Origin of the sequence: Mycolicibacterium sp. ND9-15 (assembly GCF_035918395.1) — a bacterium.
In the GTDB taxonomy this organism is placed as follows: domain Bacteria; phylum Actinomycetota; class Actinomycetes; order Mycobacteriales; family Mycobacteriaceae; genus Mycobacterium.
In genome coordinates this window covers 4,999,248-5,056,918 of the sequence record NZ_CP142362.1, presented here as the reverse complement: position 1 = coordinate 5,056,918, position 57,671 = coordinate 4,999,248, and the positions used below count along the sequence as shown (strand labels likewise).

The 57,671-nt window shown below is 67.5% G+C and carries 50 protein-coding genes, 1 pseudogene and 1 riboswitch (1 of these 52 only partly in view); of the genes and pseudogenes, 23 read left to right on the top strand and 28 right to left on the bottom strand.

Translation table 11 applies throughout. From position 1 onward, the window contains the following. On the top strand, positions 1 to 262 hold the end of the coding sequence (locus tag QGN32_RS23995; protein ID WP_326546636.1) for an FAD-binding protein. The gene continues 1,241 nt to the left of window position 1, outside the view; 262 of the gene's 1,503 nt are visible here — the last part of the coding sequence; its start codon lies off the left edge, out of view; it ends in the stop codon at positions 260 to 262. Here the strand turns inward: QGN32_RS23995 and QGN32_RS23990 are convergent. After that, complete coding sequence (locus QGN32_RS23990) at positions 259 to 2,175, bottom strand: ABC transporter ATP-binding protein/permease (protein WP_326549235.1); 1,917 nt, start codon at positions 2,173 to 2,175, stop codon at positions 259 to 261. The two genes, QGN32_RS23995 and QGN32_RS23990, sit on opposite strands and share 4 nt — an antisense overlap. A 309-nt stretch (positions 2,176 to 2,484) precedes the next feature. Here QGN32_RS23990 and QGN32_RS23985 point away from each other — a divergent pair, with 309 nt between their 5' ends. The 13 genes from QGN32_RS23985 (at position 2,485) to QGN32_RS23925 (ending at position 16,922) form a co-directional block, all read left to right on the top strand. Beyond that, positions 2,485 to 4,137: an acetolactate synthase gene (locus tag QGN32_RS23985; protein WP_326546635.1), complete on the top strand. Its 1,653-nt coding sequence runs from the start codon at positions 2,485 to 2,487 to the stop codon at positions 4,135 to 4,137. A gap of 619 nt (positions 4,138 to 4,756) precedes the next feature. After that, a complete protein-coding gene (gene secA2, locus QGN32_RS23980) occupies positions 4,757 to 7,081 on the top strand; it encodes an accessory Sec system translocase SecA2 (RefSeq protein ID WP_326546634.1) in 2,325 nt (774 codons plus the stop codon). 9 nt (positions 7,082 to 7,090) lie between these two features. Continuing rightward, on the top strand, positions 7,091 to 7,717 hold the full coding sequence (locus QGN32_RS23975) for a CDP-alcohol phosphatidyltransferase family protein (RefSeq protein ID WP_326546633.1): 627 nt from the start codon (positions 7,091 to 7,093) through the stop codon (positions 7,715 to 7,717). Beyond that, positions 7,714 to 8,628, top strand: coding sequence for a DUF881 domain-containing protein (locus QGN32_RS23970; protein ID WP_326546632.1), 915 nt, complete (start codon positions 7,714 to 7,716; stop codon positions 8,626 to 8,628). Before QGN32_RS23975 ends, QGN32_RS23970 begins: the two co-directional genes overlap by 4 nt. A 20-nt stretch (positions 8,629 to 8,648) precedes the next feature. Next, positions 8,649 to 8,981, top strand: a complete 333-nt coding sequence (locus tag QGN32_RS23965; RefSeq protein ID WP_068147896.1) for a small basic family protein — start codon at positions 8,649 to 8,651, stop codon at positions 8,979 to 8,981. Positions 8,982 to 9,005: 24 nt separating this feature from the next. Then, complete coding sequence (locus QGN32_RS23960; RefSeq protein WP_326546631.1) at positions 9,006 to 9,860, top strand: DUF881 domain-containing protein; 855 nt, start codon at positions 9,006 to 9,008, stop codon at positions 9,858 to 9,860. A 44-nt stretch (positions 9,861 to 9,904) separates the two neighbouring features. Continuing rightward, a complete protein-coding gene (gene gcvH / locus QGN32_RS23955) occupies positions 9,905 to 10,300 on the top strand; it encodes a glycine cleavage system protein GcvH (protein WP_326546630.1) in 396 nt (131 codons plus the stop codon). 132 nt (positions 10,301 to 10,432) lie between these two features. Next, positions 10,433 to 10,912, top strand: a complete 480-nt coding sequence (garA, locus tag QGN32_RS23950; RefSeq protein WP_326546629.1) for a glycogen accumulation regulator GarA — start codon at positions 10,433 to 10,435, stop codon at positions 10,910 to 10,912. Positions 10,913 to 10,943: 31 nt separating this feature from the next. Beyond that, the gene (gene ftsR / locus QGN32_RS23945) at positions 10,944 to 11,684 is read left to right on the top strand and encodes a transcriptional regulator FtsR (RefSeq protein ID WP_326546628.1); all 741 of its coding nucleotides are present in this window, start codon (positions 10,944 to 10,946) and stop codon (positions 11,682 to 11,684) included. Positions 11,685 to 11,744: 60 nt separating this feature from the next. Continuing rightward, complete coding sequence (locus QGN32_RS23940) at positions 11,745 to 12,239, top strand: bifunctional nuclease family protein (protein WP_059098552.1); 495 nt, start codon at positions 11,745 to 11,747, stop codon at positions 12,237 to 12,239. A gap of 238 nt (positions 12,240 to 12,477) precedes the next feature. After that, positions 12,478 to 13,113: a MerR family transcriptional regulator gene (locus QGN32_RS23935; RefSeq protein ID WP_326546627.1), complete on the top strand. Its 636-nt coding sequence runs from the start codon at positions 12,478 to 12,480 to the stop codon at positions 13,111 to 13,113. Between the two features lie 67 nt (positions 13,114 to 13,180). Further along, positions 13,181 to 13,278, top strand: a riboswitch (glycine riboswitch). A gap of 182 nt (positions 13,279 to 13,460) precedes the next feature. Beyond that, complete coding sequence (gene gcvP / locus QGN32_RS23930; RefSeq protein ID WP_326546626.1) at positions 13,461 to 16,307, top strand: aminomethyl-transferring glycine dehydrogenase; 2,847 nt, start codon at positions 13,461 to 13,463, stop codon at positions 16,305 to 16,307. A 114-nt stretch (positions 16,308 to 16,421) separates the two neighbouring features. After that, positions 16,422 to 16,922, top strand: coding sequence for a nitroreductase family deazaflavin-dependent oxidoreductase (locus tag QGN32_RS23925; protein ID WP_326546625.1), 501 nt, complete (start codon positions 16,422 to 16,424; stop codon positions 16,920 to 16,922). 7 nt (positions 16,923 to 16,929) lie between these two features. Here the strand turns inward: QGN32_RS23925 and QGN32_RS23920 are convergent, their stop codons facing one another. From QGN32_RS23920 to QGN32_RS23880, 9 genes are all read right to left on the bottom strand, one after another. Continuing rightward, positions 16,930 to 18,930 carry a substrate-binding domain-containing protein gene (locus QGN32_RS23920; protein ID WP_326546624.1) on the bottom strand — a complete coding sequence of 667 codons (2,001 nt, stop codon included), beginning with the start codon at positions 18,928 to 18,930 and terminating at the stop codon, positions 16,930 to 16,932. Positions 18,931 to 18,966: 36 nt separating this feature from the next. Continuing rightward, positions 18,967 to 21,204 carry a malate synthase G gene (locus tag QGN32_RS23915; protein WP_326546623.1) on the bottom strand — a complete coding sequence of 746 codons (2,238 nt, stop codon included), beginning with the start codon at positions 21,202 to 21,204 and terminating at the stop codon, positions 18,967 to 18,969. A gap of 27 nt (positions 21,205 to 21,231) precedes the next feature. Further along, positions 21,232 to 22,149 (bottom strand): 3-methyladenine DNA glycosylase, encoded by a 918-nt coding sequence (locus QGN32_RS23910; protein ID WP_326546622.1) that lies wholly within the window; start codon positions 22,147 to 22,149, stop codon positions 21,232 to 21,234. A 19-nt stretch (positions 22,150 to 22,168) separates the two neighbouring features. Then, positions 22,169 to 23,221 (bottom strand): hemolysin family protein, encoded by a 1,053-nt coding sequence (locus QGN32_RS23905; protein WP_326546621.1) that lies wholly within the window; start codon positions 23,219 to 23,221, stop codon positions 22,169 to 22,171. Continuing rightward, complete coding sequence (locus QGN32_RS23900) at positions 23,214 to 24,593, bottom strand: hemolysin family protein (RefSeq protein WP_326546620.1); 1,380 nt, start codon at positions 24,591 to 24,593, stop codon at positions 23,214 to 23,216. The genes QGN32_RS23905 and QGN32_RS23900 overlap by 8 nt, the downstream gene beginning before the upstream one ends. Positions 24,594 to 24,795: 202 nt before the next feature. Continuing rightward, positions 24,796 to 26,232: a GuaB1 family IMP dehydrogenase-related protein gene (locus QGN32_RS23895; protein WP_326546619.1), complete on the bottom strand. Its 1,437-nt coding sequence runs from the start codon at positions 26,230 to 26,232 to the stop codon at positions 24,796 to 24,798. Between the two features lie 89 nt (positions 26,233 to 26,321). After that, positions 26,322 to 27,785, bottom strand: coding sequence for an NADP-dependent phosphogluconate dehydrogenase (gene gnd / locus QGN32_RS23890; RefSeq protein ID WP_326546618.1), 1,464 nt, complete (start codon positions 27,783 to 27,785; stop codon positions 26,322 to 26,324). A gap of 57 nt (positions 27,786 to 27,842) precedes the next feature. Beyond that, entirely contained in the window at positions 27,843 to 28,826 is a 984-nt protein-coding gene (locus QGN32_RS23885) for a M56 family metallopeptidase (RefSeq protein WP_326546617.1), read from the bottom strand. Between the two features lie 14 nt (positions 28,827 to 28,840). Continuing rightward, a complete protein-coding gene (locus QGN32_RS23880) occupies positions 28,841 to 29,257 on the bottom strand; it encodes a BlaI/MecI/CopY family transcriptional regulator (protein WP_326546616.1) in 417 nt (138 codons plus the stop codon). Positions 29,258 to 29,475: 218 nt separating this feature from the next. Between QGN32_RS23880 and QGN32_RS23875 the strand changes: the two genes are divergently transcribed. From QGN32_RS23875 to ureC, 3 genes and pseudogenes are all read left to right on the top strand, one after another. Next, entirely contained in the window at positions 29,476 to 30,252 is a 777-nt protein-coding gene (locus QGN32_RS23875) for an iron reductase (RefSeq protein ID WP_326546615.1), read from the top strand. Between the two features lie 207 nt (positions 30,253 to 30,459). After that, positions 30,460 to 30,876, top strand: a complete 417-nt coding sequence (locus QGN32_RS23870; protein WP_326546614.1) for a PaaI family thioesterase — start codon at positions 30,460 to 30,462, stop codon at positions 30,874 to 30,876. A 59-nt stretch (positions 30,877 to 30,935) separates the two neighbouring features. Next, positions 30,936 to 31,137, top strand: a pseudogene (ureC, locus tag QGN32_RS23865) (urease subunit alpha); the annotation flags it as partial. Positions 31,138 to 31,269: 132 nt separating this feature from the next. Here ureC and QGN32_RS23860 read toward each other — a convergent pair. The 3 genes from QGN32_RS23860 to QGN32_RS23850 all read right to left on the bottom strand — a co-directional run bounded on the left by QGN32_RS23860 (position 31,270) and on the right by QGN32_RS23850 (position 34,426). After that, positions 31,270 to 32,643 (bottom strand): NAD(P)/FAD-dependent oxidoreductase, encoded by a 1,374-nt coding sequence (locus tag QGN32_RS23860; protein WP_326546613.1) that lies wholly within the window; start codon positions 32,641 to 32,643, stop codon positions 31,270 to 31,272. Positions 32,644 to 32,757: 114 nt separating this feature from the next. Then, positions 32,758 to 33,687, bottom strand: coding sequence for an LLM class F420-dependent oxidoreductase (locus tag QGN32_RS23855; protein ID WP_326546612.1), 930 nt, complete (start codon positions 33,685 to 33,687; stop codon positions 32,758 to 32,760). Between the two features lie 67 nt (positions 33,688 to 33,754). Continuing rightward, on the bottom strand, positions 33,755 to 34,426 hold the full coding sequence (locus QGN32_RS23850; RefSeq protein WP_326546611.1) for an SDR family oxidoreductase: 672 nt from the start codon (positions 34,424 to 34,426) through the stop codon (positions 33,755 to 33,757). A 374-nt stretch (positions 34,427 to 34,800) separates the two neighbouring features. Here QGN32_RS23850 and QGN32_RS23845 point away from each other — a divergent pair, with 374 nt between their 5' ends. Both QGN32_RS23845 and QGN32_RS23840 read left to right on the top strand, forming a co-directional pair. Continuing rightward, complete coding sequence (locus QGN32_RS23845) at positions 34,801 to 35,826, top strand: APA family fibronectin-binding glycoprotein (protein ID WP_326546610.1); 1,026 nt, start codon at positions 34,801 to 34,803, stop codon at positions 35,824 to 35,826. Positions 35,827 to 35,904: 78 nt separating this feature from the next. Next, positions 35,905 to 36,921: a zinc-binding alcohol dehydrogenase family protein gene (locus QGN32_RS23840; RefSeq protein ID WP_326546609.1), complete on the top strand. Its 1,017-nt coding sequence runs from the start codon at positions 35,905 to 35,907 to the stop codon at positions 36,919 to 36,921. Between the two features lie 466 nt (positions 36,922 to 37,387). On the opposite strand, the gene QGN32_RS23835 is transcribed toward QGN32_RS23840, so the two are convergent. Both QGN32_RS23835 and QGN32_RS23830 read right to left on the bottom strand, forming a co-directional pair. After that, positions 37,388 to 38,149 carry a CPBP family intramembrane glutamic endopeptidase gene (locus QGN32_RS23835; protein ID WP_326546608.1) on the bottom strand — a complete coding sequence of 254 codons (762 nt, stop codon included), beginning with the start codon at positions 38,147 to 38,149 and terminating at the stop codon, positions 37,388 to 37,390. An 11-nt stretch (positions 38,150 to 38,160) separates the two neighbouring features. Then, entirely contained in the window at positions 38,161 to 40,578 is a 2,418-nt protein-coding gene (locus QGN32_RS23830) for a phosphoketolase family protein (protein ID WP_326546607.1), read from the bottom strand. Positions 40,579 to 40,663: 85 nt separating this feature from the next. Between QGN32_RS23830 and QGN32_RS23825 the strand changes: the two genes are divergently transcribed. From QGN32_RS23825 to QGN32_RS23815, 3 genes are read left to right on the top strand one after another with little or no spacing between them, the layout of a single operon-like run. Beyond that, complete coding sequence (locus tag QGN32_RS23825; protein ID WP_326546606.1) at positions 40,664 to 41,539, top strand: TIGR03619 family F420-dependent LLM class oxidoreductase; 876 nt, start codon at positions 40,664 to 40,666, stop codon at positions 41,537 to 41,539. Beyond that, a complete protein-coding gene (locus tag QGN32_RS23820) occupies positions 41,536 to 43,839 on the top strand; it encodes a CoA transferase (protein WP_326546605.1) in 2,304 nt (767 codons plus the stop codon). The genes QGN32_RS23825 and QGN32_RS23820 overlap by 4 nt, the downstream gene beginning before the upstream one ends. Beyond that, positions 43,839 to 45,308 carry an acetyl-CoA acetyltransferase gene (locus QGN32_RS23815; protein WP_326546604.1) on the top strand — a complete coding sequence of 490 codons (1,470 nt, stop codon included), beginning with the start codon at positions 43,839 to 43,841 and terminating at the stop codon, positions 45,306 to 45,308. The genes QGN32_RS23820 and QGN32_RS23815 overlap by 1 nt, the downstream gene beginning before the upstream one ends. Positions 45,309 to 45,314: 6 nt before the next feature. Here the strand turns inward: QGN32_RS23815 and QGN32_RS23810 are convergent, their stop codons facing one another. The 7 genes from QGN32_RS23810 to QGN32_RS23780 form a co-directional block, all read right to left on the bottom strand. Beyond that, complete coding sequence (locus QGN32_RS23810) at positions 45,315 to 45,902, bottom strand: hypothetical protein (RefSeq protein ID WP_326546603.1); 588 nt, start codon at positions 45,900 to 45,902, stop codon at positions 45,315 to 45,317. A 59-nt stretch (positions 45,903 to 45,961) separates the two neighbouring features. After that, complete coding sequence (locus tag QGN32_RS23805) at positions 45,962 to 46,690, bottom strand: DUF72 domain-containing protein (protein ID WP_326546602.1); 729 nt, start codon at positions 46,688 to 46,690, stop codon at positions 45,962 to 45,964. Between the two features lie 4 nt (positions 46,691 to 46,694). Continuing rightward, positions 46,695 to 46,949, bottom strand: a complete 255-nt coding sequence (locus QGN32_RS23800; RefSeq protein WP_326546601.1) for a hypothetical protein — start codon at positions 46,947 to 46,949, stop codon at positions 46,695 to 46,697. Further along, positions 46,930 to 47,301 carry a TfoX/Sxy family protein gene (locus tag QGN32_RS23795; protein ID WP_326546600.1) on the bottom strand — a complete coding sequence of 124 codons (372 nt, stop codon included), beginning with the start codon at positions 47,299 to 47,301 and terminating at the stop codon, positions 46,930 to 46,932. Before QGN32_RS23795 ends, QGN32_RS23800 begins: the two co-directional genes overlap by 20 nt. Positions 47,302 to 47,401: 100 nt before the next feature. Further along, the gene (gene lon / locus QGN32_RS23790; RefSeq protein WP_326546599.1) at positions 47,402 to 49,732 is read right to left on the bottom strand and encodes an endopeptidase La; all 2,331 of its coding nucleotides are present in this window, start codon (positions 49,730 to 49,732) and stop codon (positions 47,402 to 47,404) included. 207 nt (positions 49,733 to 49,939) lie between these two features. Then, positions 49,940 to 50,944 carry an esterase family protein gene (locus QGN32_RS23785; protein WP_326546598.1) on the bottom strand — a complete coding sequence of 335 codons (1,005 nt, stop codon included), beginning with the start codon at positions 50,942 to 50,944 and terminating at the stop codon, positions 49,940 to 49,942. A 188-nt stretch (positions 50,945 to 51,132) separates the two neighbouring features. Then, positions 51,133 to 52,389: an alpha-hydroxy acid oxidase gene (locus QGN32_RS23780; protein ID WP_326549234.1), complete on the bottom strand. Its 1,257-nt coding sequence runs from the start codon at positions 52,387 to 52,389 to the stop codon at positions 51,133 to 51,135. Between the two features lie 61 nt (positions 52,390 to 52,450). On the opposite strand from QGN32_RS23780, the gene QGN32_RS23775 reads away from it, so the two are divergent. Beyond that, on the top strand, positions 52,451 to 52,915 hold the full coding sequence (locus tag QGN32_RS23775) for a DUF1810 domain-containing protein (protein WP_326546597.1): 465 nt from the start codon (positions 52,451 to 52,453) through the stop codon (positions 52,913 to 52,915). On the opposite strand, the gene QGN32_RS23770 is transcribed toward QGN32_RS23775, so the two are convergent. From QGN32_RS23770 to QGN32_RS23745, 6 genes are all read right to left on the bottom strand, one after another. Continuing rightward, complete coding sequence (locus tag QGN32_RS23770; protein ID WP_326546596.1) at positions 52,899 to 54,176, bottom strand: alpha-amylase family glycosyl hydrolase; 1,278 nt, start codon at positions 54,174 to 54,176, stop codon at positions 52,899 to 52,901. The two genes, QGN32_RS23775 and QGN32_RS23770, sit on opposite strands and share 17 nt — an antisense overlap. Then, positions 54,173 to 54,649 (bottom strand): nucleoside deaminase, encoded by a 477-nt coding sequence (locus tag QGN32_RS23765; RefSeq protein ID WP_326546595.1) that lies wholly within the window; start codon positions 54,647 to 54,649, stop codon positions 54,173 to 54,175. The genes QGN32_RS23770 and QGN32_RS23765 overlap by 4 nt, the downstream gene beginning before the upstream one ends. Positions 54,650 to 54,658: 9 nt before the next feature. Continuing rightward, on the bottom strand, positions 54,659 to 54,895 hold the full coding sequence (locus QGN32_RS23760; RefSeq protein WP_326546594.1) for a hypothetical protein: 237 nt from the start codon (positions 54,893 to 54,895) through the stop codon (positions 54,659 to 54,661). After that, complete coding sequence (locus QGN32_RS23755) at positions 54,834 to 55,892, bottom strand: hypothetical protein (protein WP_326546593.1); 1,059 nt, start codon at positions 55,890 to 55,892, stop codon at positions 54,834 to 54,836. The genes QGN32_RS23760 and QGN32_RS23755 overlap by 62 nt, the downstream gene beginning before the upstream one ends. After that, positions 55,885 to 56,475, bottom strand: coding sequence for a TetR/AcrR family transcriptional regulator (locus QGN32_RS23750; protein WP_326546592.1), 591 nt, complete (start codon positions 56,473 to 56,475; stop codon positions 55,885 to 55,887). Before QGN32_RS23750 ends, QGN32_RS23755 begins: the two co-directional genes overlap by 8 nt. A 192-nt stretch (positions 56,476 to 56,667) precedes the next feature. Beyond that, on the bottom strand, positions 56,668 to 57,657 hold the full coding sequence (locus QGN32_RS23745; protein WP_326549233.1) for a tellurite resistance/C4-dicarboxylate transporter family protein: 990 nt from the start codon (positions 57,655 to 57,657) through the stop codon (positions 56,668 to 56,670). Positions 57,658 to 57,671 lie beyond the last annotated feature (14 nt).

The window sequence follows — 57,671 nt, the reverse complement described above, 5'->3', positions numbered from 1 at the left end:
GGCGTTTGATTTGTCTCTGGGCCGGGCGATGTACTCCGGTTTCACCATGGGCGGGCTGGCGGTGTCGATCGACGGCGAGGTGTTGCGGGAGGACGGTTCCGTCGTCCCCGGCCTGTACGCGGCCGGCGCGTGCGCGTCGAACATCGCTCAGGACGGCAAGGGCTACGCCAGCGGAACCCAACTCGGCGAAGGGTCGTTCTTCGGGCGGCGGGCGGGGAGACACGCAGCCAGGCGCCCAGGCGCACACGCCGCAGCGCGTTAGACGCGTGCCGGCTCGTCGCCCTCGACACGGCCCAACCGCCACTCGCCGTCGCCGAGCAACTCGAGCTCACGGGTGTGGTGCTGCTCGACGGTGCTGCGGTGGCTCACGCTGACCAGGATGGTGTCCGGCAACTCGGTGCGCACCAACTGGTAGAGCATGAACTCCAGACCCTCGTCGAGCGCGGACGTCGACTCGTCGAGGAACACCGCCTTGGGTTTGGTCAGCAGGATCCGCGCGAACGCGACGCGTTGCTGTTCGCCGGGGGAGAGCACCTTGGCCCAGTCGTCGACCTCGTCGAGGCGGTCGACGAGATGCGGCAGCGCCACTCTGCGCAGCATGTCATTGAGCTTCTCGTCGTCGATGGACCCGAGCTCGTTGGGGTAGGAGACGACCGCGCGCAGGTCGCCGAGCGGGACATAGGGCAGCTGGGACAGGAACATCGTTGCGTTATCCCCGTCGGGGCAAGACAGCGATCCCGTCGCGTAGGGCCACAGCTGGGCCAGGCTGCGCAGCAGCGTGGTCTTGCCGCTCCCGGACGACCCGGTGACGATCAGCGTGTCGCCGGACTCCAGGCGCAGGTCCAGGGAGTTCAGCAGCCGCTTGCCGTCGGGCGTGCGCACCTCCACGTCGTCGACCGTGACGGTGCCATCGGTATTGCCCATCCGTTGGAGTTCCGGCAATGCCCGGCCCTCCTCGTTTGCGACGACAAGCCCGTGGAGACGGATGATCGCGGCGCGGTAGCCGGCGAAGTTGTCGTAAGCATTGCGGAAGAACGACAGCCCGGTGAGAATCTCGCGGAACGCGCTCGCCGTCTGCGACAGCTGGCCGAGCGTGATCTCACCGTTGGAGAACCGCGAGAACTGCACGATGTACGGGATGAGCTCCTGAGCTTGCGAGATCGAGAGGTTCCAGCCGAGGAAGCCGGCCATCCGGTTCACGTACTTCTTGTAGTTCTCGACGATCGGCCTGAATCTCGTTCGCAAACCCGTCCTTTCGGCGAGCTCACCGCGGTAGAAGGCCACCGCCTCGGCGGCGTCGCGCAGTCGCACCAGCGCATACCGGAAGACGGCGTTGAACTTCTCGTTGTCAAACGCCAACGTGATGATGGGCCTGCCGATCCAGAACGCGACCACGGTGGCGAACAGGATGTAGACGATGCCGATCCAGAACATCGCCTTGGGCAGCTCGTAGCCGATGAAGGGCAGCGTCACCGGTCCCGACAGAGTCCACAGGATCGCGGTGAACGAGATCATCGAGGCGATCGCGTTGACGGCACCGAAGAGAAGTGTGGCAGTCGAGGTGTTGTTCGGCGTGTTCGGCAGCGGGCCGACGCCGGCGGTGAAGATGTCGACGTCCTGCTGGATCCGCTGGTCTGGGTTGTCGATCGTGTCGTCGATGAACCGACTGCGGTAGTACGCCTTGCCGTTGAGCCAGTCACCGGTGAGCCGGTCGGTGAGCCAGACCCGCCAGGCCAGCATGAACCTCTGCGTCATGAACAGGTCGAGCATGATCCGCGCCACGTACAGGGTGGCCAGCAACGTGAAGACCCTCATCGACAGCCAGAACCCGTCCTGGCCGGACTCCCTGATGGCATCGTCACCGGTCCCCAGGCCGGACGCGATGACCTGGAAGCTGGTCATCATGTCGCTGCCCTGATAGGTGAAGAGCACGGTCAGGCGAACTCCCACGACCACCGACAGCAGCAGCGCCCCCAGCCACACCCAGACCTTGAGGCTTTCCGCGCCCTTGAAATAGTCGCTGGTGATCCGCCAGAACTGGCGTCCCCAGGTCGTGAACCTGGCGATGAGCACCAAGATGACCAGCGTGCACACCGCCGCGATCGCCCAGCCTCTGGCAATCCAGATCAGCGACGTCCACAGTTCGTTGCCCCAGTCCAGCGTCGGGGCGAACATTCCCTCATCCACTCCGGCAAGGTACCGCGACAACCTTTTCGCGGCCCTTCAAAGGGCTCAGCTCGCGAATCAGCGCACGCGCCCCCGCATCGCTCGCCGATTTCTGCGTAAGGGCTGTGGCCGTCGCCGGATCGCGCCCCTGGTGTAGATGTCGACGCAACGCAGGGGGCGTCGGTGTCGACCCTTCGAAGATGCGTCGCAGCACAAGCTCCTCGGCGGGCTTGAGCGTCAGAGCCTTTCGCGTATTGCGGCGGCTCCACCGGCGGTGACCAGCCCGAGCGTTCCGGCACGTCTGATTAAGCTGCCACCATGAGCACCGACGCCCCGGTCCCAGCCGCGGTGAATGCGGGACACCTCATCGCCCGGCGGCTACGAGCCAGCGGGATCGACACGATCTTCACACTGTCCGGTGGCCACCTGTTCTCCATCTACGACGGCTGCCGGGCGGAGGACATCCGGTTGATCGACACCCGCCACGAGCAGACCGCCGCATTCGCGGCCGAGGGTTGGTCGAAGGTGACTCGGATCCCGGGTGTGGCGGCGTTGACGGCCGGGCCGGGCGTGACCAACGGCATGAGCGCCATGGCCGCCGCGCAGCAGAACCAGTCGCCGCTGGTGATCCTGGGCGGCCGGGCGCCGGCGTTGCGGTGGGGGCAGGGCAGCCTGCAGGAAATAGACCACATTCCGTTCGTCGCGCCGCTGACCCGGTTCGCCGCCACAGCCGAGACACCGGACGCCGTCGGGAAGGTGATCGACGACGCGCTGCTGGCCGCGGTCGGGGCGGCCGGAACGTCGTCGGGGGTCTCCTTCGTGGACTTCCCGATGGACCACGTGTTCGGTGAGGCCATCGACACCGCTGCGCCGGGAGCGCTGAGCCAGCCTGCCACCGTTGTGCCCGCCGAGGGCGAAGCGGTGGACGCCGCGATGCGAGTGCTGACAAGGGCGCGGCGGCCGGTCATCATGGCGGGAACCAACGTCTGGTGGGGTCACGCCGAGACCGCGCTGCTGAGCCTGGCGGAGTCGCTGCGCATCCCGGTTCTGATGAACGGGATGGCCCGCGGCGCCGTGCCCGCCGATCATCAGCTCGCGTTCTCGCGTGCCCGGTCGAAGGCGTTGAAGCAGGCAGACGTTGCGCTGGTGATCGGTGTGCCGATGGACTTCCGGCTCGGATTCGGAGCGGTGTTCGGAGCCGAGACCGCGCTGATCGCCGTCGATCGCGTGGCACCCGAGCGACCGCATCCGCGACCGGTCGCGGCCGGTTTGTACGGCGATATCACCGCCACCTTGTCCGCCCTGGCGACGGCCGGCGCACCCGACCATGAAGCCTGGATCGCCGAGTTGCGGGCCGTGGAGACCGCGGCGCGCACCGCGGAGGCCGATGAACTGCGCGACGACCGTACGCCGCTGCACCCGATGCGGGTGTACGCCGAGCTCAGCACGCTGCTCGACCGCGATGCGATCGTGGTGATCGACGCCGGCGACTTCGGCTCCTACGCCGGCCGCGTCATCGACAGCTACGTGCCGGGCGCCTGGCTCGACAGCGGCCCGTTCGGCTGCCTGGGTTCAGGTCCCGGTTACGCCCTGGCGGCCAAGCTGGCCCGGCCGGACCGGCAGGTCGTGCTGCTGCAGGGCGACGGCGCATTCGGGTTCTCCGGTATGGAGTGGGATACCTTGGTGCGACACGGGATTCAGGTGGTGTCGGTGATCGGCAACAACGGCATCTGGGCGCTGGAGAAACATCCGATGGAGGCGATCTACGGCTATTCCGTGGTGGCCGAACTGCGGCCGGGCACCCGCTACGACAAGGTGGTGACGGCTCTGGGCGGGCACGGCGAGTTGGTGTCGACGCCCGCCGAGTTGCGGCCCGCGCTGGAGCGCGCCTTCTCGGCGGGGCTGCCCGCGGTGGTCAACGTGCTGACCGATCCGACGGTGGCCTATCCGCGCCGCAGCAACCTTGCGTAAGACCTCTTGCGCGAGCCCTCTTGCGCGAGCCCTCTTGCGCGAGCCCTCTTGCGCGAGCCCTCTTGCGCGAGCCCTCTTGCGCGAGCGTGCGTGCTTGCGCACGACACCCCGCGCAAATTCACCATATTGCGCACCTTCGCCGTCGGGCGACCGCGACGAAACCTGTCGGCGCGTTCGACATCGACACGAGCCTGGAGGGTCTGCCGAGGAGCTCGAGGCGTCGCCGGACCGGTCTAGAACGCCGAAGACCGAGTTCCCGGGCGACGCGTTGCTGCTGTCGCTTGGGCAGGACTCGGGCATCGTCGGGGTAGCGCCGCAGACCCCGCCGTACCCGTTGGCGTGCAACGGCATCCCCGGGTGTCGTGCATCGGGCCGGTCTTCGCACCCGCGGGACCACCGCGTGAACGGTAACGGCCCGCCGCTGCTGTGCGAGCCGCGCTGGACCGGGGCGACGTCATGCTGTTCACGAACCTGGCCGATCCGACGCCCTGCACGTCGACTTACGCACACTCACCCGAGCGCGAACGTGCGCGGACTGCTGCCGAATAGCGGCGTGTCGCGGAGCCGACACGCACGCTCGCGGAAAAAGGGGACCAGAGGGGACGCGTACCGTAGCGGTGTGGCGAAGACGAAGACCCGCACTTCAGGTCGTGTCAGCAGTAAGTTCTGGCGGTTGCTCGGTGCCAGCACCGACCGGGACCAGGCGCAGTCGATGGCGCAGGTGCGCGCCTCGGCGGAGTTCGACGAGAAAGCCGCGGGCCTCGACGACGAACAACTGCTCAAGGCCGCCCAACTGCTGAACCTCGACGACCTCTCCGAGTCCCCCGACATCCCGCAGTTCCTGGCCATCGCCAAAGAGGCCGCCGAGCGCACAACCACGTTGCGCCCCTTTGAGGTCCAGCTTCTCGGCGCATTGCGGATGCTCGCCGGCGACGTCGTCGAGATGGCCACCGGTGAAGGCAAGACGCTGTCCGGTGCGATTGCTGCGGCCGGGTACGCGCTGGGCGGGCGGCGCGTTCACGTCATCACGATCAACGACTACCTGGCGCGCCGCGACGCCGAGTGGATGGGCCCGCTGCTGGAGGCGCTCGGCCTGACCGTCGGCTGGATCACCGAGAGTTCGACGGCCGAGGAGCGCCGCGCCGCCTACAAATGCAACGTCACCTACGCCTCGGTGAACGAGGTGGGGTTCGACGTGCTGCGGGACCAGTTGGTCACCGACGTCGCCGACCTCGTGTCGCCGAACCCGGACGTGGCGCTGATCGACGAGGCCGACTCGGTGCTCGTCGACGAAGCGCTGGTGCCGCTGGTGCTGGCGGGCACCACGCACCGCGAGACCCCGAAGGTCGAGATCATCCGGCTGGTCGGCGAGCTGACCCCCGGCGTCGACTACGACACCGACACCGACAGCCGCAACGTGCACCTAACCGAAGTCGGTGCACAGAAGATGGAGGCCAAGCTCGGCGGCATCGACCTGTACTCCGAGGAGCACGTCGCGAGCACGCTGACCGAGATCAACGTGGCGCTGCACGCACACGTGCTGCTGCAGCGCGACGTGCACTACATCGTCCGCGACGACGCCGTACACCTGATCAACGCCTCCCGCGGCCGCATCGCCCAACTGCAGCGCTGGCCCGACGGGCTGCAGGCCGCCGTCGAGGCCAAGGAGGGCATCGAGACCACCGAAACCGGCGAGGTGCTCGACACCATCACGGTGCAGGCGCTGATCAATCGCTATCAGACGGTGTGCGGCATGACCGGCACCGCGCTGGCGGCCGGCGAGCAGCTGCGTCAGTTCTACAAGCTGGGCGTATCGCCGATCGAACCCAACAAGCCGAACATCCGCCAGGACGAGACCGACCGCGTGTATGCCACCGCGGCGGCCAAGAACGACGCGATCGTCGAACACGTCAAGGAGATTCACCAGACGCGGCAGCCGGTGCTGGTCGGCACGCGCGACGTGGCCGAATCCGAAGAGCTACACGAAAAACTCGTCAAGGCGGGTGTCCCGGCGGTGGTGCTCAACGCCAAGAACGACGCCGAAGAGGCCGCGGTGATCGCCGAGGCCGGCAAGCTGGGCAGCGTCACGGTATCCACCCAGATGGCCGGCCGGGGTACCGATATCCGCCTCGGCGGCTCTGACGAGGCCGATCATGATCAGGTCGCCGAACTCGGCGGCCTGCACGTCATCGGCACCGGCCGCCACCACACCGAGCGCCTGGACAACCAACTGCGCGGTCGCGCGGGGCGCCAGGGCGACCCCGGCTCGTCGGTGTTCTTCTCGAGCTGGGAAGACGACGTGGTCGTCGCGCATCTCGACGCCGGCAAGCTGCCGATGGAGACCGACGAGGACGGACGCGTCGTCGGCCACAAGGCGGCCAGCCTGCTCGATCACGCGCAGCGCATCGCCGAAGGCCGGATGCTCGACATTCACGCCAACAACTGGCGCTACAACCAGCTGATCGCCCAGCAGCGCGCGATCATCGTCGAACGCCGAAACACCTTGTTACGCACGCCGACCGCGCGCGAGGAGCTCGCCGAGCTGTCTCCGAAACGCTACGAAGAGGTCGTCGAGCAGCTCGGCGAGGAGAAACTGGAGCGGATCTGTCGGCTGATCATGCTCTACCACCTCGATCGCGGCTGGGCCGACCATCTGGCGTATCTGGCCGATATCCGCGAGAGCATCCACCTGCGGGCGCTGGGCAACCAGACGCCGATCGACGAGTTCCACCGGATGGCCGTCGACGCGTTCGCCTCGCTGGCCGCCGATGCGATCGAGGCCGCGCAGCAGACGTTCGAGACCGCGCCGTCGATCGAGGACGAGCCCGGGGTCGACCTCTCCAAGCTCGCCCGTCCGACGTCGACGTGGACGTACATGGTGCACGACAACCCGCTGGCCGACGACTCGCTGTCGGCGCTGAGCCTGCCGGGTGTGTTCCGCTAGGTTTAGCCCATGACCGAGGCGCATGGCCGGGTGCCTTCGCCGCCGGAGCAGGCGGGCCAGGCCCGCGACCGGGTGCTCACGGTGCCCAACATGCTCAGCGTGTTACGCCTGGTGCTGGTGCCGGTCTTCCTCTGGCTGCTGCTCGTGGCGCACGCCAACGGGTGGGCGGTGGCCGTGCTGATGTTCAGCGGGTTCTCCGACTGGGCCGACGGCAAGATCGCGCGGCTGGTCGACAACCAGTCGTCTCGGCTGGGGGAGTTGCTCGACCCCGCCGTCGACCGCATCTACATGGTCACCATTCCGATCGCACTGGCGCTGCAGGGCTCGCTGCCGTGGTGGATCGTGCTGGCCTTGATCGGCCGCGACGCCGTGCTGGCCGCGACGCTGCCGCTGCTGCGCAGCCGCGGCCTGACCGCGCTACCGGTCACCTACATCGGTAAGGCCGCCACGTTCGCGTTGATGTCCGGGCTGCCGCTGATCCTGTTGGGGCAGTGGGACGCGACGTGGAGCCGGGTGGTGCTGGCCATCGGGTGGGGTTTCTTGAGCTGGGGTCTGGCGATGTACCTGTGGTCCGGCCTGCTGTACCTGATCCAGGTCGGCATGGTGGTGCGGAAGTTGCCGAAGGTGTCGCGATGACCCAGAGCTTCCGCAAGACACTCGGTGGCTACGACCCGGAAGCGGGCCGCAACGCCCACGAGGCGAACAGGCCGACGAAGATCCCGGTGCCGTCGCTGCTGCGGTCCTTGCTGACCGAGCACCTCGACCCCGGGTACGCGGCGGCCGCCGAGGCCAAGGCCGCCGGACAGGTGCGGCCCAGGTGGCGGGCATGGGCCTGGCAACTGGCGGGTGCGCTGCTGTTGGTGGTGGTGTTCGCCGCCGCGGTGGCCCAGGCACGCGCGACCGCCCCTGGCGTCCGTGAGACGCAGCAGGTGCTCGCCGGCACCGTGCGGACGGCCGAGGCCGAGACCGCCGCCGCCGCGGCCCGCAGGAACGCACTGGCCGCCGAGGTCGACGGAGAACGGCGCAGCCGCCTCGAGGGCGACGCACGCGGTCAGCGACTGCTCCAGCGACTCGATGAGGCGGACTTCGCCGCGGCGGCCACACCGGTGATCGGACCCGGCCTGACGATCACCGTCACCGATCCGGGTGCGTCGGCCAACCTCAGCGATGTGTCCAAGGAGCGGGTGCCGGGCAGCCGGCAGGTGATCCTCGACCGCGATCTTCAACTGGTGGTGAACTCGCTGTGGGTCAGCGGCGCCGAAGCGCTGTCGGTGGGCGGTGTGCGAATCGGGCCCAATGTGACGGTGCGGCAGGCGGGCGGCGGCATTCTGGTCGACAATCAACCGATCAGCAGCCCATACGTCGTCCTCGCAATCGGACCGCCACATGCGATGCAGGGCGTGTTCGACCGCAGTCCCGGACTGCTGCGCCTTCGGCTGCTGGAAGCCTCCTACGGTGTGGGCGTCAGCGTGAGCGCCGGTGAGGCGCTCGAACTTCCCGCCGGCTCGGTCCGAGAAATCAATTTCGCCAGGGAGATTGGGCGGTAGAGAAAGATGAGATCAGACACATGATCGGAATCGCCGCACTTGTCGTCGGCATCGTGCTCGGCCTGGTGTTTCACCCCGACGTACCCGAGTTCGTCCAGCCGTACCTGCCGATCGCGGTCGTCGCCGCTCTGGATGCCGTCTTCGGCGGGCTGCGCGCGTATCTCGAGCGCATCTTCGACTCGAAAGTGTTCGTGGTGTCGTTCGTGTTCAACGTGTTGGTCGCCGCGTTGATCGTCTACGTCGGCGACCAACTGGGGGTCGGTACGCAGTTGTCGACGGCGATCATCGTCGTGCTCGGGATCCGGATCTTCGGCAACGCAGCTGCGTTGCGGCGCAGGCTGTTCGGCGCATGATCAGGGCGAGTCGAGGCATGACCCATGAGTGACCACACACCGCAGCACTCGGAGCCCGACCACGCAGGTGATCGCCCCGCCCGCGGGGGCGGCCGCCACGAATTGCCCCCCGACGAGCCGGCGCCGCGGATCGGCGACCTGCGGGCCGGCGGCCTGGCCGGTGTGGCGCGACGGGGCCGCTCGCAGGTGGTGTTCGGGGCGCTGGCGGTGCTGCTGTGTGTTCTGCTCGGCGTGGCGATCGTGACCCAGGTGCGGCAGAACGAGTCGGGTGATGCGCTGGAGACCGCCCGGCCCGCCGATCTGCTGGTGTTGCTGGACTCGCTTCAGCAACGGGAGGCGGCACTGAACACCGAGGTGAGTGATCTGCAGCGGACCCTGGCGCAGTTGGAGGCGTCCGGCAGCAGCGACCAGGCCGCCATCGAGAACGCGCAGGCCCGGCTGGCCGCCCTGTCCATCCTGATCGGCACCGTGCCTGCGACGGGGCCCGGCGTCACGCTGACCATCACCGACAGCGCGCCCGGCGTCCCGGCCGAGGCTCTGCTCGACGTGATCAACGAGTTGCGCAACGCGGGCGCCGAGGCGATGGAGATCCGCGGCGGGGGAGCCGACCAACAACCCGCGGTGCGCGTCGGAGTCGACACCTGGGTGGTCGGCAACCCGGGAGCCCTGGTGATCGACAACGTAACCGTGAATCCGCCGTATTCGGTTCTCGCCATTGGTGATCCACCCACCCTCGCCGCCGCGATGACCATTCCCGGCGGCGCCATGGACAGCGTCGAACGGGTCGGTGGCGTCATGGAGGTGCAGCAGTCCGATCGCGTCGACGTGACCGCCTTGCGGCAACCGAAACAGCGCCAATACGCTCAGCCAGTCAAATAACGGTCACGCCAACCGGGCCGAACCGCTGAAGAACGAGGAGCGCCGTGAGCGAAATCCCAGCCGACCTGCGCTACACCACCGAACACGAGTGGGTGCTGCGCACCGGTGACGACACCGTGCGGGTCGGCATCACCGACTACGCCCAGTCGGCGCTCGGTGACGTCGTTTTCGTCCAACTGCCCGACGTCGGCGCCGAGGTGACCGCCGGCGAGTCGTTCGGGGAGGTGGAGTCCACCAAGTCGGTGTCGGATCTCTATGCCCCCGTCACCGCGAAAGTGGTTGCGGTGAACGGGGATCTCGAGGGCAACCCGCAGCTGGTGAACTCCGATCCCTACGGCGAGGGTTGGCTGGTCGAGTTGCAGGCCGACGCCGCTTTGCTGGACGACGGGTTGCCCGGGCTTCTTGATGCCGAGGGCTACCGCGACACGGTGACCGAATGACGGGTTGTTAGGGTTCTGCAGAGCGGACGCCAACTAGGGCCGATCCGGCGGTGGTGGGCACAATTACGTCCACTGCGCGGTACGGTCGACATCAGACGCGGTATCGCCACAGCAGCCAGTTAGGAGCAGCGGGTGACGGAAAACGACCAGAATTCTGGGACCGACCAGACGTCTGACGAAGTCACCGTGGAAACTACATCGGTCTTCCGCGCCGACTTCCTCAACGAACTGGACGCCCCGGCGGCGGCGGGCACAGAGGGTGCCGTCTCGGGCGTCGAGGGCCTGCCTGCCGGCTCAGCGCTGCTGGTCGTCAAGCGCGGTCCGAATGCGGGTTCCCGGTTCCTGCTCGACCAGCCCACCACGTCGGCCGGTCGGCATCCCGACAGCGACATCTTCCTCGACGACGTCACGGTGAGCCGCAGGCACGCCGAGTTCCGGCTCGAAGGCGGCGAGTTCCAGGTGGTGGATGTCGGCAGCCTGAACGGCACCTACGTCAACCGCGAGCCGGTGGATTCGGCGGTGCTCGCCAACGGCGACGAGGTGCAGATCGGCAAGTTCCGCCTGGTGTTCCTCACCGGCCCGAAGAGCGACGACAGCGGTCAGGCCGGCTAATGGCCGATGAGCGCTTGCGCGAAGAGTAACGATGGGCGCCCCCGACACTCCCGCGCTCACTGGGATGTCGATCGGAGCGGTCCTGGATCTGCTGCGACCGGACTTCCCGGACGTGACCATTTCCAAGATCCGGTTCCTGGAGGCCGAAGGCCTGGTCACCCCGCAGCGCACGGCGTCGGGTTATCGGCGGTTCACCGCCTACGACTGCGCGCGGCTACGGTTCATCCTCACCGCCCAGCGCGACCAGTATCTGCCGTTGAAAGTGATCAAGGCGCAGCTCGACGCGCAACCCGACGGTGAGTTGCCCCAGAACGGATCCGTCTACGGCGTCCCACGTTTGGTGTCGGTCTCCGCCGATGGCGCCGACAACGTAGCGGGCGTGTCGGCGGTGGCGCCGACGCAGGTGCGGTTGTCCCGGGAGGATCTGCTGGCCCGCTCCGGTGTCGAAGACGACCTGCTGGGCGCGCTCGTGAAGGCCGGGGTGATCAACACGGGTCCCGGCGGATTCTTCGACGAGCATTCCGTGGTGATCGCGCAGTGTGCGCGTGCGCTGGCGGACTACGGTGTCGAGCCACGACATCTGCGTGCCTTCCGGTCGGCGGCCGACCGGCAATCCGATCTGATCGCCCAAATCGCCGGGCCGATAGTCAAGGCGAACAAGGCCGGCGCGCGCGACCGAGCCGACGACTTGGCGCGTGAGGTCGCGGCACTGGCGATCACGTTGCATACATCGCTGATCAAGTCGGCTGTGCGCGACGTACTGGATCGCTGAGGATTAGACTCGAGGCGATGGCGATTAGGCTGGCTTCTTCGGTGCGGAGGGCAGACACAGATGGGTGAGGTTCGTGTGGTCGGCATTCGCGTGGAGCAGCCGCAGAACCAGCCGGTGCTGCTGCTGAGGGAGTCGAACGGCGACCGATATCTGCCGATCTGGATCGGGCAGTCCGAGGCGGCGGCGATCGCACTCGAACAGCAGGGGGTCGAGCCGGCGCGTCCGCTGACGCACGACCTGATCCGAGATGTCATTGCCGCGCTTGGTCATTCGCTCAAAGAGGTGCGAATCGTCGACCTGCAGGAGGGCACCTTCTACGCGGACCTGATCTTCGACCGCGACATCAAGGTGTCGGCGCGGCCCTCGGACTCGGTGGCGATTGCGCTGCGGGTGGGCGTGCCCATCTACGTCGAGGAGGCGGTGCTGGCGGAGGCCGGCCTGATCATTCCCGACGAGAACGACGACGAAGCCGCAGGTGCGGTGCGCGAGGACGAGGTGGAGAAGTTCAAGGAGTTTCTCGACAGCGTCTCACCCGACGACTTCAAGGCGACATAGCCTCGGCGGGCGTGCGGGCCCCTCGCGATTCGGGTTTGTCACGGAAACGTCTCGTCGCCTCGACACGCGGGGCGTGGTTTCTCGATCGGCGAATTGGGCAGCCATACTTTGGGAGCCGGACCACTGATGGGCGGCCGTAGGCACGGCCAGAAGCGTATGCTCGACACACTCGGGCTTGGCAAATGTGCGCCCCACGCAGGTCACAGACGCGGGTTCGATCAGCGAGAGGAATCGACAAGTGGGAGACACGCCACGTCAGGAGCAGCTCGACCTCACTGCTGCCAGCGGCCCCGCGGATTCAGAACTGACGAGCACCTTGGAGCCGACAGCAGAACCCGTGCAGGCGGGACTCTTCCCCGACGACTCCGTTCCCGACGAGCTTGTCGGCTATCGCGGACCGAGCGCCTGCCAGATCGCGGGCATCACCTACCGGCAGCTGGACTACTGGGCACGCACGTCGCTCGTCGTGCCGTCGATCCGCGGCGCGGCCGGCTCGGGCAGCCAACGGCTGTACTCGTTCAAGGACATCCTGGTTCTCAAGATCGTGAAGCGCCTGCTGGACACCGGCATTTCACTGCACAACATCCGCGTCGCCGTCGACCATCTGCGCCAGCGCGGAGTTCGCGATCTGGCCAACATCACCCTGTTCTCCGACGGCACCACGGTCTACGAGTGCACATCGGCCGAAGAGGTGGTCGACCTGCTGCAGGGCGGTCAGGGTGTGTTCGGCATCGCCGTGTCGGGCGCGATGAGGGAGCTGACCGGTGCGATCGCCGACTTCCCCGGGGAGCGGGCCGACGGCGGCGAGTCGATCGCCGCCCCGGAGGACGAGCTGGCCTCGCGACGAAAGCACCGCGACCGCAAGATCGGCTGAACCCCTCACGGCTCGGCGTGGTCTTGGTCGCAGGCGGCACCCGACAACGGTAAACTCGTCAACGCATCGCGCTTGTGCGGGAGAGTTTCGTGGCGGCCAGTCACGGACGCCGAAGGAGCAACACCTCTCCGTCAACCTCTCAGGCACCCGGACCGCGCAGGACCCCGATGCCTCTGGAAAGCGGTGAACAGTCCCGTCGGGTTCGCCTGGGACCACTCGCCCGCCCATGGGGAAAAGCGATCCTCGCACCGTCGCGATCGCCGAATCTCTCAGGCGCCCGCACCGGGTCGACGACAGAGGGGGAGGAACCCGCCGGTTTCTGCCTGCACGCGTCTGGAGTAGCCCGAGTGTTCCATCACCACCAGCCCGATTTCGCCGACCGCCACATCGGACCGGACGCGGATGCCGTCGCGGCCATGCTGAAGACCATCGGCGTCTCCACACTCGACGAACTCGCCGAAATGGCGCTGCCGTCGGGCATCTTCGACGCGCTGTCGGCCGACGGTCTCGCGCCCGGTCTGGACCAACTGCCCCCTGCCGCCACCGAGGAGGAGGCGCTCACCGAACTGCATGCGCTCGCCGGTACGAACACCGTGGCCGTGTCGATGATCGGCCAGGGCTACTTCGACACGTTGACCCCACCGGTGCTGCGCCGCAACATCCTCGAGAACCCCGCGTGGTACACGGCCTACACGCCGTATCAGCCGGAGATCAGCCAAGGCCGGCTCGAAGCGCTGCTCAACTTCCAGACCATGGTGACCGATCTGACGGCCCTCGAGGTCGCCAACGCCTCCATGCTCGACGAGGGCACCGCCGCCGCCGAGGCGATGACCCTGATGCACCGGGCCGTGCGCGGGCCGTCGAACCGGTTGGCAGTGGACGCCGATCTGTATCGGCAGACCGCAGCGGTGCTGGCCACCCGCGCCGAGCCGCTCGGCATCGAGATCGTCACCGCAGACCTCACCAGGGGTCTGCCCGACGGTGAGTTCTTCGGCGTCATCACCCAACTACCGGGGGCCGGCGGCGCCGTCGTCGATTGGAGCGACCTGGCCGCGCAAGCCCATGAGCGGGGTGCGCTCGTCGCGGTCGGCGCCGATCTGCTCGCGTTGACGCTGCTCACCCCGCCCGGCGAGATCGGGGCCGACGTCGCGTTCGGCAGCACCCAGAGATTCGGTGTGCCAATGGGTTTCGGCGGACCCCACGCGGGTTACCTGGCCGTGCACGCCAAGCACGCACGGCAACTGCCGGGCCGGCTGGTGGGTGTGTCGCTCGACGCCGACGGCGCCCCGGCCTACCGGTTGGCGCTGCAAACCCGCGAACAGCACATCCGCCGCGACAAGGCGACGAGCAACATCTGCACCGCGCAGGTGCTGCTGGCGGTGATGGCCGCGATGTACGCGAGCTACCACGGCGCCGACGGCCTGACCGGGATCGCACGCCGCGTGCACGAACGCGCCCGGACGCTGGCGGAGGGGTTGACCTCGGCCGGGGTGGAGATCGTGCACCGCGCGTTCTTCGACACGGTGCGTGCGCGGGTGCCGGGCCGAGCCGCCGAGGTCCGCGACGCCGCCAAGGCGCGTGGCGTCAACGTCTGGGTGGTCGACGACGATCATGTCTCGGTGTCCTGCGACGAGGCCACCACCGCCGCAAACGTCGGGGCGGTGCTTGCGGCGTTTGGAGCGGCCCCGTCGGATTCCGAGTTCGACGGGCCCCGCATCGCGATGCGGACGTCGGAATTCCTGACCCATCCCGCGTTCACGCGCTACCGCACCGAAACCGAGATAATGCGCTACCTGCGGTCGCTGGCCGACAAGGATATCGCGTTGGACCGCAGCATGATTCCGCTCGGATCCTGCACGATGAAGCTCAACGCGGCGGCCGAGATGGAGCCGATCACCTGGCCGGAGTTCAGCCGCCAGCACCCGTTCGGGCCGACCTCCGACACACCGGGGTTGCGCAAGCTGATCGGCGACCTGGAGAAGTGGCTGACCGACATCACCGGCTACGACGCAGTGTCGCTGCAGCCCAACGCCGGTTCACAGGGCGAGTACGCGGGCCTGCTGGCCATCAAGGCGTATCACGCCGAGCGTGGGGAGCCCGATCGTGACATCTGCTTGATCCCGTCGAGTGCGCACGGCACCAATGCCGCATCGGCGGCGCTGGCCGGCATGCGGGTCGTGGTGGTGGCGTGCCGTGCTAACGGCGACGTCGATCTCGGTGACCTGCGCGCGAAGGTGACCGAGCACGCGGATCGGTTGTCGGCGTTGATGATCACCTATCCGTCCACGCACGGCGTCTACGAGCACGACATCGCCGACATCTGCGCGGCCGTGCACGACGTCGGCGGCCAGGTGTACGTCGACGGCGCGAACCTCAACGCGCTCGTCGGCCTGGCGCGGCCCGGCCGGTTCGGCGGCGACGTCAGCCACCTCAACCTGCACAAGACGTTCTGCATCCCGCACGGCGGCGGCGGGCCGGGTGTCGGACCGGTCGCCGTCCGCGCCCATCTGGCGCCGTACCTGCCCGGCCACCCGCTGGCCGACGAATTGCCGGAGGAGCACACGGTGTCGGCGGCGCCGTACGGCTCGGCGTCGATTCTGCCGATCACCTGGATGTACATCCGGATGATGGGCCCCCAGGGGCTGCGCGCGGCGTCGTTGACCGCGATCGCTTCGGCCAACTACATCGCACGCCGCCTCGACGAGTACTACCCGGTGCTCTACACCGGCGAGAACGGCATGGTCGCCCACGAGTGCATCCTCGATCTGCGCACGATCACCAAAGAAACCGGCGTGACCGTCGATGATGTGGCAAAGCGGTTGGTGGACTACGGATTTCACGCGCCCACCATGAGCTTTCCGGTCGCGGGCACGCTGATGGTCGAGCCGACAGAGAGCGAGAGCCTCGCCGAGGTCGACGCGTTCTGCGAGGCGATGATCGCGATCCGTGGTGAGATCGACAAGGTCGGCGACGGTACGTGGTCCGTCGACGACAGCCCACTGCGCGGGGCGCCGCACACCGCGGAGTGCCTACTGGTGGACGACTGGACGTACGCGTACACCCGCGAGGAGGCGGCCTATCCACTGGGCAAGAACTTCCGCCCCAAGGTGTGGCCGCCGGTGCGTCGCATCGACGGCGCGTACGGCGACCGCAACCTGGTGTGCTCCTGCCCGCCGGTCGAGGCATTCGGCTAAGCCGTTCTGCGCCGAGCGTGCGGTTGTGTACACGAACGCCGAGATGAGGCGTCAACAACCACTCGGCGCTCGGAAACCCCATCAGCGGGGGACCGGTCGGGTGACAATTACGCCATGCCGACCCGGTCTTTCGACGACGCGAGCGCCTTTCATCGCGCGATGCGGGCGCTGGCCGGCACGAAGGCGGGACGGGTGGTGTTCCGGCCAACGGCGCATCACCTCGACCGGCTTGTCAGTCGGCTCAGCGGGGGAAAGTACAGCTTCGCGGGGCTCGCCGCCGGGCTGCCGACCGTCGTCCTCACCACCACCGGCGCCAAGTCCGGAAAGCCACGAACGGTAGCGCTTCTGGGTATCCCGCACCCCGACGGCGTGGCGATCGTCGCCGCGAACTACGGCGACGCGAAACACCCGGGCTGGTACTACAACCTTAAGGCCAACCCGGTGGCGGGGGTCACGCTCGACGGCGACACCTGGGATGCCGCCGCCCGGCTCGCCACACCCGGTGAGCGCGACGAGATCTGGGCGAACGGCGTCGGACTCTATCCCGGACTCGCCAAGGAAGAGCAGTGGGCCGGCGACCGGCGAATCGAGGCGTTCATCCTCGAAAGACAGTAATGTCGTGTTACCGCAACAGCGTCGCGAGCGCCGAGTTCAACTCGGGGGAATCCGAGCTTTCCAGGTTCTGGTAGCTGCCGCCGCTGATCTCCGCGACGGCCTCCCAGGTCGCCCGGTCGGAATCGGCGCCGAAATCGATGACGTTGACGGCCACCGGGTTGGCCTCGTCGAACGCACCGCGGATGTACTGCTGCAGCCCCTCGCCATCCAGGCTCTGGTCGGTGTGCGGGCCGGTGGTGATCACCAGGATCGAATTCTGCTGGCTGTCACGGTAATTGGCCATCGCCTCGGTGTATACCAGCCGCAGCGTGGTGAACGACACCGCACCGCCGCCGGACGCGGACTGTCCGTCCAGCGCCGACGTCAGCGCCGCCGACCGCGGTTGCCCGTTGAGCTGGTCGCTCAGCGGGCCGGTGCTGACCTCTGAGCGGCCCGCCGTGCCATCGAACGTCCACAGCCCCACCGCCGACGACGCCGGCAAGACCTGCAGCCGGGCGTTGAGCGCGACCACCACGTTCTCGAGCCGGGACCGACCGCCCTCGTCGGCCGGCATCGACTGGTCGAGCATGATCGTCACCGCCGGGTTGGCCGCCGGGGTCGTCAGCGCATTGGCCAGCATCGCCCTCAGGTCGTTGTCGCCGACCGATAACGGAGCCGGCACGGGCCCGAAGTCGACGACGTCGCTCTCCGGCGGCGTACCGCCCTCCGTGCGGAAACCGGCCTCGGCCAGCTCGGCGAGCTGCTCGGGCTTACGCATGAAACGAGCGAACTCGCTGGCGGCGCTCTTCTGTTCCTGCGACAGCCAGTCGCCCGACAGCAGCACGGTGGGAAAGTCGGCGACGGCCGCCGGACCCGGTGGCAGCCATGAGGCGACCACCTTGGCGCCGTCCGTTAGACCGGCAGTGCGCTGGTAGAGCTGCTGTTCGGTGATGGCGACGGCGTGTACCGGTGCGGCGGCCGGATCCGACGCTTTGACCAGCGCGTCCAACGCGGTCGATGTCTTCTTGTCGGCCAGCTTCGGTTGACCCGCCACCAGCGTGTTCACCGCCCGGGTACCCTCGCTCGCCGGTGCCCCGGCGGGCGCCGAAGCCGCCGCGACCGCCTCCGCGGCGAGATACGACGCGTCGCTGTCGCCGCTCAGCGGCAGCGCCAGCCGCAGGGCACCCCAGCCGCGAAGGTTCAGCTCCTCCAACGAGGTCGGGTTGGCCTGCAGGTTCGGCAGAGTCGACCAGTTCTGTTGTGCGAGAGCATTTTTCAGTTCGGGACGCACGGCCAGCACCACGGGCGAGGTGACCAGTGAACGGCTGTCGATGGTCGTCTGCGCACCCGCGGAGGCCTCGAGCCGGGCGGCGGACACCGAACTACCCGGGATCCACAGGGCCGGCCGATCGCCGAGTTCGGCGGGCCAGGTTCCGACGAACCCGTTGACCACCTGGTCGGATTCGGCTGGTTTGACGCCGATCTTGACGCATCGGTCGGCGACCGGGGCGGCGGTGTCGTTGTACCGGCCGGCCAGCGACTGGATGTGCTCGGCGATGGCCGGGTCGGCGACCACCGCGACGGCGAGTTCGCCGTCCACGCAGCGCGCAGCGGCTTGATCGCTGCGGTCGGACAGCGCGTCCCCGAAGAAACGCCACAGGATGACGGCGCCGACGAGGACGACGACCGCGACGAGGGCGGCGATGACTCCAACGCTGACACCGCGCCGGCCTGCGGTCACGGCACGATGGCTGCCGGTCCACTCGCCGCCCTCCCAGTCCCCGCTGTGCTGGGGACCCGAGCGGGGAGGGACCGATCCGGCGTCGGACTGGAACTCGGGTTCGCGCTCCGAGTGGTCCGAGTAGTCAGGACGGTCCTCGTAGTCAGGACGGTCCTCGTAGTCAGGACGGTCAAAGCCGGCGCCCTTGGTTTCCGGATGGTCGCCGAGGTGGCCGAAGCGTTCGGTCCGCTGTTCCCCGACTTCCCGGCCTGCCGAGTCTTCGGGATCCGGTTTCCTGTGCCTGCCCACTTCCGCCCTTACTTGCGACGTCGACCGGTCACCGGATCACGCACCGCTGTTTGCGGCCTTATATTCGCGGCGGCGGCGGTGCAGGATCGGTTCGGTGTAGCCATTCGTTTGCTCGGTGCCCGACAGGATCAACTCCTGCGCGGCTTGAAACGCGATGTTGTGGTCCGGATCCGTTGCCATCGGCTTGAATTCGGGATCCTGCTCGTTCTGCTTGTCGACGACGGCCGCCATCCGCTTCAGGCTGGCCACCACGTCGTCGGGCGTGATCACGCCGTGGCGCAGCCAGTTCGCCAGCAGCTGGCTCGAAATACGTAGCGTGGCACGGTCTTCCATCAACGCGATGTTGTGGATGTCGGGCACCTTCGAACAGCCGACGCCGGCGTCGATCCATCGCACCACGTAGCCGAGGATCGACTGGCAGTTGTTGTCGACCTCCTCGCGGATCTCCTCCGGCGCCCACGCCAGCTCCTTGGCCAGCGGCACGGCCAACAACTGCTCGACGCTGGTGCGCTTCTTGCCCTCGAGCTCCTTGTGCACCGCGTAGACGTCGACCTCGTGGTAGTGCATGGCGTGCAGCGTGGCCGCCGTCGGCGACGGCACCCACGCGGTGGTGGCGCCCGCCTTGGGCTGACCGATCTTCTGGTCGACCATGTCGGCCATCAGGTCGGTCATCGCCCACATGCCCTTGCCGATCTGGGCCTTGCCGGAGAAACCGGTGGCCAGACCGATGTCGACGTTCTGGTCCTCGTAGGCCTGGATCCACTGGGTGCTCTTCATCGCGCCCTTGCGGATCATCGGGCCCGCCTCCATCGAGGTGTGGATCTCGTCGCCGGTGCGGTCGAGGAAGCCGGTGTTGATGAACACCACCCGGTCTTTGGCCGCCTTGATGCACGCCTTGAGGTTGACCGTGGTGCGCCGCTCCTCGTCCATGATGCCGATCTTGAGGGTGTTGGCGGGCAATCCGAGCACATCTTCGACCCGGCCGAACAACTCGACGGTGTAGGCCACCTCGTCGGGGCCGTGCATCTTCGGCTTGACGATGTAGATCGAGCCGGTCCGGCTGTTGACCAGCGGCCCGTTCCCGTCGCCGGACTTCAGTCCGTGGATCGCGATCAGGCTGGTGAACAACGCATCCTGAATGCCCTCGAACACCTCTTTGCCGTCGGCCCCGTTGTCGTTGAAGACGATCGCGTCGTTGGTCATCAGGTGCCCGACGTCGCGCACGAACATCAGGCTGCGGCCCGGCAACGTCAACTCACCGCCGTCCGGCGTGGTGTAGGTGCGGTCCTCGTTGAGTCGGCGGGTGAAGGTCTCGCCGCCCTTGGTCACCTCTTCGGTGAGGTCACCCCGGTTGAGGCCGAGCCAATTCCGGTAACCGAGCACCTTGTCGTCGGCGTCCACTGCGGCGACCGAATCCTCGAAGTCCATGATCGTGGTGACCGCGGACTCCAGCACGACGTCCTTGATTCCCGCGGCGTCGGTCGCGCCGACGGGCGACTCCGGGTCGACAAGAATCTCGATGTGTAAGCCGTTGTTGCGCAGCAGCACCGACCAGCGCGGGGCGCCGAGCTCGCCGGTGTAGCCGACGAACTGTTCGGGCTTTGCGAGCCCGACCGACGAGCGCTCGCGTGCGGAGTCAGCACCCTCAGCCTGCCCGTCGCCGAGCGTGATCAGCAGTTGACCGTCCTCGATCTGGAGCCCGGTCGCCTCACTCCAACTGCCGGACGCCAATGGCGCGGCGCCGTCGAGGAAGCGACGGGCATAGGCGATGACCTTGTCGCCGCGCACCCGGTTGTAGCTGCCACCCTTCTCGGCGCCGTCGTCTTCGGATATCACGTCGGTGCCGTAGAGCGCGTCGTAGAGCGAACCCCAGCGGGCGTTGGCCGCGTTGAGCGCGAAGCGGGCGTTGAGGATGGGCACCACGAGTTGGGGGCCGGCAGTGGTGGTGATCTCGTCGTCGACTCCCGCGGTGGTGATCGTGAAGTCGCCGGGTTCGGGCAACAGGTAGCCGATCTCGGTGAGGAACGCCTTGTACGCGTCGTGGTCGAGCGGTTCGATCACCCGCTGCCGGTGCCACTTGTCGATACGGGCCTGCAGGTCATCCCGCCTGGCCAGCAGATCTTCGTTCTTGGGCGTCAGGTCGGCGACGACCTTGTCCACTCCGGACCAGAAGGTGTCGGGGTCGATGTCGGTGCCGGGCAGCGCCTCGTTGTTGACGAAGTCGTACAACACCCGGGCCACGCGCAGGTTTCCCACCGTCACGCGATCGGTCATCATTCCTCCTCGAACTGTCGCCCCAGCTTACCCATCGGTAACCCGGCTATTGACCACCGCCGCGGTGGCCGCTTCGTGGCCCGCCGCTGCCAGTAGCCGGTCGCACCGATCGACAAGGGCCGCGCGCAGCGGGGCCGCCCGATCAGTGACGGTCTGCTGGATCCGGACGTATTCGGCTCGACCGGCCGGTGTCTCGATCGCGATCGGCTCGAATCCGTATTCGCGGAGATCATAGGGGCTGGCGCGCATGTCCAGTTCGCGGGCATCGGCGGCCACGTTCAGGCAGTCCATCACCAACTCCGAATTCACCAGCGGGCCCAGCTTGAACGCCCACTTGTACAGATCCATGCCGGCGTGCAGGCAGCCCGGCTGCTCAAAGGCGGCCTGCCCCTGTCGGGTGAGCTGTTCGGCGTTGCGCCGGGCGGCCGGCTCGGTGAAGAACCGGAACGCGTCGAAGTGGCTGCACCGCAACGGCATCGAGTCGACGACCGCGTCGGTCCCGGCGGCACCCAGGCGCAGCGGCACCCGGTCGTGGCGGACCGTCGGCGCGCGGTACACCATCGCCCACTCGTGCAGCCCGAAACAGTTCAACCGGGCCGGACGCGCCGCCGTGGCCCGTAGCAGGCGGCCGATGAACCGGACGGTGTCGACGCGCGCCGACAGGTATTCGCGGCTCACCGCCACACCGTCGTGATCGGACGCGTAGCCGGTCCGGGTCAGGTGGCGCCGCGCGGCCGCGCCGCCCAGCGTGACGCCGAAGCCGGGATGCCACACCCGCAACTGTCGAGGCCGCAGGCTGTAGTAGGTGAACAGGAAGTCCCACACTGGATGCGGTTCGCCGACCCGCGCGCGGCGACGGTGCGGTGCACAGAACTCATCGACCCGCCGGTGATGTGCCCGCTCGCGCGTGGTCCAGTCGCGCTCGTCGAGAACTAAGTCAGCCACCGGAGCGCGGAGCGCGACATCAGACACGGTGCGTCCCGTCGCGCACGGTGCCCACCAGGTCCTCGACGAGGTCCTCGAGCGCGACCATCGCCTCGACGCTGCCGTCGGGGGCGGTGACCAGGGCGAGGTGGCTGTTGCTGCGCCGCAGCCGCGACAACGCGTCGGGCAGCGGCAGCGACGCGGGCACCAGCGGCAGCGGACGCACCATCGAGAAGTCGAGCACCGCGCCGGGGTCGTCAACGAAGGCCAGCACGTCCTTGATGTGCAGGTAGCCCAGATAAGTGCCGGAGGCGTCGGTGATCGGGAACCGTGAGTAGCCGGTCTCCGCCAGCGCGTGTTGAACGGCGCCGACGGTGGGTCCAGCCCCTTCGCGCGCCACCGACACCGTCCTGATGTCGCGTAGCGGGAACGCGACGTCCTTGACCGCGCGGTCGCGGATCTGCAGGGCGCGGGTGAGCCTGCCGTGCTCCTCGGGATCGAGCAACCCCTCCGACAGCGACTCGGCGATCATCTCCGACAGCTCGACCGTGGACACCGTGACGTCCAGCTCGTCCTTCGGCTCCACCCGGAACGCCCGCAGCGTGACGTTCGCACACCAGTTGTAGAACGCGATCAGCGGTCGGGCCACGCGAATCCACACCAGGTACACCGGTATCAGCAGCATCGCGGCCGACTCCGGTCCGGCGATCGCGATGTTCTTCGGCACCATCTCGCCGAGCAACACATGCAGCACGACCACGATGCCCAACGCAACGACGAACGACACCGTGTGCAGCACCGCATCGGGCACACCGACGGCATCGAACGGCTTCTCCAACAGATGCGCGACGGCGGGTTCCCCGACCCGGCCGAGCAGGATCGAGCAGATCGTGATTCCCAACTGTGCGCCCGCGAGCATCAGCGACAGGCGCTCACCGGCGCGGATCACCGTGACGGCGCTCTTCTTGCCCTGTTCGGCCAGCGCTTCCAGCCGATCGCGGCGCGCGGAGATCAACGCGAACTCCGAGGCGACGAAGAACGCGTTGACGGCCAGCAGCAACACCGTCAGCAGCACGCCCAGGAAGTCACCCATCGACCCGGCTCCCGTCCACCGGGCCGTCGCCGCGTCGGCCCAGTTCGGTCAGCTCGAGCAGGTCGATGCGGCGCCCGTCCATGCGCACGACGGTGGCCAGCCAGCGGTTCGGGTCTTCGTCGAGCGCGCCCTCGGGGCCGAAGGCCTCGAGTTCGATCGATTCGCCCTGCTCGGGGATGTGGCCCAGCTTCTCGAGCACCAGGCCGCCGATCGTCTCGTAGTCGCCCTCGGGGGCACGGAACGAGGTGGCGCCCGCGACCTCGTCGATGCGCAGCAGGCCGGATATCTGCCAGCCACGGCCCGCGGGCACGACATCGGGCGCCTCGTCGTCGTGTTCGTCGCGGACGTCGCCGACGATCTCCTCGATGAGGTCCTCCACCGTGACCATGCCCGCGGTCCCGCCGTATTCGTCCACCACCAGCGCGGTCTGCAGCCCGTTGGCGCGAATCTGTGTCATCACCGCGTCTCCGTCGAGCGTCGAGGGCACTTTCGCGACCGGGAGCGCCACGGAGGCGAGGCGGGTGGCGCCGCGTTCACCGGCCGGCACCTCGAAGACCTGCTTGACGTGCGCGATCCCGATCGTCTCGTCGAGGTCGCCCCGGATGATCGGAAACCGCGAATATCCTGTCCTGATCGCGGCGTTCACCAGGTCGGCGACGGTCTCGTCGGCGTCGAGCGACTCGATCTTCTGCCGAGGCGTCATGAGTTCCTCTGCGGAGCGGTCGCCGAACCGCAGTGACCTGTCCACCAGCACCGCGGTGATGGGGTCCAGCGCGCCGCTGCGGGCCGAACTGCGTACCAGCGACACCAACTCCTGGGGCGAGCGAGCCGACCGCAACTCCTCGGCCGGCTCGATCCCCAGCCGGCGCAGGATCATGTTGGCGGTCCCGTTGGTCAACCGGATCAGCGGCGTCAACAGCGCCGAGAACAGCAGCTGCGGACCGGCCGACCAGCGTGCCGTCGGCACCGGGCGCGCCACCGCGAGGTTCTTCGGCACCAGCTCGCCGAAGACCATCGACAGCGAGGTCGCGATCGCGATGGCCAGCACCAGCGCCAGCCCGCCGGAAAACCCCGCGGGCACCCCGATTGCGTCCAGGCCGGGGTGGATCAGCCTCGCCACCACGGGTTCGGCCAAAAAGCCGGTCGCCAGCGTCGTGATCGAGATGCCCACCTGGGCCCCGGACAGTTGAAACGACAACGTGCGATGCGCCCGACGGACCATCTGGTCACGCCGGTCCCCGCCGCGCGCGTTGGCTTCCACGGTGCTGCGCTCGAGCGCGGTCAGCGAGAACTCCGCAGCGACGAAGACCGCGGTGCCCGCGGTCAGCAACGCGAACGCCAGCAGGGACAGCAGCGACGCCGCGACGGTCATCGGGTCCGCCCCCCGCGGGAGCCGGGCCTGTTGCCCGGCCGTCTAGAGGAGGGCTCGGCGTCGGGGGGTTCGCGGTCGGGTCGCTCGGCCCGGAAGGCCCCCTCTGAAACCCGGGCCTCGACGGGTGCCTGCGGCACGGGATCCCTTTCGCGTAGAGGACTGAAGAAAACCCATGGTAACGGGTGATGCACCGGGCTAGGGGTCACCAACCCGTGGGCAACGGATGTCCTTCGGCGAAGCCGGCCGTCGACTGCACACCGACCACCGCCTTCTCGTGGAGTTCGCAGAGATTGGCGGCGCCGACGTACGTGCATGTGCTGCGCACGCCGGAGGTGATGTGGTCGAGCAGGTCCTCGACCCCCCCGCGGGTCGGATCCAGATCCATCCGCGAGGTCGAGATGCCCTCCTCGAACAGCGCCTTACGGGCCCGGTCGAACGTGTCGTCGCCTGCCGTGCGGGCGGCTAGCGCACGCTTGGACGCCATCCCGTAGCTCTCCTTGTACGGCTGATCGTCGCGGTCGCGCATCAGATCGCCGGGCGACTCGTAGGTGCCCGCGAACCAGGAGCCGATCATCACGTTGGCCGCCCCGGCCGCCAGCGCCAGCGCCACGTCGCGCGGATGCCTGATACCGCCGTCGGCCCACACATGAGCACCGAGTTCCCTTGCGGCCGAGGCGCATTCGACGACGGCCGAGAACTGTGGCCGGCCCACCCCGGTCATCATGCGCGTGGTGCACATCGCGCCCGGCCCGACACCGACCTTCACGATCTGCGCCCCCGCGGTGATCAGGTCCCTGGTGCCCTCGGCTGAGACTACGTTGCCCGCGGCCAGCGGCAGCCCCAGGTTCAGCGAGGAAACCAGCTCGATCGCGTCGAGCATCTTGAGCTGGTGTCCATGCGCGGTATCGATCACCAGCAGGTCGACGCCGACCTCGGCCAGGCTGCGCGCCTTGGCGCCGACGTCGCCGTTGATGCCGATCGCCGCCGCGACGCGTAGCCGGCCTTCGTCGTCGACGGCCGGTGTGTACATGCCGGCCCGGACCGCACCGGTGCGCGTGAGCACCCCCGCCAGCGTTCCGTCGCTCTCGGTCAGGACCGCCACGCCGATGTGGGCGTGTTCGAGCAGATCGAACACCTTGCGCGGTTCGGTCCCGACCGGCGCGGTGACGAAGTCGGAGATCGCGACATCGCGGACCCGGGCGAAGCGGTCCACGCCCACGCAGTTCGCCTCGGTGACCAGGCCGATCGGCCTGCCCTCGAACACGACGACCGCCGCACCGTGCGCCCGCTTGTGGATCAGCGCGGTCGCGTCGGACACCGAGTCGTCGGGGGAAAGCACCACCGGGGTGTCGACCACCAGGTCTCGGCTCTTGACGAAGCCGACGGTCTGCTCGACCGCGGAGATCGGCAGGTCCTGCGGCAGCACGACGAGGCCACCGCGGCGGGCGATCGTCTCGGCCATCCTGCGGCCGGCGACGGCCGTCATGTTCGCGACCACCACCGGGATCGTGGTGCCCGAGCCGTCGGAGGTCGACAAATCCACGTCCATCCGCGACTGGACATCCGAACGCCCGGGGACGATGAAGACGTCGTTGTAGGTCAGGTCGTATGCGGGTGTGTGCCCGTCGAGAAAGCGCATCGACTACGAGTCTAGTTCCCGCCGAGACTGCGATGAGATCGCGATTTCCCGCGTTATCGCGATCCAGGCGCAGTTTCGCCGGGAAGAAGCTAGACCGCCACCTCGCTGCGGTCCCCGCTCCACAGAGTGTGGAACCGCGCGGCGGGGTCCGCGTCGATGCGGCCGTAGGTGTGCGCCCCGAAGTAGTCGCGCAACCCCTGAGTCAGCGCGGCGGGCAGGCGGTCCTGACGCAGCCCGTCGTAGTACGACAGCGCCGACGAGAAGCCGGGAATCGGAATGCCGAGTTCGGTGGCGGTGACGACGACGCGACGCCAGCTGTCGATCGCCGCCTCGATCGCGCTGCGGAAGTACGGTGCCACGATCAGCGTCGGCAGGTCCGGGTTGTCGTCGAACGCGTCTTTGATCCGGTTGAGGAACTTGGCCCGGATGATGCAGCCGCCCCGCCAGATGGTCGCCAGGTCGCCGGGCGTGATACCCCAGCCGTACTCGGCACTGCCCGCCTGGATCTGGTTGAAGCCCTGCGCGTAGGCGATGATCTTCGACGCGTACAGCGCCTGGCGCACATCCTCGGTGAATTTTGCCGCGTCGGTTGGCCTTTCACCGAGATCCCCGGAGGCCAGCCCGGTGGTGGCCTTGCGCTGAGGCACCGATCCGGACAGGGCCCGGGCGAACACCGCCTCGGCGATACCGGTCACCGGCACGCCGAGATCGAGCGCCGACTTCACCGTCCAGCGGCCGGTGCCCTTCTGCTCGGCCTCGTCGAGGATGACGTCGACGAGCGGCTTGCCTGTCTTGGTGTCGGTCTGGCGCAACACCTTCGCGGTGATCTCGACCAGGAAGCTGTCCAGATCGCCGGAGTTCCACTCGTCGAAGACGTCGGCGATCTCGCCCGCCGACTTGCCCAGCCCGTCGCGCAGCAGCTGGTAGGCCTCACCGATGAGCTGCATGTCGGAGTACTCGATGCCGTTGTGCACCATCTTGACGAAGTGACCGGCGCCGTCTGGCCCGATGTGGGTGCAGCACGGCACACCGTCGACGTGCGCGGAGACCTCCTCGAGCAGCGGCCCGAGCGACTTGTAGGACTCGGCGGGGCCGCCGGGCATGATCGACGGCCCGTTCAGCGCGCCCTCCTCGCCACCTGAGATGCCCGCACCGACGAAGTGCAGACCACGCTCGCGCATCGCCTTCTCCCGCCGGATCGTGTCCGTGTAGAGCGCGTTGCCGCCGTCGATGATGATGTCGCCCTTTTCCATCGCGTCGGCGAGCTCGTTGATGACGGCGTCGGTGGGATCGCCGGCCTTGACCATGATCAGCACCCGGCGTGGTTTCTCCAGCGCGTCGAGGAAATCCGAAATGGTCTCGCTCCGCACGAAGTTGCCCTCCGAGCCGTGTTGTTCGAGCAACGCGTCGGTCTTGGCGATCGAGCGGTTGTGCAGCGCGACGGTGTAGCCGTGCCGGGCGAAGTTCCGCGCGATGTTGGATCCCATGACGGCAAGGCCGGTGACCCCGATTTGAGCGGTACCGGTGGTCGGTGCGAAAGCGTCAGAGCTCATTCGGGCAGCCTTTCGTTGTTTTGTTGTGGCGAACGCTTTGTGGTGTGCGACGCGTCCCTAAGCGGCGAACAGCCGTTGCAGTTCGGTCAGCCACGGCAGCACCACCGCGATGGTCGGCACCACCAGCACCGTCGCCGCGGCCGCGTATGCGCCCGCGGCCAGTGCCAGGCTGTTGGGTCGACCGCCGAGGCGGCGCACTCGCAGCACGGTGGTCGGCCCGCCGGCGGCCAGGGCTCCCTTCGGCGTATGCCCGGCCGCGCAAGCGACCAGGGCACGGGCCAGGGGAGTGGGGCCGGAGATGCGCACCGCCGCGTCATCGGCGAGCATCTCGACCAGCAGGCGCACGGCGTCCAGCGCGCTCCCGCTGCGGACGAATCGCGGGAAGGCCGCGTGCACCGCGGTGAACATCTCGAGCACCAAGTCGTGCCGCGCCCGGAGGTGCGCGCGTTCGTGAGACAGGATCGCGGCGATTTCGTTGTCCGCCAACGTTGCCAGGGCGCCTTCGCTGACCACGACGCGGCTGCGCACCCCGGGCAGGCAGTAGGCCAGCGGCTGATCCACGTCGAGGATGCGCAACCCGTCCCCGGTCCCCAGTCCCCAGCTTCTGCGCGGGCCCATGCGCGTGAGGCCGTGTGCGTGGGCCCACTTGCGCGACTTGCCCACCAGGTCGACGACCATCCGGTGGTGGGCGCGCCGGCGCCGCGTCGCGATCGCGACCTGTAATACCGCAGCGATCAGCCGGGCGCCGACGACCAGCGTCAGCGCGAAAACCACCACGTACGCAACCCACCCGGGCCAGCCGAGCACGCCTACCTCGCTGGTGATCGTCGTCGTCGGCCTACCGTCGGGTCCCGGCGCGAAGAGCCGACTCGCGATCGCGATGCCGGCAGAGAACGCCGAAAGTACGGCCGCCATGGCGATCGCCTGCCACAGCACGATGGCCGCGCGCGGTGCGCGAAAGGGCCACGAGGCACGCGCCAGTATGGCGGGCACCGGTCCGGACAGGACCAGCGCGAGGACGGTGAAGGCCAGCGCGGTCACGCTGCCAGTGTCCCTCAGCCGGTGGCCGGATTACCAGCGGGTGGCGGTACGCGATGGTTGCCCTCCAACTCGGCCAGCGCGCGACGCAATGCTGCCGCCTCGTCCGCGCCCACCCGTTCGACAAAATGCACCAGAGCCGCCTCGCGGCTGCCCGAATCGGCGGCCTGGTCGAGCGCGTCGACCATCAGGCCCGCGACCAGTTCGTCGCGGCCGTGGGTCGGCGCGTATCGGTGGGCGCGATCATCGCGGTGCTGTACGACGAGGTTCTTCTTCGCCAGCCGCTGCAGCACGGTCATGATCGTGGTGTAGGCCAGGTCCCGTTCGGCGAAAAGCGCCTCATGAACTTGGCGCACGGTTTGGGGCTCACGCGTGGACCACAGGTGATCCATCACTGCGCGTTCGAGTTCCCCTAGACGCGTCAATCTCGCCATGGTCCGTTCATCTCCTAGAGGCTATTCACCCACCGTACTCCTGGTTACTACGGTGCGTCGTATGTCGTCGGGCGCACAGCCCGTCAGTTGCGCCTGACACCGCTTACTGCCGTGGTCACCCCGCTTTTCAGGCGGGCTGTGAAAGCAGTCACAGGGTCTAGCCGCCCTCGCGCATCTAGTTATAGTAAGCCTTACCTAACTCGATATCGGGAGGCCCCATGACGGTTCTGGTCGACGATCCGCTCATCGCGAGCATGGCGATCCGCAGGACACTGCCGCTGCATGAGTCCAGTCGACGCCTCCGCGAGCTCTATCCCGAGTGTCCCCGGGTATACGGCGTGGCGGTGATGGGTGATCTGTCCCGCCGGCGGTGGTGGCCGCTGGCCGAGGCGCTGACCACCGACCGTCTGCAGACGATGTTCGATCTGGCCGCCGAGGAGACCGACAGCCGGACGGCGGTGGCCCAGCAGTTGGCCGCGACCCTCGCCCACGTCGTCGTCGGGCGCGTGGTGCCGCTCATCGTGCTCGAAGGCCGGGCGTGGGACACCGGCCTGGAGAACCTGTGGGTGCATGTGGACTCCGAGGGCGCAATCGACTGGGTCGGCGTCGTCGACCCGACCCTACGGGCCCTCCCGGACGATTCGTCGTTCGGCCACCGGCCACACCCCGCCGGACGCGCTACGCGCGACGGCATCATGGCGCTGCCCAGCGAGGCGGCTTTGACGACGTGGGTCGCACACCGCAGCCACCGCACGCTCGCACCGCTGTTCGCCAAGCTGAGTGAGATCAGCGCGGGGGCCATGCCGGTCGCGGCGATGTGGCACATGGTCGGCGGGGCAGTGGTCAGTGCGGCGACCCGGGTGCCGCTGCTGGCGGGGTCCAGCGAATGGACAAGCATGCGGCGCAGCCAAGCCGTGCTGGACGCCCTCGTCGGCTTCGGCCTGCCGGTCAGGGGCACGTCCCGGGCAAGTGCGGGGAAGGTCTTGCTTAATTAGGGCAGCCTTGCCTATGCTCAGCGCAGAATGATCGGGAAATCAACCGAGAACCACCGGACCGCGCCGGAGTCCTGAGGGCTGCAGAGACCCACGGTCCACACGGAGGGCGGGCCCCGCACCACTGGTGCGGGGCCCGCCCGCATTCCTACCGAGGGCGCCTTCCTACCCGGCGAGGCCGTGGTCCCGGCGACCGTGTAGACAGTTCGCGTGACCATCGATTCGACCTCGGACCTGCCTTCCGAACTGGGTAAGGGCTTCGACACCGAACTCGGCTTGGCGTATCTCGAGATCGGTCCCGACGGCGGCCGTGCGCAGCTGAAGATCGCGGATAAGCTGCTGCAGCCCTACGGCATCGTGCACGGCGGCGTGTACTGCTCGATCGTCGAAAGCCTGGCCAGCGTCTCGGCGGCTGTCTGGCTCGCCGACAACGGCGGCGGGAACGTCGTCGGTGTCAACAACAACACCGACTTCCTCCGGGCCATCTCGTCGGGAACCGTCACCGCGGTGTCCACGCCGATTCACCGCGGCCGACGCCAGCAACTGTGGCAGATCACCATCACCGACGACGGCGACAAGCTCGTCGCGCGTGGACAGGTGCGCCTGCAGAACATTCCCGCCGAGTAAGGCGCCCGCGCCTGCGCTGCTGATCGCCACGCTCCGTGGCGATATCGCGCACTATGCACCGGCTCGCCGACACCAACCTTTTCGTCGAGATCACCGAGGACCGGAACGCGCCGGAGCGGGGGCGTGCGCGGCAGGGAAAGGTGTTGCGCGAGCCCATGGGACAGTGGCGTGCGACGCGCGCCGACGGTGCTCCCGATACCGTCATCATCCGGCGTGGTGATCGTCGACTACAGAGGGATCAAGGCGGACAACGGAATACAGTGACGGTCCTATCGTCGCGGGACACCGTCGGCGTACCGCCGCTGCGCCACCGCATCGAGTTGGGGCCGAGGCCGAAACCGCGGCTACCCCACTGGCATTGGCGGCAGGCGGCTACCTAAAGGGCCGGCGGCTCTAGCCGGCCACCTTCTCGGTGTCCCGTACGCCCGCCGCGATCTCCTCGAGTTCCTCGATACGGGTACGGGCGTAGGCCTGCTGCTCGGTGATCGTGAGGTTACCGCGCTGCGTCGACAGGAACGTCACCGTCCAGTGCAGCAGCGTGGTGATCTTGCGCCGGAAGCCGACCAGGTAGACGAGATGGAGCACCAGCCACGCCAGCCAGGCGACGAAGCCGCCGAACTCCAATGGGCCGATCTTGGCGACCGCGGAGAACCGCGACACCGTGGCCATCGACCCTTTGTCGAAGTACTGGAACGGTTCGCGCAAAGCGGGATCGGCGCCCTTGAGTTCCGCCCGGACCGCGTCGGCGGCATACCTACCGCCTTGGATCGCGCCCTGCGCCTGACCGGGCACACCCTCGACGTGCGCCATATCGCCGACGACGAACACATTCGGATAACCGGGCAGTGTCAGGTCGGGCTGCACCAGCACACGACCGGCCCTGTCGACCTCGGCTTCAGACTGTTCGGCAAGATCTCGGCCCAGCGGGCTGGCCTGGACACCGGCCGACCACACCTTCGTCGCCGATTCGATACGCCGGATCGTGCCGTCGGAGTCCTTGACCGTGATGCCGTTTCGGTCGACATCGGTGACCATGGCGCCGAGCTGGATGTCGACGCCCATCTTCTCCAGTCGGGCCTGTGCCTTCTTGCCGAGCTTCTCGCCCATCGGCGGTAGAACCGCGGGTGCGGCATCGAGCAGAATCACCCGTGCAGAGGTCGAATCGATATGGCGGAACGCGCCTTTGAGGGTGTGATCGGCCAACTCCGCGATCTGGCCAGCCATTTCGACACCGGTCGGGCCGGCGCCGACCACCGTGAACGTGAGCAGCTTCTCGCGGCGGGTGGGGTCACTCGAACGCTCCGCCTGCTCGAACGCGCTGAGGATGCGCGCACGCAGTTCCAGCGCATCGTCGATGGACTTCATGCCGGGTGCCCACTCCGCGAAATGATCGTTTCCGAAGTAGGACTGACCCGCGCCGGCAGCGACGATGAGCGAGTCGTACGGGGTGACGTAAGTGTGGCCCAACAGCTCCGACCTGACCGTCTGGCGAGCCAGGTCGACGTGGGTGACGTCGCCGAGCAGCACCTGGCAATTCCGCTGCTTGCGCAGGATCATTCGGGTCGGCGGCGCGATCTCACCGGACGGGATGATGCCGGTCGCGACCTGGTACAGCAACGGCTGGAACAGGTGGTGCGTGGTCTTGGCGATCAGCTTGACGTCGACATCGGCTCGTTTCAGCCGCTTGGCAGCGGTCAGCCCGCCGAACCCTGACCCGATAATGACCACCTTGTGCCTATCAGATGCAGTGGCTCCGGGATGGCTCATTATCGGGCTCCTCGACGGTGCTTCCACGTGCAGTTCTCTACCCGTAACGGTAGCCGCCTGAACGCCCGATCGGAAAACAGGTCTGCTGTGTTATATCCCACCACAGACTGGGGATCACCCGCCGAGCAGGGGGTTGAGCGCCGCACCCACCGCGGTGACACCGCCGGGGTGGTAGCCGCTGAGGCTCGTTACCGGGCTTAGGATCACACCGTCCACGCCGGCGTCGAGGACCTTGGTCTTGATTTGCTCGGCGACCTGATCGGCACTGCCGATCACCGCTTTCTGCTTGAAGTCGTCGGGGATGACATCGCCGGTCACCTTCTCGTCGATGATCGCCACGACGAGCATGCTTGTCTCGAGCGTGGCGGGGTCGCGCCCGATCTCCTCGCAGCGCTCCTTGACGACCTGAAGCTTGCGCGGCAACTCGTCGAAGCCGGCGATGATGTTGAGGTGGTCGAAGTGCTTGGCCGCCAGCGGAATCGTCTTCTTCTCGCCGCTGCCGCCGATCATCAGCGGGATGTGGTCGCGGAAGCGGGGTTCGGCCATCGCCTCTGTGGCGCGGTAGTACTGGCCTTCGAATGTCGGCCGCTCGCCCTTGAGCATCGGCAAGATGATCTGCAGCGCCTCGCCAAGCTTGTTGAACCGGTCGGTGAAGGTGCCGAACTCGTAGCCGAGACTGTCGTGTTCGAGTTCGTACCAACCGGTGCCGATGCCCAGGACGGCGCGGCCGTGGCTCATCACATCCAAGGTCGTGATCGCCTTCGCCAGCAGTGTCGGGTTCCGGTAGGTGTTGCCGGTGACCAGCGTTCCGAGTTGGACCCGCTCGGTCGCCGTGGCCAAACCGCCCAACGCGGTGTACGCCTCGAGCATGGGCTGGTCCGGCGTACCCAGGCCGGGCAGTTGGTAGAAGTGGTCCATCAGGAATACCGAGTCGAAGCCCGCGGCCTCGGCTTCCTGTGCCTGTGCGATCACCGTGGGGAAGATTTCCGAGACGCCGGTGCCGTACGAGAAGTTGGGGATCTGAAGTCCGAGTTTGATGGTCACGGGTTCACGTAACCACACCCAACCGGAGCTCTCGCCCCGCCTCAGCTTCGGGCGAACAGTGGAAGATTCAGCCGAAGCTCGCGAGCGCACCCCTGCTGACATGCAAGGTCTGGCCGGTGATGTGGCGCGCCGCCGGTGTCGTGAGGAACAGCGCGAGACGGGCGATCTCCTCAGCGACCGGCGGCGGCGTGCGCGACAGGCCCTCGTAGCCTGGTTCGGCGCTGCGACCCGACGCCACCGCGTTCACGGTGATGCCCCGAGTGCCGAAGTATTCGGCCTGCCCGGCGGTCCAGTCGGCGAGCGCAGCCTTGATCGCCGCCTCGGCGCTGCCTTCGAGCGGGCTCTCGGGCACCACATTGACGATCGAGCCTCCCGAGCGCAGATGGTCGCCCAGGATCTGCACGGTCAACACGGCGGACACGACTGTCGAGTCGAGCGCCTCCCGCCACGCCCTGGCCAGGTCCGCCAGCGAATACGTGCGCGGGTCACCGTCGTCCCAGCGAGGTGCGGGCACGTTGACGATCGTGTCGAGGTGATGAGGGAACTTCGGTCGCGCTGCTTCCAGGCTGGCCGGATCGGTGTTGTCGAACACGATCGCGTCGACATCGAGTTCCTTCGCGGCGACTTCGAGATCGTCGCGACGAGCGCCCGCGATCACGACGCGGTGACCGGCGTCCCGGAAGCCTCCGGCGATCGTGCGACCCAGATCGGTGTCACCGGCGGTGACGAGCACCTCCATCGCGAGGACCTCCTTGTCATGTCGATGAAATCCAGCGATGCAGGCGATGTTACTGGACAGTAGCTAGACCACGAAACCGGCGCGCGGCGTAGTGAAACCGGCGTTTCTTCCCGTGAGGGGGGAGGAGGCCACCAATGCGCCGGAGTCGCCCATCGGGACCTGTAACGGACATTCGTGCGGCCGCGAAGAACGGGTCAGACCCCGGGGGGCGAGCCGGTCGGGCATCCCCGCGCCACGCGCGGGGATGCCGCCATGTCAGCAATCTGCTAAGTGGCTCTCACCAGGCTCTTTCAAATTAGTAGCTATTTTCTATTTGAGCACGTTTTGAGCAATTCACACTTGCGTCACGGCGGTAACACGGTAGTTTCTTCCCCATGGATCACCCGGACGCGTTTTCACCCCCGCGCAGGGGCCTGTCGAGGATGCTCGCGGCCGCGGCGCTGACCGGTGCCACCGCCGTGGCACTCGCGCTGCCGACAGTGGCGCAGGCACAGCCCGAACCGACGCCACCGCCGCCACCACCACCGTCGGGTAACACCTTCCTGCAGGGCCCGCCGCCTCCGCCGGCACCCGGTGCGCCCGCGCCGGCCCCCGCGGATCCCAACGCGCCCCCACCTGCTCCGGCACCCGGTGCACCGCCGCCTGCGCCCGCGGATCCCAACGCGCCGGCACCGGCGCCTGCCGACCCGAACGCGCCGGCTCCGCCACCCGGCGACCAAGGGCGCGTCGAGTCAGCCGCCGGCGGGCTCAGCTACGTACTGCCCGCCGGGTGGCAGGTAGCGGATTCAACCCAACTCTCCTACGGGCAGGTGCTGCTGACCAAGGTGGCTCCTCCGGGTGGCGAGCCTCCCAATGACACCAGCATCCTGCTCGGCCGGCTCGACCTGAAGCTGTTCGCGGGTGCGGAGACCGACAACACCAAAGCCGCGCACCGACTGGCTTCGGATATGGGCGAATTCTTCATGCCTTTCCCCGGCACCAGGATCAACCAGGAGACCGTCGAACTCAACGCCGACGGCATGCCGGGCGTCGCGTCGTACTACGAGGTGAAGTTCACCGATACGAACAAGCCCAACGGCCAGATCTGGGCCGGTGTCGTCGGTAACCCGGTCGAGCCCGGAACGCCGCGCGGACAACGCACACCCGAGCGGTGGTTTGTGGTCTGGCTCGGCACTGCGAACAACGCTGTGCCGAAGGAAGAAGCGGTGACGCTGGCCAACTCGATCCGGCCGTACACCGCGCCGCCACCGCCCGCAAACCCGAATGCCGCACCGCCCCCGCCGCCGGCAGATCCGAACGCTCCACCGCCCCCGCCGGCAGATCCGAACGCGACCGGCCAGGATCGCGTGGGCGTTCCGGTGCCGGTTGACCCGAACGCCGCTCCCGGAATGCAGCCTTAGTCATCGAAGGCCGCAAGCCGGCTGAGTGCGAAATCCCAAGCGAGCGCATAACTCTCGGCACGGGAGCATGATAGAGGTATGGTCATCCCCACGATGAGTGCGTGGCGGGTCCGGCGGCCGGGCCCGATGGCGACCCATCCGCTGGAAAGAGTTACCGTGCCCGTGCCTGAGCCCGGGTCAGGTGAACTGCTCGTTGCCGTGCACGCCTGCGGCGTGTGCCGCACCGATCTGCACGTCGCCGAGGGCGATCTCCCGGTTCACCGACCGAGTGTCATTCCAGGCCACGAGGTGGTTGGAGAGGTCGCCGCAATTGGCTCCGACACCGGCGGCGGGTTCGCAGTCGGCGATCGCGTCGGCATCGCGTGGCTGCGCATGGCCTGTGGATCTTGCAGGTTCTGTGTCCGCGGGCAGGAGAATCTATGCCCGCAGTCCCGCTACACAGGCTGGGACGCAGACGGCGGCTACGCCGAATTCGCCACTGTTCCAGAGACGTTCGCTCACCATCTGCCCGCAAGCTATTCCGACACCGAGTTGGCGCCGTTGTTGTGCGCCGGCATCATCGGATATCGATCACTGTTGCGGGCCGATCTTCCCGCCGGCGGCCGGCTGGGTATCTACGGTTTTGGCGGCAGCGCTCATCTCACCGCGCAGGTGGCACTCGCCCAGGGAGCGGAAGTACACGTCATGACCCGCGGCGAGCGAGCTCGCGAGTTGGCGCTCTCGCTGGGGGCGGCCTCGGCGCAGGACGCCGCCGATCGTCCGCCGGTCGCATTGGACGCCGCGATCTTATTCGCGCCGGTGGGCGAACTGGTGTTACCCGCTCTCGAGGCTCTCGAACGCGGCGGCACACTCGCCATCGCGGGCATCTATCTCAGCGACATTCCGGTGTTGAGCTATGAGCGCCATCTTTTCCAAGAGCGCCAAGTGCGATCGGTGACCTCCAATACGCGCGATGACGCGCGCAACTTCCTCGAGTTTGCCGCACAACACCACATCGACGTGACCACCGTCGAATACCCCCTCGGGCGTGCTGACGACGCTTTGTCCGCGTTGAGTGACGGCCGCATCGCCGGCGCGGCGGTCTTATTGGTCTGACCACACCCACCTCCGCCGCATACGTTTACGGTGAAGCCAATCTTGCTGTATCGGTTTATGGCGGGTTCTACACTGGGGTCAGGCCGGGGTTTTGAGGGAGGCCTGACGATGCGGGGGACGTATTTTCATCGGGTAATAGTTGTTCCGGCAATTCTCACGCCGCTCACGACCCTAGCCCTGTTGTCGCCGGGTACAGCCAACGCGGTCGAATGTGGCGTGGGGACGGTGTACGACCCGCCGTCGAACACTTGCATCGCCGCGCCGCTTCCGCCGCCGCCGCCACCGCCACCGGTATGGAACGGTGACATAACACCGTATTTCTCCGTCGGCGTCTGCGCGCCCATCCCCTTCGTATCGATCTGCGCAGGGATCTGAGCGCAAGGGTGAGACCTGGGCCGCCGTCTTCGACGTGCGCTTACAAGCTCAAGAACGGGGAGTTCCGCACCTGCCAGCGCTCGCCTGGCCCTCAGCTCAGATGCCACACCAACGCGGCGGCCAGCGCGCCGAGCCCGTTGAGCGACCAGTGCAGCGCGATAGGGGCAATCAGGCTGCCACTGCGACGCCGTAGCCAGGTGAAGACGAAGCCGGCCACGGCGGTAGCGGCCACGGCCAACGCCACACCCGCGACGGTGCCCATGACCCCGCCGCCGAAGATGCGCGTGAACCCGACATTGCTGCTGGTCAGGCCCAGCGAGGTGGCGATGTGCCAGAGCCCGAACAGCAGTGAGCCCGCCGCGGCGACACCGCGGAAGCCCCAGGCGCGGTTGAGCGCACCGTGCAGCACACCCCGGAAAGCCAGTTCCTCGGGGATCACGGTCTGCAGCGGAATGATGACCATCGACGCGATCAGGGCGCCCGAGATGGTGGCGTAGTTGTTGTTCATGAACATCGGTCGCGTCCATGGCAGCAGCGCGCCCATCGCGATCACCGACAGGACCAGCGCGACGGCGCCCAGCGCGTAGCCGGTCCCGGACCTCCAATGTTCGCGGCCCAGGCCGAGTTCGGCCCAGCCCAGGCCGCGCGACCGGACCAGGACCAGCAGGCCAACCGCTGCCGCAGGAACCGTCGCGACGCTGGCCCACGGCGTGGTGAAATGCGCGATCAAGTTCGTCAACGCCAGCACCACCACGACCACCGCGATGTCGACATAGGTACGGAAGTGGTGCAGGGCGGAAAGCTGTTCGACCAGCGGATGCGGACGCTGGGCTAGCACGGCTTGGTCGGACACAAAAATCCAGTTTAGCGGTCGTGTTCGCTAAGCGTGTCCTGCGACAGCGACGGTGCAGCGTAGTCCGGATCCCAGGTCCACCCCGAGATCGCCGGATCGTCCTCGCCGTGCTCTCGCGTGTAGAGCCGGGCCGCCAGGCGGGCGTCGGCCATCTGCTGGCGCAACCCCGCCGCACCGCTGCCCAGACCTTCGACACGGTCGATGACATCCATGACCAGGTGGAATCGGTCGAGATCGTTGAGCATCACCATGTCGAACGGCGTCGTCGTGGTGCCCCGCTCCTTAAAGCCGCGCACGTGCATTTGGGGGTGGTTGGCGTGGCGGTAGGTCAGCCGGTGAATCAGCCATGGATAGCCGTGGTAGGCGAAGATGATCGGTTTGTCCCTGGTGAAAATCGAGTCGAAATCACGCTCGGACAAGCCGTGTGGGTGCTCGGAGGCGGGCTGTAACCGCATGATGTCGACGACGTTGACGACCCTGACCTTCAGCTCGGGCAGCCGCCGACGCAGGATGTCGGCGGCGGCCAGGGTCTCCAGCGTCGGGATGTCACCGGCGCAGGCGAGCACGACGTCCGGATCCCCGGTCGCGGTGCTCGCCCACTGCCAGATCCCGAGCCCTCTGGTGCAGTGCGCAATCGCGGAGTTCATATCCAGGTAGGTCAGCGCCGGTTGCTTACCGGCGACGATCACGTTGACGTAGTCGCGGCTGCGCAGGCAGTGGTCGGCCACCGACAGCAGGGTGTTGGCGTCCGGCGGCAGGTACACCCGGACGACCTCCGGCCGCTTGTTGGCGACGTGGTCGATGAAGCCGGGATCCTGGTGCGATGCGCCGTTGTGGTCTTGTCGCCAGACATGCGACGTCAGAAGGTAATTCAGCGACGGGATCGGCATGCGCCAGGACAGTTCCCGGCTGCTGGAGAGCCATTTGACGTGTTGATTGAGCATCGAGTCGATGATGTGGACGAACGCTTCGTAGCAGTTGAACAGCCCGTGCCTGCCCGTCAGCAGGTAGCCCTCGAGCCAGCCTTGGCAGAGATGCTCGGACAACACCTCCATCACCCGGCCCTCCGGACCGAGGTTCTCGTCGTCGGGGCCGATCTCGGCGAGCCACGTCTTGTCGGTCGCTTCGAGAGTGGCCGACAGCCGATTGGATGCGGTCTCGTCGGGGCCCATCAACCGGAACCGGTCGGTGTTGCGCGCAATGACGTCGCGCAGGAAGGCGCCGAGCACCCGCGTCGCCTCGGCCGATTCGGAGGCGGGTTTGTCGACCGGCACCGCGTAGTCGGTGAACGGGGGTAGATCGAGATCCTTGAGCAGCAGCCCGCCGTTGGCGTGCGGGTTGGCGCTCATCCGCCGCTGCCCGCACGGGGCGATTGCCCGCAGTTCGGCCCGCAATGCGCCGTCGTCGTCGAATAACTCCTCGGGTCGGTAGCTGCGCAGCCACGCCTCGAGTTGGGCCCGGTGTTCGGGGTTGGTGTGGGTCCCGGACAGCGGAACCTGGTGGGACCGCCAAGTGCCCTCGACCTTCTTGCCGTCGACCTCTCGAGGGCCGGTCCAGCCCTTCGGGGTGCGTAGCACCACCATCGGCCACAGCGGGCGACCCTGTTCCTCGTCCAGACGGGCGGCCCGCTGGATCGCGCCGATCTGGTCGAACGCCTCGTCGAACGCGGTGGCCAGTTGTTGATGCACGTTGGCCGGATCGTCCCCGGCCACCGTGATCGGCCGGTAGCCGTAGCCGAACATCAGCGACTCGAGTTCCTCCTGAGGTATCCGCGCGAGCACCGTCGGGTTGGCGATCTTGTATCCGTTGAGGTGCAGGATCGGCAGGACCGCACCGTCGGTGACGGGGTTGAGGAACTTGTTGGAATGCCAGCTCGCCGCCAGCGGACCGGTTTCGGCCTCACCGTCGCCGATCACGCAGGCGACCACCAGATCCGGATTGTCGAACGCCGCACCGTAGGCGTGCACCAGCGCGTAGCCCAGCTCGCCCCCCTCGTGGATCGAGCCGGGCGTCTCGGCGGCGACGTGACTGGGGATGCCACCGGGGAAAGAGAACTGGCGGAACAGCTTTTGCAGCCCGTCGGTGTCTTCGGTGATGCCCGAGTAGACCTCGCTGTAGGTGCCTTCCAGATAGGCGTTCGCCACCAGGCCGGGGCCGCCGTGGCCGGGTCCGGTGAGGTAGATCAGGTTGGCGTCACGGTGGCGGATGATGCGGTTGAGATGCGCGTAGATGAGGTTCAATCCCGGCGTGGTGCCCCAGTGGCCGAGCAGGCGTGGCTTGACGTGGTGCGGCGCGAGTGGTTCTCGCAGCAGCGGATTGTCCAGCAGATAGATCTGCCCGACGGACAGGTAGTTCGCCGCGCGCCAGTAGGCGTCGACGAGGTCGAGTTCATGGGCGGGCAGGGTGGGGGAGAGTACCTGGGCAGTCATCTGGCTCATCATCGTCGGGGCGGGTGAACACGGGACGTACTCCTGGTACCCGATGCGACGGAACCTACCCACTAGCCTGTCCAGCGTGTTGGGATTCGCGGTGCCGCAGTTCGGGGAGTCCGCCCGGGCCGACCTGATGCGATATGCGGCCACCACGGAAGACCTCGGGGCCGACAGTCTTTGGGTGGGAGACCGTTTGCTGACGCCGGTGCATCCCAGCGTCGGCTACGCGGGCGGCGACACCATCCCCGAGCAGTTTCGTGCCGGCCTGGATCCTTTCATCGCGTTGGCGGTGCTGGCCGCGGTGACGAACCGGGTGCGGTTGGGCAGCAGCGTGTTCGTCGCACCGTGGTATCCGCCGGTGCAGCTGAGCCGTCAACTGACCGCCATCGACGTGATCAGCGGGGGCAGGTTGCTGCCGGGCTTCGGCATCGGTTGGTCGCCCGAGGAGTTCTCGGCCGCGGGCGCCCCGTTCCGCCGCCGCGGAGCCCAGTTGGATGAACTGCTCGACGCTTTGCAGCAACTGTGGACGACGAATCCGGTGGCTCATGACGGTGAGCGGTGGTCGATCCCGTTGTCGTGGGTGAACCTCAAGCCGGTGCAGCAACCGCGGCCGCCGATCTACCTCGGCGGGTTCACCCCGGCGAGCCTCGAGCGCATCGGGGCGCGCGCCGACGGGTGGCTGCCCGCCGTGCAGGTGCCCGGCGGTGTCGTACCCGAGATCCTCGCCCGGCAGCGCCGCGCCATCGATGACGCCGCCCGCTCGGCCGGCCGGGATCCTTCGGCCATCCACACCTACGTACGGATCAACGTCGCCGACGGCGCACCGATCGAAGCGGTCGCCGAAGCCGTGCGGAGGCTGGCCGATGCCGGCTACCGGGACGTGTTCGTCGACCTGATGTACGTGGCGACGAACATCGAAGAGCACCTGCGGTGGGCCGAACGGCTGCTGGCGCCATGAGTGAGCGACTGCTGGCAGCCGTGCGGGTGCTCGATCTCGGCGGTGCCGAATCCGATGGGGTGAGCCGTCTCTACGCCGACCTCGGCGCCGATGTGTTGAAAATCGAGCCGCCGGGTGGAAGTTCCGCCCGCGCGGTGCTGCCGACGGTGGCCGGGACGAGCGTGCCGTTCGGGTTGGGCAATGCGAACAAACGCTGCGCGGTCCTGGACCCAGCCGTCGCTGATGACCGCCGTCAACTACTGGATCTGGTGAGCGCCGCCGATATCGTCATCGATGGCGGAAGTCCCGGCGGCGCAGTGATGTTCGGCACCACGTGCGCCGCGTTGGCGCAACGGTTCGGCCATCTCGTGGTGCTGTCGGTCACCGACTTCGGCGCCGAGGGGCCGTATGCCTCGTGGCGGGCCACCGACCCGGTGTTGTATGCGCTGTCGACTGCGCTGTCGCGTACCGGGCCGACCTCGGGGACTCCGGTGCTGCCCCCGGTCGGCCTGGCATCGGGGACCGCAGTCGTGCAGGCGGCATGGGCTGCGCTGGCCGCCTACTATCGCCGATTGCGCGACGGCACCGGCGATTACATTGACTTCTCTCGATTCGAGGGGGTGCTCCAGTCGCTGGACCCGCCGTTTGGCTCGGAGGGGCAGGCAGCCGTCGGCGTCAAGAAAACCACCGAGATCTGGCGGGGTAGACCGCGTAACCAGAACATCTACCCGATCTTCGCCTGCAAGGACGGGCATGTGCGCATCTGTTTGCTGTCTGCGCGGCAGTGGCGTGGTATGCGCGCCTGGCTCGGTGAACCCGAGCAGTTCGCCGACCCGAAATTCGACACGATCGCCGCGCGCTATGCGTCGTCGCGTGAACTCAACGCGCTGATCGCCGACTTCGTCGCGCCGCACACGATGGATGCCCTGGTGACCGAGGGGCAGGCGCGAGGGGTGCCGATAGCCGCCATGCTGACGCCTACGGAGGCACTGGCTTCCGAGCATTTCCGCGTCGTCGGCGCTTTGACCACCGCGCAGTTCTCGCCCGGAACCCAGGTCGCCGCACCCGCGGGACCTTTTGTCGTCGACGGACGACGCACCGGCATGAGATGGCTGGCGCCGCCCCCGGGAACCGACGAACCAGCCTGGGCCGGTGCGTCATCGGCGTCCCCGACGGGTACGGTCGCGGTGCGGCGTCCGTTCGACGGACTGCGGATCCTCGATCTCGGCGTCATCGTCGCCGGGGGCGAACTCGGCCGGTTGTTCGCCGACCTCGGCGCCGAGGTGATCAAGGTCGAGAGCGCCGCCTATCCGGACGGATTGCGCCAAACGCCTCCGGGCCAGGTGATGAGTAGGTCGTGGGCGCTGACTCATCGCAACGAGCAGAGCCTCGGACTTGACCTACGCACTCCCGCGGGTGCCGAACTGTTCTCCCGTCTGGTAGTCGACGCCGATGCGGTGTTCGCCAACTTTCGGCCGGGAACCCTTGCCGCACTCGGTTTCTCATATGAACGTCTGCGGGAACTGAATCCCCGCATCGTGCTCGCCGAGAGCAGCGCCTTCGGCTCGACAGGACCGTGGAGCGGGCGGATGGGTTATGGACCGCTGGTGCGTGCGACCACGGGGATCACCTCGCTGTGGACGTCGCACGACCGCGGGTTCTACGACGCGACGACGGTCTTCCCGGACCATGTGTCGGCGCGGATCACGGCGATCGCGGCGCTGGCGGCGTTGATCCGGCGTGACCGGACCGGGGAACCCGCACATGTCCAAGTCTCGCAGGCGGAGGCCGCGATCAACCAGTTGGCGACGCGCTATGTCGCCGAGGCGGCACGCGCCGCCCACCTGCCAGTCGTCGAGGACGGGTCCGCGCACGGCGTGTATCCCTGCGCCGGCGAGGACGAGTGGTGCGTGATCTCGCTGCGCTCCGACGCCGACCGCGACCTGTTGGACTCTCTCACCGGCGGCATCGACATCGCGGAATGGACGCGCACGCGGGACAAGACCGCGGTGGCGCGCGCACTGCAGGAGGTGGGGATCGCCGCGGCGCCGATGAACCGCGTCGTCGATGTGCCGGTCGATCCGCAGGTCAGCGCCCGGAATGTGTTCGCCGACATGGCACATCCGATGTTCGAGGCGCCCATGCTCGCTGAAACGCGGCCCGCGCCGTACACCAACATCCCGCCCGCCCGGATGCAACCGGCGCCGATGCCGGGGGAGCAGACCCGCAAGATCTGTCAGGAAAGCCTCGGCATGTCGGTCGAGGTCACCGATCGGCTCATCGCCGACGGCGTGCTCTTCGCGTATCGAGAAAGGCCGTGATGGACCCCAGGACGCCGGTATTGGTCGGCTACGGGCAAGTCAACCAGCGTGACGAGAATCCTGATGTCGAGCCGATCGACCTGATGGTCGACGCTGCGCGCGCCGCAGCCGACCCCCGGGTCCTCGAATCCGTCGACTCGGTGCGGGTGGTCAGCCTCCTCTCCTGGCGGTATCGTGATCCGGGACTGCTTCTGGCGCAACGTCTTCGGGCCGACGGTGCCACCACGCGCTACACCGGTGTCGGCGGCAACACGCCGCAGTCACTGGTCAACGAGGCATGCCTGGACATTCAGAAGGGGCGCGCCGACGTCGTCGTGATCGCTGGCGCGGAGACCTGGCGAACACGAACCCGGTTGCGCGCCAAGGGCATCAAGCCGGACTGGACCCGCCAAGACGAATCGGTCCCGATGGCCCCCGGTGCCGACGACGGGGTGCCGATGGCCGGACCCGCTGAGATCCGGATCAACCTGGACCGGCCCGCCTATGTCTACCCGATGTTCGAACAGGCCTTGCGGATCGCCGCGGGCGAGTCCGGGGAGGAGCACCGGCGTCGGGTTGGGCAACTGTGGGCGCAGTTCAGTGCGGTGGCCTCGACCAACCCACACGCCTGGAGCCGGGACCCGGTGTCCGCGGAGCAGATTTGGCAGGCCGGCCCGGGCAACCGGATGATCAGCTGGCCGTACCCGAAGCTGATGAACTCCAACAACATGGTGGACCAGGCGGCGGTGCTCGTGCTGACCTCCGCCGAGAAGGCGGCATATCTGCAGATACCCAAGGACCGGTGGGTGTTTCCCTATTCGGGCACCGACTCGCATGACACGTACGCGATCGGGGAACGGGCAGAGTTCTACACCTCACCCGCCATCCGGATCGGGGGTCGACGGTCGCTGGAACTCGCCGGGTCCGGCATCGACGACGTCGCGCTGGTCGACCTCTACTCGTGCTTCCCGTCGGCGGTACAGGTGGCCGCCAACGAGCTTGGGCTACCGATCGGGGACGCCGAAAGGCCGCTCACGGTAACCGGTGGGCTCACCTTCGCCGGCGGGCCGTGGAACAACTACGTGACCCATTCGATCGCCACCATGGCTGACAGGTTGGCCGCCCACACCGGCCAGTTGGGTCTGATCACCGCCAACGGCGGCTACCTCACCAAGCACAGCTTCGGTGTCTACGGCGCCGAGCCGCCACCGCACGAGTTCCGTTGGGAAGACGTGCAATCCGAGGTCGATCGCGAGCCGACCCGGACCGCACTCGTGGAGTGGGCGGGGGTGGGCACGGTGGAGACGTGGACGACCCCGTTCAGCCGGGAAGGATCGCCGGAGAAGGCGTTTCTCGCGGTCCGCACGCCCGACGACTCGCGCGTACTGGCCGTCATCACCGATGCGGCGGGTGCGGCGGCGACGGTCGACGAGGACATCGCCGGCGCCAAGGTTCAGGTCAATCCGGACGGTACCGCCACACTGCTCTGACCGCGGCTACCGTGCGTTGGCGGGCACCTCGGTGTACTGCGGCTTGAACCCCTCCGGGGCGAAGGTGAAACCCCTGCCGGTCGCCTCGCTCATGCACGAGACGCCGACTTCCTGCACGTTGCAGCGGAACCCGGCCGCGATGAGGATCTTGTTGAATTGGAGCACATTTGCGTCCTCGAGGACGAACTCTGGCTGCTCCAACGCGACGAAGCGGGGATCACGGTCGCGCTCGATAACGACCGCGTTCGGCGCGGCCTGCTCGCCGGCGGCGTTCGGCACCGATTGCGGTTGGCCGGTGATGTTCATGCTGAAAAGGGGGGTGGTCGCTGACTGGCAACCGGCCTTGACGCGCGGCACGATCGCGCACGCCCACCGGCCACTCGGGGTGGTGAAGTAGTAGGTGGCCGCACCCGCCGGATGCGCCACATAGTCGAATGCGCTGACCAGGTGGGCGCTGTTCGGGGCCGGAGGCGGCGCAGAGGTGCTGGAGGTCGGAGGCGCTGCCTCGAGCGGCTCATCGGTGGTGACGATCCGCTCACCCGAACAGCCAGCGGCGAGGATCGCGGTGGCCGAGATCAGACATAGGACACGCATTTCGGTTCCTAAGCGTGCCCCAACCCCAATTGGGCGGGGGAGGCGGGGGTTAGCCTCGGTTAGCCCGCCAGCATCGCCTTGAGTGTCTGCGCGTTGCGCACGGCGTGGCCGCCCAGGTCGTTGTTGAAGTAAACCAGGACGCGCCTGCCTTCGCGATCCCACGACAGGATCCGGCCGGCCCAGCACCGCAACTCGTCGTCGGGGTATGACCCCGCGTACATCGAATCCTGGTCGGGGCCGTGCATCCGGATGTAGACCAACTCACTGGTCGCCCGCGGAATGCACCGCAGCCGTGCGCCGCTCATCACGACGTACGCCGCTTTGTAGCGTTCCAGCAGCGCAAATACGGCAGGATCGTCCCACGACGGGTGCCGCAGCTCCATGGCCACCGGGATCCGATCCGGCATCAGCTTCAGGAAGTGCTCCAGGCGGGCGTCGTCGCGTTCCAACTCCGGATGCAACTGCACGAGCAGGGCCTCGCCGCGGTCGGCCAACAGGTTCCAGCACCGATCGAACCGTTCGACCCATGGTTCTGGTTCCCGCAACCTCCGGTAGTGCGTAAGCCCGCGCTGGGCCTTGACCGACATCGTGAAACCGTCGGGTAAGCGCTGCCGCCAGCCGGCGAACGCGGCGTCTTTGGGCCAGCGGTAGAAGCTGGCGTTGAGCTCGACGGTGTCGAACTCCTCGACGTAGAGTGAAAGCCGCTTCGCCACCGGCGTGCCCGCGGGGTACAGCACGTCCGTCCAGTGGTCGTACGACCAGCCCGACGTGCCGATCCGGATGACCACTGCCTCAGCCCCGGGCCGAAACCGCGTCACGCAGTTTGTCGTCGAGCGACACCTTCACCACCGCCGCGCGAAACAACTCCGGGGCGGCAGCCACCGCAATCCAGGCGTCGGTTGGTTTGCTCGAGAGCATGCACAGCGTCAGCGACTCAAACCATGGCATCGGCTTGTCCACCAACCGGATAACCGCATCTTCGACGTGAATCGTGCCCGCGCGTTCCAACAGGCGTGCTGCCAGCTTCTCACATGCTGCGGCGTCCACGTCGGCTGGCGTACCCGCGGTCTTTCGGCGGCAAACTCCTCGCGTACTCGACCCCGCGGATGATCCACCGCCGCAGTTGCCGTTGGCTTTTCACCCCGTCGATGGAAACCCGCAGCCACCCGCGTGTCTCCCTTCCGGCCATGGTCATCGGTGCGACGTGGTCGCGCGTCAGCAACTTCGCGGTGTCGCCGGGCGGCACCCGCACCATCAGGCCACCCTTCCCGCTAGCCGCCACAGCCATGTTGCCGTTGATCAGGAACGCCAACCCGCCGAACATCGGCGTCTCCTCGACACCTCGTTCGCCGCCGAGCAGTTCGCGGATGCGGTGAGCCAGGTCCTCGTCATAGGCCATCAGACGACCGTAGCGCGGCACGTGCGCGCGCACCTTCGCTCGAAGTTGCGCTGAGGGTCGTAACCGGTCAGCGATCACGACACTCAGTGCAATCTTGCGGTTAGGCGGCGGTGGCCGCCTCCTCTGCGGGTTGCAGGGCCTGCGCGACGATCTCGGCGACGTCGGTCATCAGTTTGACCTCCAGTGCGTCGAGGACGTCGGCTGGCACCCCGCCATGTTCGGGTTCCAGATCCGCCTCGTTGCGCTGGGGAATGAAAACCGTTGACAGACCGGCCCGTTGCGCCGCCAGCAGTTTCTGCTTGACACCGCCGATGGGCAGCACCCGGCCGTTCAGCGTGACCTCGCCGGTCATGCCGACGTCCGACCGCACCTGTCGACCGGTGGCCATCGAGACCAGCGCGGTCACCATCGTCACACCCGCCGACGGACCGTCCTTCGGCACGGCGCCCGCAGGCACGTGGACGTGGATCCGCCGGTCCAGCGCCTTGGGGTCGACGCCCAACTGCTCGGCGTGCGAGCGAACATAGGACAGTGCGATCTGTGCGGACTCCTTCATCACGTCGCCCAGTTGGCCGGTCAACTGCAGCCCCGGTTCACCATCGGTCGCGCCGGCCTCGATGTAGAGCACATCGCCGCCGAGGCCGGTGACCGCCAGTCCGGTGGCCACACCCGGCACAGCCGTGCGTTCTGCCGACTCTGGCAGGAACCGTGGACGACCCAGGTAGGCAACGAGATCCGGCTCGTCGATGTTGATCGGACCCGACTCTGTGGCGAGCTTGGTCGTCACCTTGCGCAGTGCCTTGGCCAGCAGCCGCTCGAACTGACGAACCCCCGGCTCGCGGGTGTAGTCAGCGGCGACCTTGCGCAGCGCGACCTCGGTCACCGTCACATCGTCCTCGGTCAGCGCCGCGCGCTCCCGCTGCCGCGGCAGCAGGAAGTCCCGGGCGATGGCGACCTTGTCGTCCTCGGTGTAGCCGTCGATTTCGACCAGTTCCATGCGGTCCAGCAGCGCCGACGGGATGCTCTCGATGACGTTGGCCGTCGCCAGGAACACGACATCGGACAGGTCGAGGTCCAGGTCCAGGTAGTGGTCGCGGAACGTGTGGTTCTGCGCCGGGTCCAGGACCTCCAGCAGCGCCGCCGCGGGGTCGCCGCGGAAGTCGGAGCCGACCTTGTCGATCTCGTCGAGGAGCACGACGGGGTTCATCGAACCCGCCTCGCCGATGGCGCGCACGATGCGGCCCGGCAGCGCGCCGACGTAGGTGCGGCGGTGCCCACGGATCTCGGCCTCATCCCGCACGCCGCCGAGGGCGACACGAACGAACTTGCGGCCCAACGCCCGCGCCACGCTCTCGCCCAGCGACGTCTTGCCGACGCCGGGCGGGCCGGCCAGCACCATCACCGCACCCGAACCGCGGCCACCCACGATCTCCAGACCGCGCCGGGCTCGCCGGGCCCGCACGGCCAGGTACTCGACGATGCGGTCCTTGACGTCCTCCAGGCCGTGGTGGTCGGCGTCGAGGATCTGCCGCGCGGCCGTCAGGTCGGTGGAGTCTTCGGTGCGCGCGTTCCATGGCAGGTCCAGCACGGTGTCCAACCAGGTGCGGATCCAGCCGACCTCGGGGCTCTGCTCGCTGGTGCGTTCCAGCTTGCCGACCTCACGCAGCGCGGCTTCGCGGACCTTGTCGGGCAGGTCGGCGGCCTCGACACGGGCCCGGTAGTCGTCGGAGGACCCGTCGGCGTCGTCCTCGCCGAGTTCCTTGCGGATCGCGGCCAGTTGCTGGCGCAGCAGGAATTCCTTCTGCTGTTTCTCCATGCCGGACCGCACGTCCTCGGCGATCTTCTCGGTGACCTCGACCTCGGCCAACTGATCACCCGTCCACTCGATCAGCGAACGTAACCGCGCGGCGACGTCCGGCGTTTCGAGCAGTTGACGCTTCTGGACCTGCGTGAGATAGGAGGCGTAGCCCGCGGTGTCGGCCAGCGCCGACGGGTCGGAGAGCTGGTTGACGAAGTCGATGATCTGCCACGCTTCGCGCCGCTGCAGCATCGCAAGCAGCAGCTTCTTGTATTCCGCGGCGAGTTTGACCGTCTCCTCGGTCGCCTCTGGCTCTTTGACCTCGGTCACCTCCACCCACAGCGCGGCGCCCGGTCCCGTGGCGCCGGCACCGATGTGGGCACGGCTCTCACCACGAACCACCGCGGCGGGTCCGCCGACCATGCGGCCGATCTGCACGATCGAGGCCAGCACACCGTGCGACGGGTACCGGTCCTCGAGCCGCGGCGCGATCAGCAGCTCGCCGGACTCGCTGGCCTGGGCGGCGTCGACTGCCGTGCGCGCGGCCTCGTCGAGCTCGATGGGCAGGACCATTCCGGGCAGCACGATCGACCCGCTCAGGAACAAGACCGGAACTGTCTTGGCTTCAGCCATCAATCCTCCAAAATGTGAGTCTGATGCGCTCAACCTTTAGCCGGTCTGATTTGTTCCCCCACCCTCGTGGCGAAATAGCGTTCCTGGTTGCTGTCTGCGCCGATTCGCGACCATGGATTCTCATTCGCGGGGGACGACACACGGCAGGAAGCCTGCCGTTCGGGGCAAACGGCAGGCTTCCTGTGTGGGTGGATCTAGGCGGCGCTCCTAGGCACTGGCCTGTGCCCCCAGCACCCGCTGGATGTCGGGCTTCATCATCTCGAGCTGCTGACCCCAGTAACCCCAGCTGTGAGTGCCCTGAGCCGGGAAGTTGAACACTCCGTTGGTGCCACCCGCGGCGACGTACCTGTCCTTGAAGGTGACGTTGGTCCGCAGCGTGAACCCCTCCAGGAACTGCGCTGCCATCAGGTTCTGCCCGGCGGTACCGCCATCGAGGTCCGACGGCGTACCGGTGCCGCAGTAGATCCAGATGCGGGTGTTGTTGGCCACCAACTGGTTGATGTTGATCATCGGGTCGTTGCGCTTCCACGCCGGATCCGATGACGGGCCCCACATGCTCTCGGCGTTGTATCCGCCTGCGTCCTGCATCGCCAGCCCGATCAGCATCGGCCACCACCCCTCGGAGGGGTTGAGGAAGCCCGAGAGCGAGGCGGCGTAGATGAACTTTTGCGGGTAGTAGATCGAGTACGTCAGCGCGGTGCTGCCCGCCATCGAAATGCCCACCACCGCATTGCCGTTCTGCGACACGCCCTTGTTGGCTTCCAGCCACGCCGGGAGTTCCTGGGTCAGGAAGGTCTCCCACTTGTACGTGTAGTCCTGGCCGTTACCCCGAGACGGCTGGTACCAGTCGGTGTAGAAGCTGGACTGCCCACCGACCGGCATGACGACCGACAGCCCGGACTGGTAGTACCACTCGAAGGCCGGGGTGTTGATGTCCCAGCCGTTGTAGTCGTCCTGGGCGCGCAGACCGTCGAGCAGATAGACGGCGTGCGGTCCGCCGCCCTGGAACTGGATTCGGATGTTGCGGTTCATCGCCGGGGAGAACACATCCAGATACTCGACGGGCAGCCCCGGGCGGGAGAACGCCCCCGCGGTCGCCGAACCCCCGGCGAAGCCGATCAGCCCGGGCAGCGCCGCGACTGTCAAGGCGGCCACCGCCATTCGGCGCAACAGTTTTGTACCGGTACCTCGGCACCTCTCCAAGATGTTCATAACGGCAACCAACCCACCTTTCATCGCTTCCACAAGCAATTGCCGTTGCTTTGCCTGCGTAATGAAACACGGCCGCGCGGCGGGACTGTCGGCTCGACATGCGGTTCGCACGTCGCGGTTGGCTAACGATTACGACTCAGCGAGGACTCGCGAAAGCTGGATTTGTGCTGCTGCCGGTGGGAACAGAGTTACTCGAGTGACATCCTGTCGGGGTCCGACAAGCCCCGCCTCAGTCGGTGGAGTTGAGTGACATGCCGTGGACCGAGTTCGCCCAAAGACTTCACTCCGAGTAGCCGCATTGTGCGGCTGACCTGCTCCGAAAGAATTGTGATCGCCCTGTCGACGCCGGCCTCGCCGCCCGCCATCAGCCCGTAGAGGTAGGCACGACCCACCAGCGTGAACCGCGCTCCGAGGGCGATCGCCGCGACGACGTCGGCACCGGACATCACCCCGGTGTCCAGCAAAACCTCGGTGGTGTTGCCGAGTTCGGTCGCGACGCGCGGCAGCAGATGAAACGGCACCGGCGCGCGGTCGAGTTGGCGGCCTCCGTGGTTGGACAGCACGATGCCGTCCACACCGAGGCCGACAACGGCCCTGGCGTCGTCGAGCGTCTGAATTCCCTTGACCACCAGCTTCTTCGGCCACTGCTGCCTGATCCAAGCGAGATCATCGAAGGTCACCGTCGGGTCGAACATGGCGTCGAGGTATTCGGCGACGGTGCCCGGCCATCGATCCAGTGAGGCGAACGACAGAGGTTCGGTGGTGAGCAGGTCGAACCACCACCGCGGATGGAGGGCCGCGTCGAGCACGGTGCGCAGCGTCAGGGTCGGCGGGATCGACATCCCGTTACGGGTGTCGCGCAGGCGCGCACCGGCTACCGGTACGTCGACCGTCACGAGCAGCGCGTCGTAGCCCGCGGCCGCGGCCCGTTCCACGAGAGCCATCGACCGCTCCCGGTCTTTCCACATGTATAGCTGAAACCAGTTGCTTCCGTGCGGGTTCGCACACTTGACGGCTTCGATCGAAGTGGTGCCCAGCGTCGACAGCGCGAACGGGATGCCGGCACGCGCCGCGGCACGGGCGCCTGCGATCTCTCCCTCGGTGTGCATCAGCCTGGTGAAGCCGGTCGGCGCGATTCCGAACGGCAGGGCGACCCGGGCGCCGAGCACTGTCGCGCTTGTGTCCACACTCGACACGTCGCGCAGGATGGCGGGGTGAAACTCGATGTCGCGGAACGCTTGTCGGGCACGCGCCAGCGATAGTTCCTCTTCGGCCGCGCCGTCGGTGTAGTCGAACGCCGCCTTCGGGGTGCGGCGCTTGGCCAGCCGTCGCAGGTCGTCGATCGTCATGGCCGCGGCCAGTTTGCGCCGTGTCGCGTTCAGTTGCGGTCTCTTGAACCGCAGCAACGGCGCCAACTCGCGGGGCCGGGGGACGCGGCGCGTCACCATGGCCGGTTGGTATTCGTCATTGAGTTGCACAGAGTAGCTTGCGAAACTGGCTGACGACATGGCTAGTGATGAATCGTCGACTCCGCACGACCCGTTCGACCTGCAGCGCTTCGTCGACGCGCAGGAGCGCGTGTACGACACCGTGCTGGCCGAGCTGCGGGCCGGCCGCAAACGTAGTCATTGGATCTGGTTTGTCTTTCCGCAGTTGCGCGGACTCGGCAACAGTGCGACGGCGCAGCGATACGGGATCGCCTCGCTCGAGGAGGCGCGGGCATACCTCGCTCACGACGTGCTGGGTCCGCGACTGGGGGAGTGTGCGCACCTGGTCGCGCGCAGCGCACAGGCGTCGGCCGACGACTTGTTTGGCTGGCCGGACAAGCTCAAGGTGCGGTCGTCGATGACGTTGTTCAGCCGAGCCTCCGACGACCCGGCTGTTCAGGCAGTCTTCGATCAAGTGCTGACGAAGTACTACGACGGCGAACCGGACCCCCTCACGATCGAACGCCTCAACGCGGCGCGATGACCAACCACCCGTGCGGTCCAGCTTCGGTCATGGTCACGACGTGCGACGGCGGCGCTCCCGACCCTGCCAGGATTTCCCCCCGGCCGAACCCCAGTTCGGGTAACGAAATCGGCAGCGGCTCGTCGTCGATGTTGAGCGCGACGATCAACGATTCGGACCCGGTGCCAACCTGGTAGACGTACCGGCGGTTGGTCAGCAGCAGCGAGCAGGTGCGCGCCGAGTGCAGCCACGCGTGGCGTCGGCGCAGTCCGATCAGGTACCGGTGCAGCCGGAACACGTCGTCGCCGTGCTCGTCGACACTCACCGGAGGGGTGGCGAACTGCGGCCGCACAGCGTCGTCGCCGCCGAACCGTTCCTCCTTGATTCCCCGGTAGGCGAACTCGTCACCGGCGTACACGGTGGGCGTACCACCGGTCGTCATCTGCAGCACCAACGCGTGTTCCAGGTGGCGGATGTCGTCCAGTCGGCTGGCGATACGGGTGACGTCGTGGTTTCCGACGAATGTCGCGGGCACGAAGGTGTCGAGGAAGTCGTTGTGCCGCACCAGCGCCCAATCCAGCTCGTGGAAGTTGCCGTCGTTGAGGCTGCTCCAGACGGCCTTCCACAGTTCGTACTGCGTCACCGAGTCGAAGCCGGTCGCGCGGACGCGCTGCGCGTAGTCGCCGTGGATGATCTCGGCGAGAATGTATGCGTCGGGGAACTGCTCGCGGACCCGCGGCAGCACCTGGGCCCAGAACCGGTCGGCGACGGCATAGGCCGCGTCGAGGCGCCAGCCGTCGGCGCCGCGGCGCAGCCAGTGCGTCATGACGTCGACGACGTAGTCGACCACCGCCGGGTTGTCGTGATCCAGCGCGACCAGATCGCCGTGCCCTTCGAACGTGACGACTTCGTTGCCGCGCTTGCGAAACCACGACGTGTTGGCGAAATCAGTTCCGACATGGTTGAACACGCCGTCGAGCAGTACTCGCAGACCGCGGCGGTGCGCCTCGCCGACGAGGGTCTCGAAGTCCTCGCCGTCACCGAGTCGCGGGTCGATGCGGAAGTGGTCGGTGGTGTCGTAACCGTGGGTGCGCGAGGAGAAGACCGGCCCGAGCGCGATGCCCGACGCGCCGAGCCCTATCGCGTGATCAAGCCAGTCGACGATGCGGCGCAGCAAGTGCTCCTCCGGTCCCGGTGGCGGCTCGGCGGGATATGCGCCGACGAAGCCGAGCGGGTAGAGGTGCCACCAGATGACGTGTTCGACCCAGGCGGGTTCGGTCACCGGAACTTCGTCTCGTACAAGGTCTTCATCGTCTCTTCGAACTGCGTGGCCGGACCGTCGACCACGACGCCGGGGGCGACCGTGGTGATCGGCAGTGACGCCACCGGCGGCGGCGGCGCACCCCATTCGGTCAGCCACCGGGACAGCTGCGCCGACGACGCGGCGTACACGATGCGTCCCAGGCCGACCCAGGCGTGGGCTGCCGCGCACATCGGGCAGTGCTCGCCGGAGGTGTAGACGGTCGCGTCGGCGCGCTGCTCGGCGGACATGTTGGCCGCCGCCCAGCGGGCGATCGCGAACTCCGGATGGCGGGTGTGGTCACCGTCCTTGACGCGGTTACGGTCCTCGAGCAACGTACGGCCGGTGCCGTCGACGAGGACGGAGCCGAACGGTTCGTCGCCGTGGTCGAGCGCTTCTCGCGCCAACTCCACGCAGCGGCCGAGACGGGCGAGATCCTCGTCGTTGATGGCCACAGTCGAAGTCTACGGATCAGTCGCAGCAGCCCGAGAAACCTCCAGCCGGCAGGCGCACGGCGCGCGGATGGGTACGTCGGCACCCGCCGCGGCCAACGCGAGCTGTTGGCCGATGATCGCCGCCTCGGCGTAGGACCACACCAGCCCACGGTCGAACCACACCTGCGCCTGCGGCGACGGTGGCTCAATCGGCCGGGGATAGGCCCCGAGGTCGTAATAGGTCGCGTCGCCGAGCGAGACGCTCATGCACGGCACGGTGATTCACCCGCGCGGCGGTCGCGAGGACTGCGAGCAGGCATCCCGCGGCGCCCCACAGCGCCAGGGTGAGAACGGGTGTCGGCGACCCGTTGCCGTCGAAGTAGACCACGCTGCGCAACAGCGAAACGCCGGCGCCCTGCGGCACGATCGCGCTGAGGGTCGAGTAGAACCCCGACAGCAGTGGACGGCCGACCGGACCCGCCGCCGCGGCGTTGCCGATGATCACGAGAAAGCCCGTCAGTGCCAGTGAGGCGGTGGAGCCGAACGCCGCGGCGACACCGGTGATCGCACCGCTCACCGCCATGGAGTAAAGCCACAGCGCGCCGAACACCTGCCAGGTGTGCCCGACCAGGGCACCGAGGATCACATCGACGTAGAGCGTGACACCGCCCGCCAGCAGCGCCGAGTAACCGGCAAGTGTCGCGGTGCGCAGCACCAGGCTGATGGGCCGCCGGACGGTGCCCATGAACCTGCCGAGCACGGCGGCCGCGACCGTGGCGCCGATGGAGACGAAGATGACCGCATAGAACTCCACGGTGCCCGAGGGATCGCCGGCGGAGGGGGGCGCGACGTCCTCGACGACCGCATGCAGACCCGCCTTCGCCGCGACCGCCTCACCGACGCTCTCCGCCGCCGTCGCCACGCTGCGGCCGCCACCACCCGCGATGTAGATCGTCATCGCACCACGGGGATCGACGGCGAACGCCGCGTCGGTCTTGCGTTCGTAGACCTGCTGGCGCGCCGCGGCCCCATCGTGAACCTCGTTGACTGTCAACGCATCCTGATGGAGGAGACCATCGACCATCTGCGGCGGCCCTGCGACGGCCACCGAGAGATTGTGCAGCTCGGGTTTGGCGAATGCTCCGGAATAGCTTGCGATCATCGCGATGACGACCAGCATCATGCCGAGCAGCGCCAGCGCGGTGACGCGCAGTGCGGTGCGGTCACGCACGGGGGAGCGCTCCGCGGCGTGGTGTCTACCCATGGTGTGAACCTCGTGAATGTTCGGGAACGCCCAGTAGGGCGTTGACGGTGTCGAGCGCGGCCCGCACCCGATCGGCAAGGTCGGTGGAGTCGGGGTCGTCCATCCAGGACCGCAGAACCTCGGTGAAGCCGCCGACGAGGAACCGGGTGACGGCTTCTGGGCCCACACCGGCGATCGCCGAGACCGAGGGGATGGCGGCAGCGGCCATCTCTTCGCACGCCGGCGTCAGTTCGCCACGGAATGCGGCGACGACGCGTTGGGTCACCGTGCTGGGCACGACGTTGCGGTACATCGCCCGATGTTCGGCGACGAAGTCGAACAACCGCAGGACCCGTACGCGCGCGTCCCCGCCGATGTCGGCGGTCGCCGCGGCGAACGCCACGGTGACGGCGGTCGCGACGGCGTCGTCGCGGTCGGTGAAGTGCTGATAGAAGACCTGCCTGCTGACACCGGCACGCGCCACGATGTCACCGACAGTCAACCGGTCGACCGGTTGCTCGTGTGCCAACGCGAACGCCGCCTCCCGAAGCCGGGTGCGCACTCGCTCGGCGCGGGGGTCGGCGCTGTTCGCACGTGCTGCCATACGGGCAGACTAGGCCACTTTGTAGACAATTGACTACGACAAGCTAGGTAATCTAATGCAGATCCAACCGCCGATGTGACGTCCGGCGCACCGACGCCGGTTCGTGCCCACTTCGATCACCTCAGCCGCCCTGCCCGGTCGAGGATCTCTCCGTCGTCGGTGCGGCGCCGGGTCGCTGGCCGGACGGGTCGTTCACTGCGCAGGCGCGGTCCGCGCGCCGATGACGCGGGTCACCAGCAAGTGGTACAGCATGGCCACGAAGGTCACGGTCCATGCCGCCAACGCCACCCAGCTCTCGAGGGAGCCGATCTTCTGCACGAGCGGAAGATGGTCGGCGTGGCCCAGGTAGAACCCACCCACGCCGTACATGCCGAGCGGAAACACCACGCTCCAGAGTGGGGCCTCGTAACGAAGGGGAATGCGGTGAACCACGTGCCGCCAAATTCCAGCTGCAAGCAGCGGTGGGATCAACCAGGTGCCGAACGCCCAGAACAGCACCGACGTTCCGGCGATCAGACCCCTGGTAGCGGCGACCATCGGCGCGTCGGCCATCTCGACGATGCGGGCGCCGGCGACAACGGTGATCGCGGTGGCACCCATCGCCACCCAGTAGGGCGGGGTCAGGTCCTCCGGACGCAACGGGTAGAGCAGCATCCGGGCGGCAACGAAAAGCCCTGCGGCACCGTACAGGAACACACCCACCGACCAGGAAAACACGGCGAGCAACGCCAGTTCCCGATGTCCGCCTGCGACGACGGGCTGCAACACGGCGGCGAGCACCGCGATGGACTGGCTGGCAACCACCCAGATGAACCAGGTACCGTTCGCGCGCTGCAGTACCGGCCGCTGGGAGCGGCCCAGCACCGCTGTCCAGGGCACCACGTAGCCCAGGACCAGCCAGGCCAGCGAGGCGACCACCAGGAGCGTGAAAGCGGCCGGATAGTGACCGTCCAGGGCCAGTCGAGTGCCGAGCACACCGGTCGCGGCGACAAAGGTGAACAACCCGAATGCACGGCGCGGATCAGCGAGGTCGTCAGCGACGTCACTGCGGAAGATCAACGTGCGCAACAGGTTCAACGCGATCAGTACGACGTAGGCAACGCACGCCACCCACAGCAGCACAACAGAAAGGACGTACGCGCGGTGGCTGTGCATCGCGATCGACACGATTCCGCTCGCCATCACCAGCGCAAAGT

What these genes read in the sequence shown, in the direction of transcription:
- QGN32_RS23990 (WP_326549235.1), bottom strand. Translation starts at nt 2,175, where the DNA reads ATGTTCGCCCCGACGCTGGACTGGGGCAACGAACTGTGGACGTCGCTG.
- QGN32_RS23985 (WP_326546635.1), top strand. Translation starts at nt 2,485, where the DNA reads ATGAGCACCGACGCCCCGGTCCCAGCCGCGGTGAATGCGGGACACCTC.
- QGN32_RS23975 (WP_326546633.1), top strand. Translation starts at nt 7,091, where the DNA reads ATGACCGAGGCGCATGGCCGGGTGCCTTCGCCGCCGGAGCAGGCGGGC.
- QGN32_RS23970 (WP_326546632.1), top strand. Translation starts at nt 7,714, where the DNA reads ATGACCCAGAGCTTCCGCAAGACACTCGGTGGCTACGACCCGGAAGCG.
- QGN32_RS23965 (WP_068147896.1), top strand. Translation starts at nt 8,649, where the DNA reads ATGATCGGAATCGCCGCACTTGTCGTCGGCATCGTGCTCGGCCTGGTG.
- QGN32_RS23960 (WP_326546631.1), top strand. Translation starts at nt 9,006, where the DNA reads ATGAGTGACCACACACCGCAGCACTCGGAGCCCGACCACGCAGGTGAT.
- ftsR (WP_326546628.1), top strand. Translation starts at nt 10,944, where the DNA reads ATGGGCGCCCCCGACACTCCCGCGCTCACTGGGATGTCGATCGGAGCG.
- QGN32_RS23940 (WP_059098552.1), top strand. Translation starts at nt 11,745, where the DNA reads ATGGGTGAGGTTCGTGTGGTCGGCATTCGCGTGGAGCAGCCGCAGAAC.
- QGN32_RS23925 (WP_326546625.1), top strand. Translation starts at nt 16,422, where the DNA reads ATGCCGACCCGGTCTTTCGACGACGCGAGCGCCTTTCATCGCGCGATG.
- QGN32_RS23915 (WP_326546623.1), bottom strand. Translation starts at nt 21,204, where the DNA reads ATGACCGATCGCGTGACGGTGGGAAACCTGCGCGTGGCCCGGGTGTTG.
- QGN32_RS23905 (WP_326546621.1), bottom strand. Translation starts at nt 23,221, where the DNA reads ATGGGTGACTTCCTGGGCGTGCTGCTGACGGTGTTGCTGCTGGCCGTC.
- QGN32_RS23900 (WP_326546620.1), bottom strand. Translation starts at nt 24,593, where the DNA reads ATGACCGTCGCGGCGTCGCTGCTGTCCCTGCTGGCGTTCGCGTTGCTG.
- QGN32_RS23895 (WP_326546619.1), bottom strand. Translation starts at nt 26,232, where the DNA reads ATGCGCTTTCTCGACGGGCACACACCCGCATACGACCTGACCTACAAC.
- gnd (WP_326546618.1), bottom strand. Translation starts at nt 27,785, where the DNA reads ATGAGCTCTGACGCTTTCGCACCGACCACCGGTACCGCTCAAATCGGG.
- QGN32_RS23880 (WP_326546616.1), bottom strand. Translation starts at nt 29,257, where the DNA reads ATGGCGAGATTGACGCGTCTAGGGGAACTCGAACGCGCAGTGATGGAT.
- QGN32_RS23875 (WP_326546615.1), top strand. Translation starts at nt 29,476, where the DNA reads ATGACGGTTCTGGTCGACGATCCGCTCATCGCGAGCATGGCGATCCGC.
- QGN32_RS23860 (WP_326546613.1), bottom strand. Translation starts at nt 32,643, where the DNA reads ATGAGCCATCCCGGAGCCACTGCATCTGATAGGCACAAGGTGGTCATT.
- QGN32_RS23850 (WP_326546611.1), bottom strand. Translation starts at nt 34,426, where the DNA reads ATGGAGGTGCTCGTCACCGCCGGTGACACCGATCTGGGTCGCACGATC.
- QGN32_RS23845 (WP_326546610.1), top strand. Translation starts at nt 34,801, where the DNA reads ATGGATCACCCGGACGCGTTTTCACCCCCGCGCAGGGGCCTGTCGAGG.
- QGN32_RS23840 (WP_326546609.1), top strand. Translation starts at nt 35,905, where the DNA reads ATGGTCATCCCCACGATGAGTGCGTGGCGGGTCCGGCGGCCGGGCCCG.
- QGN32_RS23830 (WP_326546607.1), bottom strand. Translation starts at nt 40,578, where the DNA reads ATGACTGCCCAGGTACTCTCCCCCACCCTGCCCGCCCATGAACTCGAC.
- QGN32_RS23820 (WP_326546605.1), top strand. Translation starts at nt 41,536, where the DNA reads ATGAGTGAGCGACTGCTGGCAGCCGTGCGGGTGCTCGATCTCGGCGGT.
- QGN32_RS23815 (WP_326546604.1), top strand. Translation starts at nt 43,839, where the DNA reads ATGGACCCCAGGACGCCGGTATTGGTCGGCTACGGGCAAGTCAACCAG.
- QGN32_RS23810 (WP_326546603.1), bottom strand. Translation starts at nt 45,902, where the DNA reads ATGCGTGTCCTATGTCTGATCTCGGCCACCGCGATCCTCGCCGCTGGC.
- QGN32_RS23795 (WP_326546600.1), bottom strand. Translation starts at nt 47,301, where the DNA reads ATGGCCTATGACGAGGACCTGGCTCACCGCATCCGCGAACTGCTCGGC.
- lon (WP_326546599.1), bottom strand. Translation starts at nt 49,732, where the DNA reads ATGGCTGAAGCCAAGACAGTTCCGGTCTTGTTCCTGAGCGGGTCGATC.
- QGN32_RS23785 (WP_326546598.1), bottom strand. Translation starts at nt 50,944, where the DNA reads ATGAACATCTTGGAGAGGTGCCGAGGTACCGGTACAAAACTGTTGCGC.
- QGN32_RS23775 (WP_326546597.1), top strand. Translation starts at nt 52,451, where the DNA reads ATGGCTAGTGATGAATCGTCGACTCCGCACGACCCGTTCGACCTGCAG.
- QGN32_RS23760 (WP_326546594.1), bottom strand. Translation starts at nt 54,895, where the DNA reads ATGAGCGTCTCGCTCGGCGACGCGACCTATTACGACCTCGGGGCCTAT.
- QGN32_RS23755 (WP_326546593.1), bottom strand. Translation starts at nt 55,892, where the DNA reads ATGGGTAGACACCACGCCGCGGAGCGCTCCCCCGTGCGTGACCGCACC.
- QGN32_RS23750 (WP_326546592.1), bottom strand. Translation starts at nt 56,475, where the DNA reads ATGGCAGCACGTGCGAACAGCGCCGACCCCCGCGCCGAGCGAGTGCGC.
- QGN32_RS23745 (WP_326549233.1), bottom strand. Translation starts at nt 57,657, where the DNA reads ATGGCGAGCGGAATCGTGTCGATCGCGATGCACAGCCACCGCGCGTAC.